58 protein-coding genes (2 of these 58 only partly in view) are annotated in these 56,109 nt (G+C 64.1%); 42 read left to right on the top strand and 16 right to left on the bottom strand.

Annotated features, from left to right (window positions below):
• On the top strand, nt 1-505 hold the 3' portion of the coding sequence (gene fixJ / locus JQ604_RS09365; protein WP_212355754.1) for a response regulator FixJ. The gene continues 104 nt to the left of window position 1, outside the view; 505 of the gene's 609 nt are visible here — the last part of the coding sequence; its start codon lies off the left edge, out of view; its stop codon occupies nt 503-505.
• A gap of 18 nt (nt 506-523) precedes the next feature.
• Here the strand turns inward: fixJ and JQ604_RS09360 are convergent, their stop codons facing one another.
• Nucleotides 524-679 carry a hypothetical protein gene (locus JQ604_RS09360; protein WP_212355752.1) on the bottom strand — a complete coding sequence of 52 codons (156 nt, stop codon included), beginning with the start codon at nt 677-679 and terminating at the stop codon, nt 524-526.
• Nucleotides 680-889: 210 nt separating this feature from the next.
• Here JQ604_RS09360 and JQ604_RS09355 point away from each other — a divergent pair, with 210 nt between their 5' ends.
• The 10 genes from JQ604_RS09355 (at nt 890) to ccoS (ending at nt 9,369) form a co-directional block, all read left to right on the top strand.
• A complete protein-coding gene (locus JQ604_RS09355; protein WP_212355750.1) occupies nt 890-1,075 on the top strand; it encodes a hypothetical protein in 186 nt (61 codons plus the stop codon).
• A 26-nt stretch (nt 1,076-1,101) separates the two neighbouring features.
• Nucleotides 1,102-1,329, top strand: a complete 228-nt coding sequence (locus JQ604_RS09350; protein ID WP_212355749.1) for a hypothetical protein — start codon at nt 1,102-1,104, stop codon at nt 1,327-1,329.
• Between the two features lie 171 nt (nt 1,330-1,500).
• The gene (gene ccoN / locus JQ604_RS09345; protein ID WP_249158146.1) at nt 1,501-3,123 is read left to right on the top strand and encodes a cytochrome-c oxidase, cbb3-type subunit I; all 1,623 of its coding nucleotides are present in this window, start codon (nt 1,501-1,503) and stop codon (nt 3,121-3,123) included.
• Between the two features lie 8 nt (nt 3,124-3,131).
• A complete protein-coding gene (ccoO, locus tag JQ604_RS09340) occupies nt 3,132-3,866 on the top strand; it encodes a cytochrome-c oxidase, cbb3-type subunit II (protein WP_212355745.1) in 735 nt (244 codons plus the stop codon).
• A gap of 13 nt (nt 3,867-3,879) precedes the next feature.
• Nucleotides 3,880-4,044 (top strand): cbb3-type cytochrome c oxidase subunit 3, encoded by a 165-nt coding sequence (locus tag JQ604_RS09335; protein WP_212355743.1) that lies wholly within the window; start codon nt 3,880-3,882, stop codon nt 4,042-4,044.
• Between the two features lie 6 nt (nt 4,045-4,050).
• Nucleotides 4,051-4,923, top strand: coding sequence for a cytochrome-c oxidase, cbb3-type subunit III (gene ccoP / locus JQ604_RS09330; RefSeq protein ID WP_212355741.1), 873 nt, complete (start codon nt 4,051-4,053; stop codon nt 4,921-4,923).
• Nucleotides 4,924-5,019: 96 nt separating this feature from the next.
• Nucleotides 5,020-6,477 carry a cytochrome c oxidase accessory protein CcoG gene (gene ccoG / locus JQ604_RS09325; RefSeq protein WP_212355739.1) on the top strand — a complete coding sequence of 486 codons (1,458 nt, stop codon included), beginning with the start codon at nt 5,020-5,022 and terminating at the stop codon, nt 6,475-6,477.
• A gap of 26 nt (nt 6,478-6,503) precedes the next feature.
• Nucleotides 6,504-7,004: a FixH family protein gene (locus tag JQ604_RS09320; RefSeq protein WP_212355737.1), complete on the top strand. Its 501-nt coding sequence runs from the start codon at nt 6,504-6,506 to the stop codon at nt 7,002-7,004.
• 11 nt (nt 7,005-7,015) lie between these two features.
• Nucleotides 7,016-9,205: a heavy metal translocating P-type ATPase gene (locus JQ604_RS09315; protein ID WP_212355735.1), complete on the top strand. Its 2,190-nt coding sequence runs from the start codon at nt 7,016-7,018 to the stop codon at nt 9,203-9,205.
• Entirely contained in the window at nt 9,205-9,369 is a 165-nt protein-coding gene (gene ccoS, locus JQ604_RS09310) for a cbb3-type cytochrome oxidase assembly protein CcoS (RefSeq protein ID WP_212355733.1), read from the top strand. Before JQ604_RS09315 ends, ccoS begins: the two co-directional genes overlap by 1 nt.
• Before the next feature lie 2 nt (nt 9,370-9,371).
• On the opposite strand, the gene JQ604_RS09305 is transcribed toward ccoS, so the two are convergent.
• Entirely contained in the window at nt 9,372-9,614 is a 243-nt protein-coding gene (locus tag JQ604_RS09305) for a hypothetical protein (protein ID WP_249158145.1), read from the bottom strand.
• Nucleotides 9,615-9,854: 240 nt separating this feature from the next.
• Here JQ604_RS09305 and JQ604_RS09300 point away from each other — a divergent pair, with 240 nt between their 5' ends.
• On the top strand, nt 9,855-10,529 hold the full coding sequence (locus tag JQ604_RS09300) for a helix-turn-helix domain-containing protein (protein WP_249158144.1): 675 nt from the start codon (nt 9,855-9,857) through the stop codon (nt 10,527-10,529).
• A 192-nt stretch (nt 10,530-10,721) separates the two neighbouring features.
• On the opposite strand, the gene JQ604_RS09295 is transcribed toward JQ604_RS09300, so the two are convergent.
• From JQ604_RS09295 to JQ604_RS09280, 4 genes are all read right to left on the bottom strand, one after another.
• On the bottom strand, nt 10,722-11,444 hold the full coding sequence (locus JQ604_RS09295) for a CBS domain-containing protein (protein WP_212355731.1): 723 nt from the start codon (nt 11,442-11,444) through the stop codon (nt 10,722-10,724).
• Nucleotides 11,445-11,508: 64 nt separating this feature from the next.
• Complete coding sequence (locus tag JQ604_RS09290; RefSeq protein WP_212355943.1) at nt 11,509-11,823, bottom strand: c-type cytochrome; 315 nt, start codon at nt 11,821-11,823, stop codon at nt 11,509-11,511.
• Between the two features lie 52 nt (nt 11,824-11,875).
• On the bottom strand, nt 11,876-12,712 hold the full coding sequence (locus tag JQ604_RS09285) for a universal stress protein (RefSeq protein WP_212355729.1): 837 nt from the start codon (nt 12,710-12,712) through the stop codon (nt 11,876-11,878).
• A gap of 17 nt (nt 12,713-12,729) precedes the next feature.
• Nucleotides 12,730-12,987, bottom strand: coding sequence for a hypothetical protein (locus JQ604_RS09280; protein WP_212355727.1), 258 nt, complete (start codon nt 12,985-12,987; stop codon nt 12,730-12,732).
• Nucleotides 12,988-13,209: 222 nt separating this feature from the next.
• Between JQ604_RS09280 and JQ604_RS09275 the strand changes: the two genes are divergently transcribed.
• Both JQ604_RS09275 and JQ604_RS09270 read left to right on the top strand, forming a co-directional pair.
• Nucleotides 13,210-13,686, top strand: coding sequence for a CBS domain-containing protein (locus JQ604_RS09275; protein ID WP_212355725.1), 477 nt, complete (start codon nt 13,210-13,212; stop codon nt 13,684-13,686).
• The gene (locus tag JQ604_RS09270) at nt 13,668-16,418 is read left to right on the top strand and encodes a bifunctional acetate--CoA ligase family protein/GNAT family N-acetyltransferase (protein ID WP_212355717.1); all 2,751 of its coding nucleotides are present in this window, start codon (nt 13,668-13,670) and stop codon (nt 16,416-16,418) included. The genes JQ604_RS09275 and JQ604_RS09270 overlap by 19 nt, the downstream gene beginning before the upstream one ends.
• 18 nt (nt 16,419-16,436) lie before the next feature.
• Here JQ604_RS09270 and JQ604_RS09265 read toward each other — a convergent pair whose 3' ends face one another.
• Together JQ604_RS09265 and JQ604_RS42125 are read right to left on the bottom strand one after the other, a co-directional pair.
• Nucleotides 16,437-16,742, bottom strand: a complete 306-nt coding sequence (locus tag JQ604_RS09265; RefSeq protein ID WP_212355715.1) for a hypothetical protein — start codon at nt 16,740-16,742, stop codon at nt 16,437-16,439.
• A gap of 98 nt (nt 16,743-16,840) precedes the next feature.
• Complete coding sequence (locus JQ604_RS42125; RefSeq protein WP_433996233.1) at nt 16,841-17,125, bottom strand: hypothetical protein; 285 nt, start codon at nt 17,123-17,125, stop codon at nt 16,841-16,843.
• A 108-nt stretch (nt 17,126-17,233) separates the two neighbouring features.
• Here JQ604_RS42125 and JQ604_RS09255 point away from each other — a divergent pair, with 108 nt between their 5' ends.
• From JQ604_RS09255 to JQ604_RS09245, 3 genes are read left to right on the top strand one after another with little or no spacing between them, the layout of a single operon-like run.
• Complete coding sequence (locus JQ604_RS09255; RefSeq protein ID WP_212355711.1) at nt 17,234-17,683, top strand: hypothetical protein; 450 nt, start codon at nt 17,234-17,236, stop codon at nt 17,681-17,683.
• A gap of 20 nt (nt 17,684-17,703) precedes the next feature.
• Nucleotides 17,704-18,192: a CBS domain-containing protein gene (locus tag JQ604_RS09250; RefSeq protein WP_212355709.1), complete on the top strand. Its 489-nt coding sequence runs from the start codon at nt 17,704-17,706 to the stop codon at nt 18,190-18,192.
• On the top strand, nt 18,192-20,003 hold the full coding sequence (locus tag JQ604_RS09245; RefSeq protein ID WP_249158143.1) for a PHA/PHB synthase family protein: 1,812 nt from the start codon (nt 18,192-18,194) through the stop codon (nt 20,001-20,003). The genes JQ604_RS09250 and JQ604_RS09245 overlap by 1 nt, the downstream gene beginning before the upstream one ends.
• A 71-nt stretch (nt 20,004-20,074) precedes the next feature.
• On the opposite strand, the gene JQ604_RS09240 is transcribed toward JQ604_RS09245, so the two are convergent.
• Nucleotides 20,075-20,485: a hypothetical protein gene (locus JQ604_RS09240; RefSeq protein WP_212355707.1), complete on the bottom strand. Its 411-nt coding sequence runs from the start codon at nt 20,483-20,485 to the stop codon at nt 20,075-20,077.
• A 174-nt stretch (nt 20,486-20,659) separates the two neighbouring features.
• Here JQ604_RS09240 and JQ604_RS09235 point away from each other — a divergent pair, with 174 nt between their 5' ends.
• From JQ604_RS09235 to JQ604_RS09215, 5 genes are all read left to right on the top strand, one after another.
• Nucleotides 20,660-21,781 carry an MlaE family ABC transporter permease gene (locus JQ604_RS09235; protein WP_212355705.1) on the top strand — a complete coding sequence of 374 codons (1,122 nt, stop codon included), beginning with the start codon at nt 20,660-20,662 and terminating at the stop codon, nt 21,779-21,781.
• A 2-nt stretch (nt 21,782-21,783) separates the two neighbouring features.
• Nucleotides 21,784-22,527, top strand: coding sequence for an ABC transporter ATP-binding protein (locus JQ604_RS09230; protein ID WP_212355703.1), 744 nt, complete (start codon nt 21,784-21,786; stop codon nt 22,525-22,527).
• A 17-nt stretch (nt 22,528-22,544) separates the two neighbouring features.
• Nucleotides 22,545-23,663, top strand: a complete 1,119-nt coding sequence (locus JQ604_RS09225) for an ABC-type transport auxiliary lipoprotein family protein (protein ID WP_212355701.1) — start codon at nt 22,545-22,547, stop codon at nt 23,661-23,663.
• A 150-nt stretch (nt 23,664-23,813) separates the two neighbouring features.
• Nucleotides 23,814-23,981, top strand: coding sequence for a hypothetical protein (locus JQ604_RS09220; protein ID WP_212355697.1), 168 nt, complete (start codon nt 23,814-23,816; stop codon nt 23,979-23,981).
• Nucleotides 23,957-26,521 carry a cation-translocating P-type ATPase gene (locus JQ604_RS09215; RefSeq protein WP_212355695.1) on the top strand — a complete coding sequence of 855 codons (2,565 nt, stop codon included), beginning with the start codon at nt 23,957-23,959 and terminating at the stop codon, nt 26,519-26,521. The genes JQ604_RS09220 and JQ604_RS09215 overlap by 25 nt, the downstream gene beginning before the upstream one ends.
• Nucleotides 26,522-26,552: 31 nt before the next feature.
• Here the strand turns inward: JQ604_RS09215 and JQ604_RS09210 are convergent, their stop codons facing one another.
• From JQ604_RS09210 to JQ604_RS09185, 6 genes are all read right to left on the bottom strand, one after another.
• On the bottom strand, nt 26,553-27,284 hold the full coding sequence (locus JQ604_RS09210) for an SDR family oxidoreductase (protein WP_349631076.1): 732 nt from the start codon (nt 27,282-27,284) through the stop codon (nt 26,553-26,555).
• 28 nt (nt 27,285-27,312) lie between these two features.
• On the bottom strand, nt 27,313-28,041 hold the full coding sequence (locus JQ604_RS09205; RefSeq protein ID WP_212355693.1) for an SDR family oxidoreductase: 729 nt from the start codon (nt 28,039-28,041) through the stop codon (nt 27,313-27,315).
• The gene (locus tag JQ604_RS09200; protein ID WP_212355691.1) at nt 28,038-29,339 is read right to left on the bottom strand and encodes a D-tagatose-bisphosphate aldolase, class II, non-catalytic subunit; all 1,302 of its coding nucleotides are present in this window, start codon (nt 29,337-29,339) and stop codon (nt 28,038-28,040) included. The genes JQ604_RS09205 and JQ604_RS09200 overlap by 4 nt, the downstream gene beginning before the upstream one ends.
• Entirely contained in the window at nt 29,336-30,313 is a 978-nt protein-coding gene (locus JQ604_RS09195) for a tagatose kinase (RefSeq protein WP_212355689.1), read from the bottom strand. The genes JQ604_RS09200 and JQ604_RS09195 overlap by 4 nt, the downstream gene beginning before the upstream one ends.
• A gap of 112 nt (nt 30,314-30,425) precedes the next feature.
• Nucleotides 30,426-31,646, bottom strand: a complete 1,221-nt coding sequence (locus JQ604_RS09190; protein ID WP_212355687.1) for an ROK family transcriptional regulator — start codon at nt 31,644-31,646, stop codon at nt 30,426-30,428.
• 54 nt (nt 31,647-31,700) lie between these two features.
• The gene (locus tag JQ604_RS09185) at nt 31,701-32,585 is read right to left on the bottom strand and encodes a sugar phosphate isomerase/epimerase family protein (protein ID WP_212355937.1); all 885 of its coding nucleotides are present in this window, start codon (nt 32,583-32,585) and stop codon (nt 31,701-31,703) included.
• Between the two features lie 314 nt (nt 32,586-32,899).
• On the opposite strand from JQ604_RS09185, the gene JQ604_RS09180 reads away from it, so the two are divergent.
• The 14 genes from JQ604_RS09180 (at nt 32,900) to JQ604_RS09115 (ending at nt 47,850) form a co-directional block, all read left to right on the top strand.
• A complete protein-coding gene (locus tag JQ604_RS09180; RefSeq protein WP_212355685.1) occupies nt 32,900-34,339 on the top strand; it encodes an ABC transporter substrate-binding protein in 1,440 nt (479 codons plus the stop codon).
• Between the two features lie 82 nt (nt 34,340-34,421).
• Entirely contained in the window at nt 34,422-35,303 is an 882-nt protein-coding gene (locus JQ604_RS09175) for a carbohydrate ABC transporter permease (RefSeq protein WP_212355684.1), read from the top strand.
• Complete coding sequence (locus JQ604_RS09170) at nt 35,303-36,154, top strand: carbohydrate ABC transporter permease (RefSeq protein WP_212355935.1); 852 nt, start codon at nt 35,303-35,305, stop codon at nt 36,152-36,154. Before JQ604_RS09175 ends, JQ604_RS09170 begins: the two co-directional genes overlap by 1 nt.
• Nucleotides 36,155-36,218: 64 nt before the next feature.
• A complete protein-coding gene (locus JQ604_RS41515; RefSeq protein WP_349631082.1) occupies nt 36,219-36,437 on the top strand; it encodes a DUF2160 family membrane protein in 219 nt (72 codons plus the stop codon).
• Between the two features lie 3 nt (nt 36,438-36,440).
• Complete coding sequence (locus JQ604_RS09160; protein WP_212355679.1) at nt 36,441-37,484, top strand: NAD(P)-dependent alcohol dehydrogenase; 1,044 nt, start codon at nt 36,441-36,443, stop codon at nt 37,482-37,484.
• A gap of 12 nt (nt 37,485-37,496) precedes the next feature.
• Nucleotides 37,497-38,558, top strand: coding sequence for an ABC transporter ATP-binding protein (locus JQ604_RS09155; protein WP_212355676.1), 1,062 nt, complete (start codon nt 37,497-37,499; stop codon nt 38,556-38,558).
• 96 nt (nt 38,559-38,654) lie between these two features.
• A complete protein-coding gene (locus JQ604_RS09150) occupies nt 38,655-39,356 on the top strand; it encodes an HAD-IA family hydrolase (RefSeq protein ID WP_212355674.1) in 702 nt (233 codons plus the stop codon).
• Nucleotides 39,357-39,374: 18 nt separating this feature from the next.
• Nucleotides 39,375-40,379 (top strand): hypothetical protein, encoded by a 1,005-nt coding sequence (locus tag JQ604_RS09145; protein ID WP_212355671.1) that lies wholly within the window; start codon nt 39,375-39,377, stop codon nt 40,377-40,379.
• Nucleotides 40,379-41,401: a carbohydrate kinase family protein gene (locus JQ604_RS09140; protein WP_249158142.1), complete on the top strand. Its 1,023-nt coding sequence runs from the start codon at nt 40,379-40,381 to the stop codon at nt 41,399-41,401. Before JQ604_RS09145 ends, JQ604_RS09140 begins: the two co-directional genes overlap by 1 nt.
• Before the next feature lie 105 nt (nt 41,402-41,506).
• Complete coding sequence (locus JQ604_RS09135) at nt 41,507-43,954, top strand: arylsulfatase (RefSeq protein WP_212355669.1); 2,448 nt, start codon at nt 41,507-41,509, stop codon at nt 43,952-43,954.
• A 21-nt stretch (nt 43,955-43,975) separates the two neighbouring features.
• On the top strand, nt 43,976-45,085 hold the full coding sequence (locus JQ604_RS09130) for a formylglycine-generating enzyme family protein (protein ID WP_249158141.1): 1,110 nt from the start codon (nt 43,976-43,978) through the stop codon (nt 45,083-45,085).
• Between the two features lie 39 nt (nt 45,086-45,124).
• Complete coding sequence (locus JQ604_RS09125; protein WP_212355667.1) at nt 45,125-46,630, top strand: DUF1254 domain-containing protein; 1,506 nt, start codon at nt 45,125-45,127, stop codon at nt 46,628-46,630.
• A gap of 20 nt (nt 46,631-46,650) precedes the next feature.
• Nucleotides 46,651-47,091 (top strand): hypothetical protein, encoded by a 441-nt coding sequence (locus tag JQ604_RS09120; protein WP_212355665.1) that lies wholly within the window; start codon nt 46,651-46,653, stop codon nt 47,089-47,091.
• Nucleotides 47,092-47,553: 462 nt separating this feature from the next.
• A complete protein-coding gene (locus JQ604_RS09115) occupies nt 47,554-47,850 on the top strand; it encodes a hypothetical protein (protein WP_212355663.1) in 297 nt (98 codons plus the stop codon).
• On the opposite strand, the gene JQ604_RS09110 is transcribed toward JQ604_RS09115, so the two are convergent.
• On the bottom strand, nt 47,793-48,752 hold the full coding sequence (locus JQ604_RS09110) for a helix-turn-helix domain-containing protein (protein WP_212355661.1): 960 nt from the start codon (nt 48,750-48,752) through the stop codon (nt 47,793-47,795). The two genes, JQ604_RS09115 and JQ604_RS09110, sit on opposite strands and share 58 nt — an antisense overlap.
• A 204-nt stretch (nt 48,753-48,956) precedes the next feature.
• On the opposite strand from JQ604_RS09110, the gene JQ604_RS09105 reads away from it, so the two are divergent.
• The 6 genes in view from JQ604_RS09105 to JQ604_RS09080 are tightly spaced (at most 36 nt apart) and all read left to right on the top strand, a layout consistent with a single transcriptional unit that may run on beyond the window.
• Nucleotides 48,957-50,249: an ABC transporter substrate-binding protein gene (locus JQ604_RS09105; protein ID WP_212355658.1), complete on the top strand. Its 1,293-nt coding sequence runs from the start codon at nt 48,957-48,959 to the stop codon at nt 50,247-50,249.
• Between the two features lie 13 nt (nt 50,250-50,262).
• The gene (locus JQ604_RS09100; RefSeq protein WP_212355656.1) at nt 50,263-51,000 is read left to right on the top strand and encodes an ABC transporter ATP-binding protein; all 738 of its coding nucleotides are present in this window, start codon (nt 50,263-50,265) and stop codon (nt 50,998-51,000) included.
• Nucleotides 51,000-51,728 (top strand): ABC transporter ATP-binding protein, encoded by a 729-nt coding sequence (locus tag JQ604_RS09095; protein ID WP_212355654.1) that lies wholly within the window; start codon nt 51,000-51,002, stop codon nt 51,726-51,728. Before JQ604_RS09100 ends, JQ604_RS09095 begins: the two co-directional genes overlap by 1 nt.
• Nucleotides 51,725-52,606 (top strand): branched-chain amino acid ABC transporter permease, encoded by an 882-nt coding sequence (locus tag JQ604_RS09090; RefSeq protein ID WP_212355646.1) that lies wholly within the window; start codon nt 51,725-51,727, stop codon nt 52,604-52,606. The genes JQ604_RS09095 and JQ604_RS09090 overlap by 4 nt, the downstream gene beginning before the upstream one ends.
• A gap of 4 nt (nt 52,607-52,610) precedes the next feature.
• Nucleotides 52,611-54,260, top strand: a complete 1,650-nt coding sequence (locus JQ604_RS09085) for a branched-chain amino acid ABC transporter permease (RefSeq protein WP_212355643.1) — start codon at nt 52,611-52,613, stop codon at nt 54,258-54,260.
• A 36-nt stretch (nt 54,261-54,296) separates the two neighbouring features.
• Nucleotides 54,297-56,109: the 5' portion of a LamG domain-containing protein gene (locus JQ604_RS09080; RefSeq protein ID WP_212355640.1), read on the top strand. The gene runs 506 nt beyond the window's last position; only the first 1,813 of its 2,319 coding nucleotides appear in the window; it begins with the start codon at nt 54,297-54,299; its stop codon lies off the right edge, out of view.

Raw genomic sequence — 56,109 nt, 5'->3', positions numbered from 1 at the left:
CTCGGCCGTAGCCTTTCTCAGGCAGCCGGAGACAGTGGAGGTCGCGTGTGTCGTGTCCGATATCAGGATGCCTGACATGAACGGCATCGAGCTGGTGCGCAAGCTGCGCGAACAGGGTTCGAGCTACCCGGTGATCCTGATCACCGGCCACGGCGATGTCGCGCTCGCGGTCGAGGCGATGAAGGCCGGCGCGGTGGATTTCATCGAGAAGCCATTTGACGATGCCGTGTTGCTGGGGGCCATCCGTGCGGCGCTGGAGGTGCGAGGCGCCGGCGCGGCCGATTCGACGGCGCGGAGCGAGGCGGCGGCTCTGCTGGCCGGCTTGTCGCCACGGGAGCTCGACGTGCTCAAGGGATTGGTTGCCGGCAAGATCAACAAGGTGATCGCGCACGATCTCGGCATCAGCCCGCGCACGGTGGAAGTCTATCGCGCCAATCTCATGGCGAAAACCGGCGCGCGCAGCATGTCCGAGCTGATGCGCATCGCGCTGACCTCGGGACTGTAGCCGCGCGGCGGTTTTGGGCTAGAACGGCCGCCTGCGTGGTCTGTCGATGCCGACCGGCGGGGCGGCTTCCGTCTGGAGGCGGCGGGCATGAAGCTGGCCCCAGGCCAGCATGGTCGCGAAGCCGGCAAACAGCGCGGACGCAATCACGACCAGGGAAATCGTCGACAGTGACATCGGTTTTTGATCCCGTTGGGTTTCCATCCCGTTGAAACGACTCGATCGTTTCAGGCCAGCATGATCCTCGCGTTGACGTGAATCAAGCACGGGCTTTCCCGGGGGCGTGACGCGGCGATTGCGTCAGATCAAGCACACGGGCGGCATTCCCTGACAAGGTCGACCTCAACTGCCGTCAACCCATGCGGATGACGGCGGAGGGGAACCAACATGATCCGCCTTCTGAGCGTACCGCTGATCCTGCTGCTGTTGACGGGCGTGGCAGTGGCCGGGACCGACGTGTCTGGCCTCGCCTTCATTCCTTCACTTGTCGTCGTGGGCCTGATCACAGGTTTCGCCGTGCTTGCCGCCGGCTGGGCCATTCACCGCGGTGTGGGCGGATCACGTGGTCCCTAGGGACGTTTCATAGAAAGGATCACGCCATGCCTTCCTTCGACGTTCGCTTCATCAAGACAGTTTGCGACGATACCGGCCACGAGCACCGCGCTTGCCAGGCGACGTTTACGCTCGATGCCGGCTCGTTGACCGAGGCCGCACAGCGCGCGGAGGCCGACTTCTGCCGGCAGAAGCATGTCCATGACTGGACCATCTTTGCCGACGCGATCGAGATCCGTTCGCCGACTGCGCTGATGCGGGCGTGGGGCGGGTAGCGCGCGCCGCACGGCCGGCCGCGATGCGGCCGGTCTGACCGTTCTCGACCATCCCAATGCTGCGAATTTGATGCGCGTCAAACGTCACGGGCCCGCGATGTGGTTGTGTCCGACATCGGGCATTGAAGGAAAGCTTGCGACATGACAAGTCCGTCTCCAGTTGCGAAATCCATGACGATCGGTGAAGCGGTGTTGGTGCCGTTGTTCGCCGCGACCGCGTTCCTGTGCCTGTTCGGCGCGGCCATGGGTCATGACACGGCCTACGTCTTCCACGCCTCGCTTGCGACGGTCGCGAGCCTCGCGGCGGCTTTCGTGATTCTCAATCATTATTACGACCGGCCGGCGCAGCTGCCGCCGCAGGAGATCAACGGCCGGCCGAACTATAATCTCGGCCCGATCAAGTTCTCGGCGTGGATGGCGGTGTTCTGGGGCATCGCCGGTTTCGCCGTCGGTTTGCTGATCGCCTCGCAACTGGCCTGGCCTGCGCTCAATTTCGACTTGCCCTGGACCAGCTTCGGCCGGCTGCGCCCGCTGCATACCTCGGCGGTGGTGTTTGCGTTCGGCGGCAATGTGCTGATCGCGACCTCGTTCTATGTGGTGCAGAAGACCTGCCGCACGCGGCTCGCGGGCGAGCTCGCGCCGTGGTTCGTGGTGGTCGGCTACAATTTCTTCATCCTGATCGCGGGCACCGGCTATCTGCTCGGCGTCACGCAGTCGAAGGAATATGCCGAGCCCGAATGGTACGCCGATCTCTGGCTCACCATCGTCTGGGTCACGTATCTCCTGGTGTTCCTGATGACGCTGGTGAAGCGGCAGGAGCCGCACATCTTCGTCGCCAACTGGTTCTATCTCGCCTTTATCGTCACCATCGCGGTGCTGCACCTCGGCAACAACCCGGCGCTTCCGGTGTCGCTGCTCGGCTCGAAATCCTACATCGCCTGGGGCGGTGTGCAGGATGCGATGTTCCAGTGGTGGTACGGCCACAACGCGGTCGGCTTCTTCCTGACCGCGGGCTTTCTCGCCATCATGTACTACTTCATCCCGAAGCGCGCCGAGCGGCCGGTCTATTCCTATCGGCTCTCCATCATCCACTTCTGGGCACTGATCTTCCTCTACATCTGGGCCGGCCCGCACCATCTGCACTACACGGCGCTGCCGGACTGGGCGCAGACCCTCGGCATGACCTTCTCGATCATGCTGTGGATGCCCTCATGGGGCGGCATGATCAACGGCCTGATGACGCTGTCGGGCGCGTGGGACAGGCTGCGCACCGATCCGGTGCTGCGCATGCTGGTCGTCTCGGTCGCCTTCTACGGCATGGCGACCTTCGAGGGACCGATGATGTCGATCAAGGTCGTCAACTCGCTCAGCCATTACACGGACTGGACCGTCGGCCACGTGCACTCCGGTGCGCTCGGCTGGGTCGGCTTCGTGTCGTTCGGTGCGCTGTACTGCCTGATCCCGTGGCTGTGGAATCGGCCGCTGTACAGCCTCAAGCTCGTCAACTGGCACTTCTGGATCTCTACCATCGGGATCGTGCTCTACATCTCCGCGATGTGGGTATCCGGCATCCTGCAGGGCCTGATGTGGCGCGCCTACACCTCGCTCGGCTTCCTCGAATACTCCTTCATCGAGTCCGTCGAGGCCATGCATCCCTTCTACATCATCCGCGCCGCCGGCGGCGCCCTGTTCCTGATCGGCGCGCTGATCATGACCTTCAATCTCTGGATGACGGTCAAAGCGCAATCCGCCGATCAAGCCCAAGGCGCCGGTCTGCTCCAGCCTGCCGAATAGGTCATCCCATGTCTCTCTGGAACCGTCACAAGATCTTTGAGAAGAACTCGATCATCCTGATCGCGGGCATTCTGGTGGTGATCGCGATCGGTGGCCTGGTCGAGATCGCGCCGCTGTTCTACCTCAAGAGCACGATCGAGAAGGTGGATGGCGTGCGGCCCTACACGCCGCTCGAGCTCGCCGGCCGCAACATCTACGTGCGCGAGGGCTGCTATCTCTGCCACTCGCAGATGATCCGCCCGCTGCGCGACGAGGTCGAGCGCTACGGTCATTATTCGCTGGCCGCGGAGAGCATGTACGACCACCCGTTCCAGTGGGGATCGAAGCGGACCGGTCCGGATCTGGCCCGCGTCGGCGCGAAATATTCCGATGAATGGCATGTCACGCATCTGATCGATCCGCGCGCCATCGTGCCGCAATCGGTGATGCCGGGTTATCCGTCGCTGGCCAACACCGAAGTCGACCAGATCGATATGGAAGCGCATCTGCGCACCAGCCGCGTGGTCGGCGTGCCCTACACGGACGACCAGATCAAGAATGCGGTGGCCGATCTGAAGGCGCAGGTCGACCCTGACAGCCCGAACCTCGAGGCGTTCCAGAAGCGCTATCCGAAGGCGGGGGTGCGCAACTTCGACGGCAAGGCCGGCAATCCGACCGAGCTCGACGCGCTCGTCGCCTACCTGCAGATGCTCGGGACGCTGGTTGATTTCAAGCTGTACGACGAAAAAGCCAATCTGCGCTGAGGAGTCCTTATCGATGAAAGCCATCATGACCATCGAGAATTTGGCGTCAAATCTCGTCGTCACGTTCTGGACGCCCGTGTTCGTCGGCATCTTCATAGCCATCGTGGTCTATGCGCTCCGGCCCCGCAACAAGGCGTTGTTCGATTCCGCGGCGCAGATGCCGCTGCGTGAGGACTGACAGACCATGACCGAACACGACGATATCGACAGCGTCTCGGGCCGCTCCACGACGGGGCATGAATGGGACGGCATCAAGGAGCTCAACACACCGCTGCCCCGCTGGTGGATACTGAGCTTCTACGCAACGATCTTGTGGGCGATCGGCTATTGGATCGTCTATCCGGCCTGGCCGCTGATCACCAGCAACACCACCGGCCTGTTCCATTATTCGACCCGCGCCAGCGTCGCCGAGGATCTCGCCGATCTCGAGAAACTGCGCGGTGAGAAGATGGCGGTGCTCGGCAACGCTTCGCTTGCCGAGATCGAGAAGGACCCGGCACTGCTGGCGCTGGCCCGCGCCCGCGGCAAGACGGTGTTCGCGGACAATTGCGCGCCGTGCCACGGCAGTGGTGGCGCCGGCGCCAAGGGTTATCCGAACCTCAACGACGACGAGTGGCTGTGGGGCGGATCGCTCGACCAGATCCTGCAGACCATCCAGTACGGCGCCCGCTCCGGTCACGCCAAGACACATGACAGCCAGATGCTGGCGTTCGGCCGCGATGGCATCCTCAAGAAGGGCGAGATCGTCACGGTTGCGAACTATGTTCGGTCGTTGTCGGGTCTGTCGACGGCGCCTGGTTTCGATGCCGCGGCCGGCAAGAAGCTATTCACCGACAACTGCACGAGCTGTCATGGCGAAAACGCCAAGGGCAACCAGGAGCTCGGCGCGCCTGATCTGACCGACCGGATCTGGCTCTATGGCTCCGATGAGGCGACGCTGATCGAGACCATCACCAATGGCCGCGCCGGTGTGATGCCGGCCTGGAGCGGTCGTCTCGATCCCGTCACGGTCAAGGCGCTTGCCGTCTACGTGCATTCGCTCGGCGGCGGAAAATAGCCGGAATAAGAAGTCCGCAGGTCGGTTGACGTGCGTCAACGTCGACCGACCACGACCGACGTAGTTTGAGTCATGGACCGCGAACCAGGCTCTGCCATGAACAAACTCGTATCGCCTGACGATCTTCTGATCGACGAGGATGGGCCACTCTATGTGGCCCACAAGAAGGTCTATCCGCAGAGCATTTCCGGCACGTTCCGCACCATCAAGTGGCGGCTGATGGCCGTCTGTCTCGGCATCTATTATCTGCTGCCGTTCGTACGCTGGAATCGCGGCCTCGGCGCGCCGGACCAGGCGGTGCTGATCGATTTCCCGAACCGGCGCTTCTATTTCTTCTTCATCGAGCTGTGGCCTCAGGAGATCTACTACTTCACCGGACTGCTGGTGCTGGCCGCGGTCACGCTGTTCCTGATGAACGCGCTGGGGGGACGGATCTGGTGCGGCTATCTCTGCCCGCAGACGGTCTGGACCGATCTGTTCTATGCGGTGGAGCGCTGGATCGAGGGTGATCGCCGCGAGCGGCTGAAGGCGGACGCCGGCCCGATGACGGCCGCCCGCGCCGCCAGGCGCGTGCTCAAGCACGCGATCTGGCTCATGATCGCCTGGTGGACCGGCGGCGCCTGGGTGCTCTATTTTGCCGACGCGCCGACACTGGTTCGTGATCTCGCGACATTCCAGGCGCCAGCGATCGCCTATATCTGGATCGGAATCCTCACGGCCTCGACCTATCTGCTGGCCGGCTACATGCGCGAGCAGGTCTGCGTCTACATGTGCCCGTGGCCGCGCATCCAGGCGGCGCTGACCGACGAGTGGGCGCTCAATGTCACCTACAAATACGACCGCGGCGAGCAGCGCTGCTCGCTGAAGAAATCGTTCGACCTGCGCGCGCTCGGCGAGAAGGTCGGCGATTGCATCGACTGTAATCAGTGCGTCGCGGTGTGCCCGACCGGCATCGATATCCGCGACGGCGCCCAGCTCGGCTGCATCCAGTGCGGCCTGTGCATCGACGCCTGCGATGCCGTGATGAAGAAAATCGGACGCGAGACCCGCCTGATCGGCTATGACAACGACATCAACGTGCAGCGCCGCATCGCCGGCAAGGGCGAGATCTTCAAGCCGGTGCGGCCGCGCACCATCGTCTACGCGTCATTCATCGCGGGGGTCTGCGCGGTGATGCTCTACGCGCTGATGTCGCGGACCTTGCTCGACATCAGCGTGCTGCACGATCGCAATCCCGTGGCGGTGAAGCTCAGCGATGGTGCGATCCGCAACGGCTACACGCTGCGTCTCCTCAACAAGCGTGGCTTCGACCGGGTGATCACGGTCGACATCGACGGCCCGACCAACGCATCGATCCATCTCGTCGGCGCCGATTCGGTGACGCCGGAACGGCCGATGATCGTGCTGCCGCGCGACACCACGACCGAGCTGCGCGTGCTGGTAACGGCGCCGGTGGACGAGAAGTCGGAGCGCTCGGTGCCGGTCCGCTTCCGTGTCACCGATATCGGCCTCGGCGAGGCCGCCTCCGCCACCGATCATTTCGTTTTGCCCTGAGTTCCTGCCCTGAGGGAAGTGCTGTGATGTCCACATCTGCCAAGACCATCCGTCCGCTCACCGGTCGCTTCGTGCTGTTCGCGCTGATCGGCTTCTTTGCAATCGTGATGGGCGCCAACGGCATCATGATGCGCTTTGCCATCAGCACGCTGCCGGGCACCGAGGTCGACAGCGCCTACAGCGCGAGCCTCGCCTATCAGCGCGAGATCGCTGCCGCACAGCAGCAGAATGCGAGGCGCTGGCAAGTCGACGCCCATATCGAACGCGGCACGGATGGCGCGGCATCGCTCGACATAAGCGCGCGCGATCGCGACGGCACCGCGCTCACCGGCTTGACGTTCACGGGGAGGCTCGAGCGGCCCACCGACCGGCGCGGCGATCGCGTCTTCGAGGTCACTGAGCGAAGCGGCGGCAATTATCGCGGCAGCACGCAGGGCATCGCTTCCGGACAGTGGGATCTGGTGATCGAGGGTGATTCCGGCGGCCAGCGTCTGTTCCTGTCCAAGAACCGCGTCGTCCTGAACTGAACGGTCCCGCCATGTCCACGGCTCTCGACCTCTCGCATTACCTGAAGCCCGCCGGCGACGACCGGCTGCATCTCGATCTCGCGGTCGAAGGCATCAGCTGCGCCGGCTGCATGGCCAAGATCGAGCGCAATCTTGCCAAGATTCCCGACGTGACGTCGGCGCGCGTCAACCTGACCGACCGCCGGCTCGCGCTGGAATGGAAGGCCGGCGCGCTCGATCCGGCGCTGTTCGTCGATCGGCTTGCCGAGCTCGGCTACAAGGCCTATCCGTTCGAGCGCGCGCAGGCCGAAACCGTCGAGGCCGACCGGGCGAGCGCATTGCTGCGCCGGCTCGGCGTCGCCGCCTTTGCGGCGATGAATGTCATGATGCTCTCGATCCCGGTCTGGTCGGGCAATGTCAGCGACATGCTGCCGGAGCAGCGCGACTTCTTCCACTGGCTGTCGGCGCTGATTGTGCTGCCGGCAGCGGCCTATTCGGCGCAGCCGTTCTTTGCCTCGGCGTATTCAGCGTTGCGCGCCCGTGGCGTCAACATGGACGTGCCGATCAGCATCGGCATTTTTCTCGCGCTCGCGACTTCGATCGTCGAGACTGCCAACCACGCCGACCACGCCTATTTCGACGCCGCGATCATGCTGATCGCCTTCCTGCTGGCCGGCCGCTATCTCGACCAGAACATGCGTCGCCGCACCCGTGCTTTCGCCGGCAATCTGGCGGCTCTGAAGGCGGAGACAGCGACCAAATTCGTCAGCGAGCACGAAATCCGCACCGTGCCCGCCGCCACGATCCGACCCGGCGATATCGTGCTGCTACGTCCGGGCGAACGCTCGGCGGTCGACGGCAACGTGATCGAGGGACGTTCCGAGATCGATCAGAGCCTGATCACCGGCGAGACGCTGCCTGTCGTCGCCGAGCCCGGCACCGCGGTGTTCGCGGGATCGCTGGTGCGCTCGGGCACGCTGCGGGTCCGCGCCGCGGCGGCGTCGGAAGAGACGCTACTGGCGGAAATCTCCCGCCTGCTCGAGAACGCGTTGCAGTCGCGCTCCCATTATCTGAAGCTCGCCGAGCGGGCGTCGCGGCTGTACGCGCCGGTCGTGCATGCCACCGCGTTCCTGACCATGCTGGGCTGGCTCGCCTATGGCGCGAGCTTCCACGATTCGATCGTCACCGCGATCGCGGTGCTGATCATCACCTGTCCCTGCGCGCTCGGCCTGGCGATTCCGGCCGTGCAGACCGTGGCGTCGGGTGCGCTGTTCGGCTCCGGCGTGCTGCTCAATGCGGGTGATGCCATCGAGCGCATCGCACAGGTCGATCGCGTGATCTTCGACAAGACCGGCACGCTGACGCTGCCGGAGCTCGACGTCGCCAATCTCGCCAGCATTCCTGCCGATATCGTGACCCTCGCCGGGCGCCTCGCATTGTCGAGCCGGCATCCCGTCGCGGCAGCGGTCGCGCGCGCCGCCGGCGCCAATGCGCCGCTGCCGGGAATCGAGGAAGAGCCGGGGCAGGGCGTGCGCGGTACGTTCAATGGACGGGAGATCCGCCTCGGTCGTCCGTCCTATTGCGGTGCCGAGGCCCTAGCCGCGGACATTCTGTCGCGCGATCCCGAAGCGTCCGTCGCCGCGTTCCGCCATGGCGATGTCATTCACGTCTTTGCGGTGCGCCAGCGCCTGCGCCCCGATGCCGCCGCCGTCATCGCATCGCTGCAGCGGCAGGGCATTGCCATCGAGATCGTGTCCGGCGACCGTGAGGCCGCGGTGCGGAGCGCGGCGCAGACGCTGGGCATCCGCGAGTGGCGCGCCGAGGTCTCACCGGTCGACAAGATCGCTCGGATCGAGGCGCTGGCGCGGCAAGGTTCCAAAGTGCTGATGGTCGGCGACGGCCTCAATGACGCCCCGGCGCTTGCCGCCGCCCATGCGTCGATGTCGCCGGTGAGCGCTACCCATATGAGCCAGGCGGTCGCGGATGCCGTGTTCCTCGGCGAGCGGCTCGAGCCGGTGGCGACGGCGATCGAGATCTCGCGCAAGGCGTTGCGGCTGATGAAGCAGAATCTGTGGCTGGCGGTGGTCTACAACGTCCTGGCCGTTCCGATTGCGATCGCGGGCCTCGTGACGCCGCTGATCGCCGCCGCCGCGATGTCGGGATCGTCGCTGCTGGTGATGCTCAATGCGCTGCGTGCGCGCCGTGTGCGGGAGGTCAGGTGATGGAAGTGCTGGTGTATCTGGTGCCGCTCGCGCTCGTTCTCGGCTTCCTCGGTCTGCTGGGCTTCCTGTGGTCGCTCCGCAGCGGCCAATACGACGATCTCGACGGCGCAGCATGGCGGGCGATCGCCGACGACGAGCCGGCGGAAGGCGCGTCGAAATCGTAGGCCTAGCAGCAGCAGGCCGGTATGATATCGGGCTGCCAGCGGCGCCAATGCGTGGCGGTGACGGTGGCCGGCGTCATCGTCGTCGCGTCCAGCCATTCGCCGTCGTGGCGGCAATAGGGGCAATCGAGCGCCGTCACATCGCCGTCGATGACCGCGAGCTCGATCGTGCAATTGCACGGCGCTGTCGCAATATCTTGCCAGGTGTGGCCGTTGAGCCTCGCGAGCAGGGACCATAGACGTTGCATGATGTCGATCTGCCTCACATTGTCGGGCAGAGTTTGCCGAATTCGACCGAAAATCGCGTTGATTTGGCGCAAAGGGCCAGGTTTTCGCGGGGCAGGGGTGGATCGATACCGTAGGGCTACCGGAGCCCGCGCGGCCGTCCCCCCGGCGGCTACGGGATTATACTTAGGGGAAATATCCAAATTTCGTGCGTGGTGGAAATCGGCGAGTTTTGGCGCAGATCAAACGCCGGAGTTCACGCCATGCTCGCCACCTCTGCTCCCCTTGCTCCCGCCTACGGACGTACCTCTGCTCCCGTTCGCTCGATCGCGCTGCCCAAGGGGCCGCTGGCGATGATCGGCGCGCCGATGCGGTTTGCCCGCAATGAGGAGATCTACGGCGAGGACGAGCCTGCCGATTACCTCTATCAGGTGATCACGGGCACGGTCCGCACTTTCAAGATGCTCGACGACGGCCGCCGCCAGATCAGTGGCTTCTACCTGCCGGGCGACATCTTCGGCGTCGAGGCCGGTGACGTGCATTGCGCGTCGGCGGAAGCCGTCTCCGACGCCCAGGTCGTCGTTGCCAAGCGCTCCGCGGTGCTGGCGCGGGCCGAGCACGAGACCGATCTCGCCCGCCAGCTCTGGTCGCTGACCACCCGTGAATTGCAGCGCGTCCAGCAGCACGCATTGATCCTGATCAAGAGCGCAGAACAGCGCGTCGCCGGCTTCCTGCTCGAAATGGCGACCCGTAACGCGCGCACCTCGTCCGTCGACCTGACGATGTCCCGCCAGGATATCGCCGACTATCTCGGCCTGACGATCGAGACGGTGTCGCGGACCTTCACCCAGTTCGTGCAATCGGGCACGATTGCGCTGCAGACCTCCCGCCGCGTCGATCTGCGCAACCGCGCGGAGCTCGCCCGACTGAACGCGTGAAGCTTCTCTTCAGGCGAACCGTTGGCCACCCGAATGAGATACGGCGCGGCCTCCACAAACTCGTCATGCCCGGGCTTGTCCCGGGCATCCACGTCTTGGCTTCCAGCGAAAGAACAGGCGTGGATGGCCGACATAGGCGAGCGCACGCGACGCCGTCCTTCGGACGGCCATGGAGAGGCCTGCGCTACGCCCTCAGCTCGCAGCCTTCACGTCCTCGGGCGATTCAACATAAAAACCGGAATAGCCGTCGACGAAGCAGAGGTGATCGTGAACCTCTTTGACGCCGGCGGTGTTCTCGGCCAGCACGATCGCGGCCTGGCGGGCGCGATCGTCGAAGATCACGCCGTGGAGATGCACGACGCCGTTGCGGACCCAGACCTGGAAACCGGCCGGACGCCACGCCGTTTCGTCCATCGCGCGCACGATGCGGTCGCGGATATGGCCGTCGTCGGCGGTCGGATCGGGAACGTCCCGCGCCATCGACGCCACCGCCTGCAGGATGTCCGAACGGGTGACGATCCCGACCAGGGCCTGGCCGTTCATCACGGGCAATCGCTTGACGCCATGCTTGTGCATGAGATGCACGATCTCGTCGAGCGGCGTCTGCTCGTCGATGGTGACGGGGTTTTCGGTCATGACATCCTCGACCTTGCGGCCGCGCTCATGGACGAAATCGGTGGCGGCGCGGCCGACGCCGGTGAACAGCTCGAGCCAGGCCGAGCGCTTGCGCCCGGTGCCGACCTCGGCGCGGCGCAGGAAATCGCCTTCGGAGACAACGCCCTTCAGCGCGCCCTTTTCGTCCAGCACCGGCAGGCCGCTGATGTGGTTGCGCAGCATGGTGTTGGCGGCATCGAGGATCGATGTCTGCGGGCTGACGCTGATGATGTGCTTCTTCATGATCTGATGGGCGCGCATGTCGAACCTCCTGATGTGGCGAAGGAAACAATAGGCCGCCGTGCGACGAACCCGTTGATCTGCCTCAAGGGCGGGCTTTGTCGCTTTCCAGCGATTTCAGGAAGGCGATGAAGTCGCCGACCTGATCCGGCTCGAAGCTGAATTGCGGCATGCTCGGATGGCCGGTGACAATTCCTTCCGCGAGCGCCTCCTCGAGCATTCCGACCGGGTAGCGCTCGTGCAGCGTCCGGAACGGCGGTGCGATCTTCAGCGGGCTCGGGCTCACCTTGTCGATGGCGTGACAGCGGGCGCAGTAGAGCCCGGCCAGCCGGCGGCCCTGGTCGACGTTGGCGCCGATGGCCGGCATTGCCGTTGCACTCAGCGCCAGCGTCACGAGCATACCGCCGAGGACACGCCGGGAATACCTGACCTGTCTCATATGAGTTCCACCTTCAGTGCGACATCAAGACAGGTACGGTCATGGACCGCAGCATCTGACGCGTGACGCCGCCGAGCAGGGTTTCCTGCAGCCGCGAGTGGCCAAAGCCGCCCATCACAAGCAGATCGAGGCTTTCGTCCGCCGCGATCGACAGGATCGCCGGTTGGATATCGGACCGCGCCGACGGGAACGAGTCGATCTGGGCGGGCAGTCCCGACCTTGCGAGATGCCGAACCAGGGCATCGGCGGAGCATTCTGCCGGCGGCGGATCGGACCCGGTGACGGCGATCACGGTCAGCGCATCGGCCTGCCGCAGCAGCGGCATGGCGTCGCGCAGCGCCCGCGCCGCGAGCCGGCTGCCGTCCCAGCAGATGCCGATCCGCTTGGCCGAGAACGCGCCATGGAAGGTGAACGGTGCGAACAGCACGGGGCCGCCCGCCTGGAACAGCACATCCTGCGGAATGCTGTCGTCATAGCTGTCATTGCCGGGCTGTGGTTGCGTGACGATCGTGAGGTCATGCAGCCGCGCGCTCGCGCCGATGATCGCCGAGGCATCCGCCGGGATCGCGCTGATGGCACGGGTCGCATAGGAAATATCGGCGTTGCGCGCCGCCGTGCCGAACATGCGCAGCGCCGACTCCGCACGCTCGAGCGCCCGTTCACGCTCGACCTCGTAGATCGATACGACGGCCGCGCCGCCTTCGGCCGCGAACGGGATGTTGGTCGCCTCATAGCCGATCGCAATCGCATCGAGATGCGCGCCGGTGCCCATTGCGAAAGAGATGGAGCAGTCCACGGCGGGACGCGCCGACCGCTCGGTGGGAATATGAACCAGGACGTTCCGGAACATCGCCGTTCTCCGTATTTTCAGTCTTCGGGACCATCGAGGCGGGCGTGGGGGCTCCTAATCAGGAACAGCAGGAGGCCCATGGCGGAGAGCGCCGCCACCGCGGCCGCGATCCATGTAATCGATGTCAGGACGAAGGCCGTCTCGAACCGCCACAGCGACTGTGGCTCGGTGGTTGCCAGCGGCAGGATGTTCGAGAAAAATCGATTGTAGGTCACGGCGAGCACCAGCGCGAACGCGCCGCTGCCGGCCAGGAGAATAGCCAACCGTCGCATCATGAGGAGCCTCCATTGCGAGCGCTGACGGACCGGTCAGGTCTGAATTTCCGTGGGCGGATGGCCGGAGCCGCGCCGCGATCGTGGCAACATGATGCCCGGATATTCCTGGTTCCACGTTGATCCCGGTCAACGTTGATGCGTCGTCTTGCGCTAGATTCCACCGTCGAAGCGACGACGTAACCCCACCGATCGCCGATTGAAACCCACCGCGCAGGATCAGCCATGTACGAATTCCTCCAGGAGACCGTCGAGACCAACATGACGCCGTCGGTGCGGAGCGTGGCTCCGGAAATGACGGTCGGCGACCTGTACCGGCTGTTCGCGGCGGACGATTATGACGCCTATCCGGTGGTCCGGGACGATATCGTGATCGGTTTCGTCACCAAGCTCGATGCGCTGAAAGTGTTCGCGTTCACGCCTGGCGAGATGCTGCCGCATTATGACGATCGCATGGGCACGACGGTCGACGAGATCATGTCGTGTGAGGTGATTGCGGTCGAGCCGGACACCAACCTGCAGCGTGTCCTTCAACTGATGGTCACACATCGCCTGAAGAGCCTGCCCGTGGTTGACAAATATCGCCATCTGCTCGGTATTGTCGCGCGAGAGGATCTGATGCGGGCGCTGGCGCGTTGCACGAAGCGACGGGCGCCGCCGCTCGTTCCCTGCGAGACCGTGCAATGTCTACGTTTGGCCTAGAGCGGCTTTTCTCCCCTCGAAGCATCGCCATCGTCGGTGGGAGTTCCCGAGCCTCATCCCTGGGGCGGGCCGTGCTCGGCAATATCAAGGCGTGCGGCTTCGCCGGCCGCATCGCGGTGGTCAATCCCAGGCACGCGACGGTCGACGGCGAGTCCGCGTTTCCGGACATCAAGTCGGTCCCGTTCGTTCCCGATCTCATCGTCATCACCGCACCGCCGGCAGCTATACCCGACATCGTCAGGGATGCGGCCGCACTGGGCGTCGCCGGCGCTGTCATCCTGTCGGCGGGTCTCGGCCACGGCGCGGGCTCGATTGCGGAGACCGTCGGACTGACGGCGCGCGCGCATGGCATGCGCTTGATCGGACCGAATTGCCTTGGCATGATGGTGCCGCGTGCCAAGCTGAACGCGAGCTTTGCCGCCCACAAAGCGACCGATGGTCAGCTCGCGCTGATCTCGCAGTCCGGCGCCGTCGCCGCCGCGATGGTCGAATGGGCGGCGGAGCGGCAGCTCGGCTTTTCGGGCGTGGTCTCGATCGGTGACCAGCTCGACGTCGACGTTGCGGACTTGCTGGATTATTTCGCGCTCGATGACCATACGCGGGCGATCCTGCTCTATCTCGAGGCCATCAAGGATGCGCGCAAATTCATGTCGGCCGCGCGCGCCGCGGCTCGGCTGAAGCCGGTCATCGTCGTCAAATCGGGCCGGATGGCGCAGGGCGCGAAGGCGGCCGCGACGCATACCGGCGCGCTGGCGGGCTCGGATGCGGTCTATGACGCCGCCTTCCGCCGCGCCGGCATGCTGCGGGTGTTCGATCTGCGCGAGCTGTTTGATTGCGCCGAGCTGCTTGGCCGCGGTTTCGTGCCGCGGGGCAACCGGCTGGCGATCCTCACCAATGGCGGCGGGCTCGGCATTCTCGCGACCGACCGCCTGGCCGAGCTCGGCGGCGTTCCCGCGACCCTGACCGCGGAGACCGTGGCGAGACTCGACGAGGTGCTGCCGCGCGGCTGGTCACAGGCCAATCCCGTCGATATCGCGGGTGATGCCGATGCGGCGCGCTACACGAGCGCGCTCAACGCGCTGCTCGACGATGCCAACAGCGACGCCGTTCTCGTGATGAACGTGGAGACGGCGGTCGCGCCGACCGAAGGCATTGCCGAGGTGGTGGCGCAATGCGTGCAGGAGCGCCGCGCCAAGCGCAGCGCCGTCAGCATGCTGGCGCTCGCCGCCTGGGCCGGCGCCGACGAGCGCACGGGCGCCATCTTCGAGGGTGCGCGCATTCCGCATTTCCCGACCGAAGATGACGCGGTGCGCGCTTTCATGCATCTGGTGCGATACCGCGAGGCCTCGACCGCGCTCGCGGCGACCCCGCCGAGCGTCGCTGCGGCGTTCACGCCCGACGCGGCGGCGGCGCGGCGCGTCGTCGCCAAGGTAATGGCGGAAGGGCGGAGCTGGCTTGATCCGGTCGAGATCGTCGCCTTGTTCGATGCCTACGAGATTCCGATCGTCCCGACCATTGCCGCGCGCGACGCCGAGGAGGCCGCCGACAAGGCCGCGCCGTTCCTCGGCTCGGGACATGCGGTCGCGGTCAAGGTGGACTCGCGCGACATCCGGCACAAATCCGATGTCGGCGGCGTCATCCTCGGCTTGCGCACACGCGATGGCGTCGTCGAGGGTGTCCGGACGGTGCTTGCGCGGGCGCGCAGCGCACGGCCCGACGCCAGCCTGCAGGGCGTCACGATCCAGCCGATGATCGTCCGCCACGCGCCACGCGAATTGATCGTCGGCATTGCCGACGATCCGACCTTCGGCCCGGTGATTGTGTTCGGCCGCGGCGGCACCGCTGTCGAGGTGATCAACGACAAGGCGCTGGCGCTGCCGCCGCTCGACATGAATCTCGCGCGCGATCTGGTGAAACGGACGCGGGTCTCCCGCCTGCTTTCCGCCTATCGCGATGTCGGCGCGGTTCCGGTCGACGCCGTGCCGCTCACCTTGGTCAAGCTGGCGCAGATGGCCGCGGATATCCCTGAGATCGCCGAGCTCGACATCAATCCGCTGCTCGCGGACGAGAGCGGCGTCATCGCGCTCGACGCGCGCGTCGCGATCCGCAAGCCGGCGCGGCTGTTCGCCGGTCACACCAGGCTCGCCGTCAGGCCCTATCCCTCGCAATGGGAAGGCGAGCTCGCGCTGCGCGACGGCTCGCATGTCGTGGTGCGACCGATGCGGCCGGAAGACGAGCCGGCGGTGCACAGCTTCCTTGCGCGCGTCACAGCCGAGGATCTCAGGCTGCGCTTCTTCCACGCGATGAAGGAGTTTTCGCATTCGTTCGTCGCGCGCCTGACCCAGCTCGACTACGCGCGGGCGATGGCCTTCGTGGCGCTGGATCCGGCGACCGGCGAGATGATGGGCGCGGTTCGCCTGCACTCTGACTCGCTCTATGAGAACGGCGAATACGCCATCCTGCTGCAGTCCGATCTCAAGGGCAAAGGGCTCGGCTGGGCCTTGATGCAGCTTTTGATCCACTATGCCAGGTCGGAAGGACTGAAGCGGCTGTCCGGCCAGGTGCTGGCCGAGAACTCCACGATGCTGCAGATGTGCCGCGACCTCGGCTTCAAGGTCACGGCCGATCCGGAGGATCACAGCATTGTCGACGTCGTGCTGGACCTCGCTCTCCCCTTTGTCGATGCCGTCGGCGCCGATATCCTGATCCGGTCAAAGGGCACGACACCGTAGAGCGAGCGGGCGTCGCGATCACGGCAGCGGTTCAACCGGCAATTCGTCCGGCACCACGCCGAAACGCCGGAGGATGGTCGTCTCTGTCGGGGGATAGCCGATCGTGACGATCGCAACGGCGCCCGAGTGTCCGAGCACCTGCCAAAATCCCTTGGCGCGCTCAATGGCCGATGCGGCGCTGGCGCACTTGAAGCTTTCACCCGCGCGAAGGCCGTCGCTGGTCAGGTCGAACGGTATGGCGATAAACTGAACGGAGGCGTCCATCGCGGGTTCCTGCGTGAGTGAGCTCATGACGTCGCAGGTTGTCATGTTGAGCCTGCGCACTCAACGCATCCTTGCGCCAGATCAAGGCCAACCTCTCTATATTGGCTTCGGGCGCCCACCGATTTGACCGGCATCAATCCGCACGAGAGCCGTTGTGCTCAAATGCTGCCTAAAATCGGAGGCACTTTGCCATGATCTACAATGTTGGAAGTATCGACCGATACGTTCGAATTGTCGTCGGCCTGGCCTTGCTGGCATTTCCCGTAAGGGGTGCCCCGCTCGGACCGGCGGAAGTCGCCGCAGCAACGATCGGCTTCACCCTGGTTGTAACGGCGTTTTTCGCCTACTGCCCGCTCTACACATTGCTGGGCGTGAACACGCGGCACGAGCCCCGCTCGCGTTGAGGTGAGCAGGATGCCGGCATCGGCTTGGTGACGGTTCATGCCCAAAATCCTGCGCCTGAGGTCTCTCCGTTTGACCTCTGTCAACGTCCAAGGCCGCGGCTGTGATGAGATGGCTCAAATCACGCTTATCCAGCCCGGGAGGCAATCATGGATGCCATTGTATCGAGGAAGATCGCGGAACCGGCCGCCGGCTACGGTGACGTGAAGCCCGACGCCGCCGAGTCCGAGCAACTCGGGACCGACGTCGGCTCGCGCCTTGTCGGAGCCAACCGTTACGCATTTTCGATCCTGAACGGCTTGCGCGACGTGCTTTGGGACGAGATGACGTTCGCGAACAAGGAGTTCGTCGAACGGATTGCCGTCGAGACCACATTGTTCAACGAACTGATCGCCAAGCTGGCAGAAGCGCATTCGGTCAGGGACTACGGCGCGGCGTATCGGGAGTGTGCACAGCATCAACTGGAATTCGTGCGGCGGGACATGGAACGCGTCCTGAAGCATGGCGAACGTGCAGTCGATAACGCTGCCAGGCTGGCTCAGATCCTGGTGAGCAATGCGGCGCCGAATCCGCCTGCCGACGTGCGGGAACAAGCCTAGCACGAGCGCGGGAGGCGACCATGCTGGCGACAGACGTCATGCGAACGTCGTTCGCGACCGTGAAGGTGACTGCCACGGTGCGCGACGCGGTTCAACTGCTGCTCGAGACTGATCAGCGCGGGCTCCCCGTCGTCAATGACGCCGGTGAACTGGTCGGCATGGTCTCGGAGGGGGACTTCCTGCATCGCAGCGAACTGGGCGTCAGTCCACCGGCCGGGAACTGGTTGGAGGCGTTCTTCGCCATCGACGAAAACAGCCCGGAGCGCAAGCGAATGCATACGCTGAATGTCGGGGCGATGATGAGCTCTTCTCCAATCACCGTCGGCGTCGATGCGTCGCTCGACGATGTCGTGGCGCAGATGGACCTCTACGACATTGCGCAGGTGCCGGTCGTCAACGGCGGCGCCGTGCTCGGTATCGTCAGCCGGCGGGAATTGCTCGCGGCGCTGTCGCTCCGCCTGAATCAGGGGGGCGTTCAGGAGTCCGAGGGCCGCCGGGGAGGGACGTGATGCACAATCAGGCGATGTCGCGCCCGTCCATGTCTTCGGCCAAGGATGATGCGCCGCCGGCCGGAGATTTCGTCCAATCGTCGCCTGCGGCCCATACGCCTGACTTGAGCGACTCTCTCGACCGCATGGTCCGTGCGTCGCTCGCCAGGTGGACCGGCGGTCTTTCACCTGCGAGTCTCATTCTCGCCTTCGCCGACTGGTCCCTGCACCTTGCTGCATCACCCGGCAAGGGGCTGGAGCTTGCGAGGAAGGCCATCGGCGACGGCTCTCGGCTGGCGGGCATGATCTCCATTCCGCATGCCGACTGGCAGCCCTGGTCCGTGATCAAGCCGCAGGGCGGCGACAACAGGTTCAGCGGTCGCGATTGGACGTTGCCGCCGTACAACGTCATGGCACAGGCGTTTCTGCTCGGCCAACAATGGTGGCATTCGGCCACGCGCGATTTGCGCGGCGTGTCCGGGCACAATGCGGCGATCGCCGATTTCGTCATTCGGCAGTGTTTCGATACCGTCGCGCCGTCGAATTTTGCGGTCAGCAATCCCGACATATGGCGTCGCGTCGTGATGTCCGGTGGCGGCAACTTCGTTTCCGGTTGGCTCAATTGGCTGGAGGATTGCGCCAGTCTGTTCGGCTCGCGGCCATCCGAGGCCGAACGCTTCGTCGTCGGCAAGGACGTCGCGGTCACCAGGGGCAAGGTGGTCTATCGCAACGCGCTGATCGAACTGATCCAGTATTCGCCGACCACGGCGGACGTCCGGCCCGAGCCGATTCTGATCGTGCCGGCCTGGATCATGAAATATTACATTCTCGATCTCTCGCCCCAAAATTCGCTGGTGCGCTTCCTGATCGCGCGTGGCTTCACCGTGTTCATGATCTCCTGGCGCAACCCCGGCGCCGAAGATCGCGAGCTGGGCCTTGACGACTACCGCAAGCTCGGCGTCGACGCGGCGATCGCCGCAATCAATCAACTCGTGCCCGGTCGTGCGATTCACGCGGCGGGCTACTGTCTCGGCGGAACGCTGCTTGCGATCGCTGCGGCACGGCTGCGCAAGGAGCGGCCCGACTGCCTGCGGTCGGTGACGCTGCTTGCGGCCCAGGTCGACTTCACCGAGGCAGGCGAGCTGACGCTGTTCATGAACGAGAGCCAGGTCGCGTTTCTCGAAGACATGATGTGGCAGCGCGGCGTCCTGGAGGCCGCGCAAATGGCTGGCGCGTTCCGGCTGCTCCGATCGAACGATCTGATCTGGTCCCGGCTGATCCGCGACTATCTCTTGGGTGAGCGTGCCGCGCCGAACGACTTGATGTCGTGGAATGCCGACGCCACGCGTATGCCCTATCGGATGCATTCCGAGTATTTGCGCGGGCTGTTCCTCAACAACGACCTGGCCGAGGGCCGCTACCTGGCCGACGGGCAGCCGGTTGCGCTGTCCGATCTCCACGTTCCCATGTTCGTTGTGGGCGCCGCCCGTGACCACGTCGCGCCGTGGCGGTCGACCCACAAGATCCACCTGCTCGCGGATGCAGATATCACCTTTGTGCTGGCGAGCGGCGGCCACAATGCCGGCATCGTAGCACCTCCCTCAAAGGAGGGGCTCAGCTACCAGGTTCTGCAGAAAGCCGCTGATGCGCCTTACCTTGGACCTGACGAGTGGTTGAAAAGGGCGGTCAGGCGCGAAGGGTCCTGGTGGCCGGAATGGGCTCACTTCCTCGTTGCCCATTCCAGTGAGGCAATTCCGGCGCCGCAGTCGATCCGCGCGGTCCAGGGCGCCGTGCTCGAAGATGCGCCGGGACGCTACGTCCTGCAGCATTGACTGGGACGTCCATCCAAAGAGTGAAGGATCATGGCGTACATGCGCAGGCCTCGCGGCCGCGATGTGCGGGATCAGAGCGGAGTGACGGCGACGACCCGATAGGCATGGGTGCCGTCAGCCTCGCGAACCGACACGTATTCGCCGAGCCGGAAGCATTCGTCGCCGAAATGGTATCCGGCCTCATCTGTCGTGGCACCCGTGACATCATAATGGAAACGCCAGCGCCCGCCTGGGCCGTGCACGAGATGCCCGAGCTGGTCGGTCTCGGCGGGCCGCTGCCGGACCACGCGGCAGGCCTCCTTGTGATCCTTCCAGACTTCGGCGTCGATCCGAGACACCATGTCCAGTGGTGCGATCACGACATAGGCGATCGCCGACGTGCCCTCCGGATGATCGTGCTCGCGCGCCCGCTCAAGCCGGATTTGCCTGAACGAATGCGGTAACGAGGTGTTCTGCAGCGGCTTGAAGGCAGGCCGGTTCATCGCGGGGCTCCTGAATGGTTCGGCGAGGACGGTTCGGTCGAATTGCACCAATGTTAGCCGGGCGCGCCGCCACGCCCTTGATTTGGCTCAAACGCCGCCGATGGCGTCGCTTGCGTTAAGTCAAACCATCCGCCTCGCGCCGTCCTAAGCTGCTCCCGAAAGTGGAGTGGCGTCTTGAGCAACGTCCCAACATTGCAGGTCAGCGCGGCCGATCCGCATGCGTTCGATGCGGGCGGTGCCTGGAATCTCGCCAACGTCGAGGCGCTGGAACGCCTGTGCGAACGCGCGGCCGGTACCGGCGTGAAATCCATCGACCTGCGGCGCGTGACGGCGCTGGATACGATTGGAGCCTGGCTGCTGGAGAGGACTGCGCGTGGTAATGTCGCGCGGCCGGCGCAAACCGCCATCACCGGCGTTGACGGTCCCCATGGCGACCTGATGCGGCAAGTGCAGCGGCTCAACCGCGGCGGTTCTGCTCAGCCGTCACCCGTCAATCCTGTCCTCCAGAAGCTCGACCAGATCGGGAGCGGCGGCCAACGTCTGATGTCCGATGCGGCTGCCTTCCTGCATATGTTCGGCGCATTCAGTGCCGCCCTGCTTGGCGCGCTCCGGCATCCGCGCTCGTTCCGCCTGACCTCGACGGTCTATCAGCTCGGGCGGGTCGGTTGGCAGGCCGTGCCGATCATGGTGCTGATCACCTTCCTGATCGGCGCGATCATCGCCCAGCAGGGCATCTTCCATTTTCGCCGCTTCGGCGCGGAATCCTACGTCGTCGACATGGTCGGCATCCTGGTGTTGCGCGAGATCGGCGTCCTGATCGTCGCCATCATGGTCGCGGGGCGGTCGGGCAGCGCCTACACCGCCGAGATCGGCGCGATGAAGATGCGCGAGGAGATCGATGCGCTCAGCACCATGGGACTTGATCCCGTCGCGGTGCTCATCCTGCCGCGGATCCTGGCGCTGATCGTCGCACTGCCCATTCTGGCCTTTCTCGGATCGCTCGCCGCGCTTTATGGCGGCGGACTGGTCGCCTGGCTCTATGGCGGGATGAGCCCCGCGATCTTCATCGCGCGGCTGCACGAGGCGGTCTCGGTCACGCATTTCGAAGTCGGTATCATCAAGGCGCCGTTCATGGCGCTCGTCATTGGCCTCGTCGCCGCCGCGCAGGGCCTGAGCGTCAAGGGCAGCGCGGAGTCGCTCGGGCAGCAGACGACGTCCTCGGTCGTGAAGTCGATCTTTCTGGTCATCGTGCTCGACGGCCTGTTTGCCGTGTTCTTCGCTTCGATCGGAATGTAGCCATGACCGACGCGCCGGCGATCCATATTCGTGACCTCGTGGTCGGCTTCGGCAGGAAGACGATCCTCGACCACCTTGATCTCGACGTGCGTGACGGCGAGATCCTCGGCCTGGTCGGCGCGTCAGGCGGCGGAAAATCGGTGCTGATGCGCACTCTCGTCGGTCTGCTGCCAAAGCGCAGCGGCGAGATCGCGTTCGCCGCCGATGCCAGCAGTGCCGGTGTGCGGGGCTGGGGCATCCTGTTCCAGCAGGGCGCGTTGTTCTCGGCGCTTACCGCGCGGCAGAACATCCAGCTTCCGTTGCGCGAGAAAGCGAACCTTTCGCCGCAATTGCTCGACGAGATCGCCGACGCAAAGCTCGAAATGGTCGGCCTCAGCCGCGACGACGGCAACAAGCTTCCGTCCGAGCTGTCCGGCGGCATGACCAAGCGTGTCGCGCTCGCGCGCGCGCTGGCGCTGGATCCCGCGCTGCTGTTCCTGGATGAGCCAACCTCCGGCCTCGATCCGATCGCCGCCGGCGAGTTCGACGCGCTGATCCGGACATTGCACCGGACGTTGCGGTTCACCGTGTTCATGGTGACGCATGACCTGAACAGCCTGCAGGCGGTTTGCGACCGCGTCGCGGCGCTCGCCGATGGCAGGATCGCGGCCATCGGATCGCTGTCGTCGGTGCTCGCGTCCGATCATCCCTGGGTCAAGGCGTACTTTCATGGCGCTCGCGCGCAGATGCTGGGTCTCGGCCGATAGCGTAGAGAGAGACATACATGGAAATTCGCGCCCCCTATGTCGTTGTCGGAGTGTTCGTATTGTCGGCGATCCTGGCCGTGTTCGGCTTCGTGTACTGGCTGAACAATGTCGGTAGCATCGGCAAGCGCGAGAGCTACCAGCTCGTCTTCAACGGTCCCGTGCCGGGGTTGCTGGTCGGTGCCGGCGTGCTGTTCAACGGGATCCGGGTGGGCGAGGTGACCCGGCTCGATCTGGTCCGGGATCGGCCGCGCGATGTTCGTGTCACCATCGCCGTCGCCGAGCAAACCCCGGTTCGCGAGGATACCCGCGTCAGCCTCGACTTCCAGGGGCTGACGGGTGTTCCCGTCGTGACGCTCGAAGGCGGCGACAATCCCGATGCGCCGCCGGTGCGCGGCCCGCTGGTCGCCGAAAAAGGCGCGGGGCAAAGCGTGACCCAGGCGGCGCGCGATGCGTTGCGCCGCGTCGACGGCGTTCTGTCCGACAACGCGGCGGCGCTGCACGATACGATCGGCAATCTCAGCACGTTTGCGGAGGGACTCGCGCGCAACACGCCGAAGCTCGATGGCATCGTCGCCGGGCTTGAACGCATGACGGGCAGCGGCGCGACGCCGCCGCGCAAGCTGGTCTACGACCTGCACGCGGTCGACCGCTTCGAGCCGGGACACGTCATGGCGCTGCCCGGCCCGTTGGTGCTGGCCGAGCCGACCGCCATCACGCGGCTGCAAACCCAGCGCTTCCTGTTCTCTCCGGATGAGCAGGACCGCGATTTTCCCGACGCGCAATGGAGCGAGAGTCTGCCCATTCTGGTGCAGACGCGCTTGATCCAGAGTTTCGAGAATGTCGACATTGCACACGCGCCGCTGCGTCATGACAGCGGCGTCGAGGGAACGTCGCGCCTGCTGCTCGACCTCAGGCGCTTCGAGATATCGCTCGGGCCGCAGCCGCAGCCAACGGCGGTGATTGCCCTGTCGGCGCGGATCGTCGACACCAACGGACGGCAGCAGACCGCGAATATCTTCGAGGAGGCCCGCGCGATCGACAAGCTCGCGCCCGCCACCGCGGCAGCCGCGTTCGACCAGGCATTCGGGGCGCTTGCGACCAAACTCATCGCCTGGGTTGGCCGTTCCGGGCGATAACGCGTTCCGTGCTCGCCGAACGCGCTTGATTTAGCTCAACGTGAGCAGTCGTTGTGTCGGCTACCCGTTTCCAGATCGTTGACGCCGGGCTTTTGCCCCGGCGCAATCCGAAAGAGACTTGTCCGGACGCCCTGTCAGGGAGACCAAGCCATGAGCGTCATACTCCGCCTCGTCTTCGTGGTTGCGGGATTGCTCACCGCGCTTTTCGTTGCGCGTGACGCCCTGAACTTCGAACTCATCCAGACCTGGGTCGCCGTCGTGCTCGCGCTCATTGTGCTGGCGATTGGAAGCCTATGGGCGCTCCGACAGAAAACGTGAGCGCGGTCCGCACGTCGGCGGGACTGACCAGTGCCGAGGCCGCAGCCCGTCTCCGGGCGGAAGGCCATAACGAGTTGCCTCGCTCTGAGCGCCGAACCTGGCCGCGGATCGTCGTCGAGGTCTTGCGTGAGCCCATGCTCGCGCTGCTGGTGTGCGGCGGCCTGATTTACCTGTTGCTCGGCGATCTCGGAGAAGCGCTGCTGCTGCTTGCCTTCGGGGCCATGTCGATCGTGATCACGGTCGTGCAGGAGGCGCGGACCGAACGTGTGCTGGAGGCCTTGCGCGATTTGACCAGCCCGCGGGCGCTCGTCATTCGTGACGGCGAGCGTCGCCGCATCGCTGGCCGGGATGTCGTGCGTGGAGATCTCGTCGCTCTCGGCGAGGGGGATCGCATCCCTGCCGATGCGATGCTGATCGACGGGCGCGATCTCGAGGTCGACGAATCCCTGCTGACGGGTGAGTCGGTGCCGGTTCGCAAACAGGCTGCCGGGAAGCCCGCCTTGGTCAATTCCCGGCCGGGTGGCGACGATCAGCCGGTCGTGTATTCCGGCTCGCTGGTCGTCCGAGGCTGGGGCCTTGCGTCGGTCACCGCGACCGGCCCGCGCAGCGAGATCGGGAAGATAGGGCAGTCGCTCAATGCCGTGCAGCCGGAGCCGCCTCGGCTGCAGCAGCAGACGGCGAGGCTGGTGCGATTTTGCGGCATCGGTGGCGCCGCGGTCAGCCTTGCCGCCGTCCTGCTTTACGGCACCCTGCGCGGTGACTGGCTGCAGGCGTTGCTCGGCGGCATTGCGATCGGCATGTCGATGCTTCCGGAAGAATTTCCGGTGATCCTCACCGTCTTCATGGCGATGGGCGCGTGGCGGATTTCAAAGGCGCGTGTGCTGACGCGGCGCGCTGCGACCATTGAGACGCTCGGCTCTGCCACCGTCCTGTGCACCGACAAGACCGGGACTCTGACGCAGAACCGGATGTCGGTGGCAGACCTGCGGCTCCTCGGCGGCGCATGTATCCAGGCCGCGCTGATCAAGCCGGGTCATATCGGACCGGAATTCGTGGAACTGGTGCGCTGCAGCGTCCTTGCAAGCGCGCCGGAGCCGTTCGATCCCATGGAGCAGGCATTTCATGCTTTTGCGCGCGATGCGCTGCCGGAAGCTGACAGGCCGGCGGGCGATCGGAAGCTGATGCAGAGCTATGGCCTGCGGCCCGATCTGCTGGCCATGACGCAGGTCTGGCGCGGAGCCGATGGCGAAGCATTGGCCGCCGCCAAAGGCGCGCCTGAGGCCATCGCTCGACTTTGCAGGCTGGACCCGTCGGATCGCGCGGCGATGAAGGACGCAGTCGAGGTGATGGCCGGAAATGGACTGCGCGTGCTCGGAATCGCCGCTGTGGTTCATCACGGTGCGGCACTCCCGGGCTCGCAGGAGGACTTCAACTTTCGGTTCTTGGGGTTGATCGGACTTGCCGATCCGCTCCGTCCAAGCGTTCCGAATGCGGTGCGGGAATGTCGCGCCGCCGGAATCCGTATCGTCATGATCACGGGCGACTATCCGGCGACCGCGGGTGCAATCGCAAGGCAAGCCGGGCTCGACGCCGGCAGCGTCGTCACGGGCGACCAGATCGGGGTCATGGATGATCTCACCTTGGCGCAGGCCGCGCGAAGCGTGAACGTCTTCGCGCGAATCACGCCGGATCAGAAGCTCCGCATCGTTCAGGCGATGAAGGCCGATGGCGCGGTCGTCGCAATGACCGGCGACGGCGTGAACGATGCGCCATCGCTGAAGGCGGCTCACATCGGTATCGCGATGGGCGGGCGCGGCACCGACGTGGCACGCGAGGCATCCTCGATCGTGCTGCTGGATGACGACTTCGGATCCATCGTGGCGGCGATCCGGCTCGGCCGCCGCATTTACGACAATCTGCGAAAAGCGATGGCATTTGTCTTTGCCGTGCACGTCCCGATCGCCGGCCTTGCCCTGCTTCCGCTGTTCTTCGGCTTGCCTTTGATCTTCAGCCCCGTTCACATCGCCTTTCTGGAACTGATCATCGATCCCGTCTGCTCGCTCGTATTCGAAGGCGAGCGGGAGGAGCGTGATGTCATGAGCCGGCCGCCAAGGCGAACCGACAGTCCTTTGTTCACGTGGGCTCTTATCGGCTGGAGCGTCCTCCAGGGAGCGCTGGCCTTTGTCCTGGTGACACTTGTCTTTGTTCTCGCGCTTCGAGCCGGTATGCCGGCGGACGAAGCTCGAGCGCTCGCCTTTTTCTCCCTCGTCGTGTGTATCGTCGGTCTGGTTCTCGCAAATCGATCCTTCAACGCTTCCTATTCGTCCGCCTTCTTGCGTCCAAACCAGGCGCTCGGATGGATATTGATCGCAGTTATCGGCATCCTCACGACGACGTTGCTGTGGCCTCCGGCCTCGAGCCTGTTTCGATTCGGACCTCTGCACCTTGACGACCTCGCTGTCACAGTCGGTTCAGGGGTGGTGCTGCTGGTGGTCCTCGAACTGCTCAAACCGATCTGGGCGTTGCGGCTTCGTTCGTGACCAGGACAGCCGCCGTGCTGCGCCGGCAGGCTCAGCGTATGGTGTACCCGCCGTCCATGATCAGATTCTCGCCGGTGACGATGCCAGCGTCTTTCGATGCCAGATAGAGTGCGGCGGACGCGATCTCGCGGGGTTGCGCAAAGCGCCCGACGGGGATTTCCTTCCGGGCGTTCTCGCCTTTCTCGCCTGACCAGCCGACCATCGCCATCGGCGTTTCCACGACGGTCGGCGAGATCGCATTGACCGTGATCCCATGCTGTGCCCATTCGAGCGCAAGCACTTTCGTGAGGGCGACGAGGCCAGCTTTGCTCGCCGCGTAGGCGGCATGTTCGGCAATGGCAACAACGGCCGCTTGCGAGGCGATGTTGATGATGCGCCCGCGGCCGGAGGCCTTCAGATAGGGTAGCGCGGCAACGGCCATCAGCCAGGGCGCGCGCAGGTTGATGGCGTGCGCGCGGTCCCATCCCTCAACGGACTGCTGCTCCGCAGGCGCGACAATTCCGATCCCGGCATTGTTGATCAGGATGTCGATGCCGCACGCATCACCCATCTTCGGCACCAGCGATGCAATCGCCGCGGGATCCTGCAGGTCGAGGCTGTAGGCGCGATGGCCGGCGCCGAGCTGCTCTGCGAGCTCGGCCGCGCTGACGACGTCGACCAGCACGAGCCTTGCACCGGCGGCGGCGAACGTCCTGGCCATCTCCGTTCCGATGCCGCCCGCGGCGCCGGTGATGAGAACAGTCAATCCGGACAGATCGGCCACCTGAACCTCCTCGATCGCCGGTGTTCTGTCAGATGTCGAAATTCGTCGGCAGCACGACGACGTCGCGGATGGTCACGTTGCGCGGACGGGTCAGCATGAAGATCACAGCGTCGGCAACTGCGGTCGCCTCGATGATGCTGCCGGACTCCTTCGCCTTCCTCAGGTTCTCTTCCGGCCAATCGGCGAGCAACGCGGTGGCGACGGGGCCCGGCGAAACCGATCCGACGCGAATGCCGTGCTTGTTGAGCTGGCGGCGCATGGTCTGGACGAAGCAGGTCATGGCCCATTTGGAGGCGGAGTAGACCGGCTCCCACGGAACCGGATAGTGACCTGCGACCGAGCTCGTGACGACGATGTCGCCGCTGCCGCGCGCGATCATGTGAGGCACGACGGTCCGCACGTTTTTTATCGCCACGTTGACGTTCAGGTTGACCATCCGGTCGATGGCATCGAGCTCGGCATCGATCAGATCGCCGCCGATATAGGATCCGGCGTTGACATGCAGGATGTCGAGCCGGTCAGTCCTGGCGAGGATGCCGTCAAGCAGGGAGGCGCATTGCTTCGGATCGAGCAGGTCGATCACCAGGGGGATCGCGGAATCCCCGTGCTTGCTGCAGATCGTCTGCAGCGCGCGCTCGTCGCGGTCGATCAGCACCACCCGCGCGCCGACGGCGATCATCGCCTCAGTGCTGGCGAGGCCGATACCGGACGCAGCTCCAGTCACGGCGGCGATCTTGCCTTGCAGGGTCCTTGTCATGGACGTGCTTCCCTTCTCTGGTTTTGTCGGTTGCCGCGGCAAGCGGCGTGATAGTCATCGAGGCTTCGCGCGATGCGCCAGATCACGACCGCTTCCGGATCGAGCGGCGCGGAGGCGAAATGTTCGCCGGCGGGAAGGTGTTGACGGAGCAGGGAGGCTGGAACGCGCACGCCATGGAGCGCATCGACGAGGCGTTTGACCGCGGCCTTCGCTTCCGGCGCGACCCAGTAATACCTGATCCGATCGGAGAACGAGTAGTGTCGAAGCAGCCGGCGTTCGGGCTCGTTCCCGTCGTAATGTCCCTTCCAGTTGTTCGGCTGCGCCGACATCAGCCGCTCCATCGTCGCGTAGAGCGGGCGCTGGCCATAATCCGGCAACAGGTCGGACGCCATCAGATCGAGCGCATAGAGTGCCTCGCGCAGCACGAAGGTGAGCTCGGGACCTACTTTGAGAATGGCCCAGCCGTCGTCGACCAGCTCACCGAGGGGCTCGCGTCCCTGATAGTCGGTTGAATGCGCTTCAAACACGAAGTGCGGCTCGTCATCGAGCAGGCCGGAGAGGTCCCGTGCCTTGTCGCGGCGGTAGCGAATGACATTGTGATTGCCGAACTCCACGCCCGGCTGCACGACGAGACCGACCACGCGAGAGAAGGCGTCGTCCAGGCCTGCCTTCCCGAACAGCTCCCGATGCACCTTGATGGTTTGCCGCGCCGCTGCGCGGGAGGTGGGCTCGACCGCGGTCAGGACATGATCCGCGCCGCCGGGAGGCGGCACCTCCGTCCCGATGACATAGAACGGCATGGCGCCGCCGGCGCCCTTTGCGACCTGCTCGGCGACTTCGGCGATCCTGAGGGCGCGTTGCGCCGTCGCCTCGTCATCGAGCGCTGCCGGCTCGCCCTTGCACCCCATGGATGCGTCGAGATGGATCTTGCGAAAGCCGGCCCTGATGAAGGCGGCGACCATCTTTTCGGCTTCGTTCATCGCATCCTCTGCCGGGCGGTCGCGCCATGGATTGGGCCCGAGATGATCGCCGCCAAGAATGATGCGCTCGGCCGGGAATGCTTCCTCGTCGGCGATTGTCCTGACCAGGGAGACGAAGTCACCGGGCTGCAGTCCGGTGTAGCCGCCGAGATGGTTGACCTGGTTGCACGTCGCTTCGATCAGGACGCTTGATCCATGCTCGCGGCCCTGACGAAGCGCGGCGCGCAGCACGAGCGGATGGGCAGAGCACACGGAGGTGATGCCTTCCGGTCGGCCATGACGCCGCGACGCCACCAGATGCTGCAACGTTGCCGTCACGGGCGGGCCCTCTCGGTCCGCGCCATGAAGTCGTCGAGCTCTGCGCGCGTCGCCGCGCCCTCCATCGGCCCCCGAACCGTGACGTTGCGTGCGCCGGCCGCGTTGGCGTAGGTCAGCGCTTCGGCGGGCTCGAGGCCCAGACGGCGGCAGCCGACATAGGCGCCACCAAAGCAGTCCCCCGCGCCGGTCGGGTCGAGTTCGTCGACGAGAAAGGCGGCGCAATCGATGCGCACGCCATGTCTGCCATAGTAGGTCGAGCCGGCGTCGCCGCGCTTGACCACGATCTCGCCGACGCCGCGCTCAAGCAGCGACTGCACGGCCGCCCGCTCGTCCGCGATGCCCGTCGCGAGCGCGAGCTCGGGGCCCGAGGGCAGGATCAGATCGGACATGGCCATGAGCTGTTCGAGCCGCTCGCGCGTCTGCCCGTGACCGATCAGCTCCTTGCGCAGGTTAGGGTCCAGCGACAGGCTGCCGCCGCGCGCCTTGATGATGTCGGCGGCACGTCTGGTGATCTCCCACGCCGAGGGCATCGCAAACACCGTCCCCATGATGTGCAGATGGCCGGCACGGTTCACCAGGCGCGCGACCTGCGGCGTCCATTCGATGAGCGCGGCTGCGGACTTTGCGATGTTGAAGACGAAATCGCGCGAGCCGTCGGGACGGTAGCGGACGAAGGCGCTGCCCGTGGGGTGGTCGGTGCTGACCGCAACAGCGGAAACGTCGACGCCGTCGCGCTGCAGGCGGTCGATGTTGACCTTGCCGAAATCATCGTCGCCGACGGCGCCGACGATTCCCGCCGATCCGCCGATCCTGGCGCATTGATCGATGAAGATCGCGGGCGCCCCGCTCGGGAAAGGGCCGATCAGGTTGAGAGGTTCGCGAAAGCCTTCGCCTTCGGACGTTGCGACGATCTCTACGAGTATCTCGCCAATGGTTACCGTCGGCCCCAGGGCGTCAGGAGCGAGACTTGTCATGCGGCCTGACCCTCCCTTGCGCGATCCGCGAGGCCATCTTGCCGAGCCCGCCGTCAAAGGTCGGTCTAACCTAATTTGTATCTTAAGGCAACATATTGTGGGCCGCAAAAACTCAGGAGTTTTTGGTGGCTCCATCAGGTGCTGGATCGTCGGCGAAGCGCTCATTGTCCAGAGACAGGAACCGCTGATGCATCATGCAGGCAGCCCCGAAGGCGGATCCCCAAGCGGCGCTCTCGTTCAGGATGATGTCGGGGATCGGGAAGGTAGGGGCCTGCAATTCCCTGACGTGGGCCGCGACGCGCGCGGCAACCAGCGGATAGAGTTTAGCCAGCGAGCCGCCGAGCACGATTCGATCCGGATCGATCAGCCGCGACACCTGCACGATCGCGAACGCCAGTGTCTGCGCCCAATCCTCGGCGATGACGACGGCGTTGGGCTCGCGGTCGTTGACGTCCCTGAGAAAGTCGGCCAGTCCGACATCCTGTCGTCCGGTGCTCGACTGGTATTTGGCGATGACGCGGCCGAGACCGATCGCCTGCTCCAGATTGCGCTCCTCGCGGTTGGGCACTTTGAGATGGCCGACTTCGCCGGCGAGGCCTCGCCCGCCGCGAAACAGCTTGCCGTCGATGGCAATGCCGCCGCCGACGCCGCTCTCGATCACCAGGAACATGGTGACGCCCGACCGCGCATCGGCCTGCGTGTAGGTCGCGCCGATCGCAAATGCGTTGGCGTCATTCTCCGCCAGCACCGGGACATCGATCGGCAAGGTCGCCTTGGCGAGCGCGCTCAGATCGACGTCTCGCCAGCCGAGGATCGGAGCGATCGACGCGTGCCCATTGCCGTCCATCTGGGCCGGCGCCGAGAGGCCGAAACCCTCGCAGAGGCTGAGCCGGTGCGGGGGAATATCGCGAAAGGTCTGCTCCACCGCGCGCCTGATCGCCTCTTCCACCGGAACCGAACGTCCGTCGAACGGCTCGATCGAGCTGCGGACGATGTTTGCGGCAAGGTCGATTTCGACGGTCGTGATATGCTCGACACCGATCTCGGTGCCGAGGAAGAACGCCGCCTCGGGCGACAGCTCCAGCAGGATTCCCGGGCGGCCCGCACGTACATGTCCGGAAGGTGCCGAAGCGTCCTCCTGAACCGCGCGCACGAAGCCGGCAGCGGTCAGTTCAGCGATGATATTGCCGGAAGAAGACCGGTTCAGCCCCATGGTCCGGGCGAGCTCGGCACGACTGAGGCGTCCAAGTCGATGCAGGGCCTGAAGGGCAGCGACGGCGTTGTTCTGGCGTATCCGGCGTGGCGAGCTTCCCAGCGAGGCGAATTCATTCACGGTCCGGTCCTCGGCCTCGTGAAGCCCGAGGCGATCCTGTCGATCACGGCACTCTCATGGCCGGGCGCAGGTCGCACGGCGGCGCTGCGCTTCGGCGTACTTCAGCTCGATGAACCGTTTCGCATGCTCCGCCAGGGGCCGGTTGTCGGTCCAGGTGTCGCGCCAGATCGCGCAGGCAAGCGACAGCCCTTCATCGACGACCGCAGTGGAGAAGCTTTCGAACACGATATCCCGTTGGTAATCGATATCGAGCAGCGCGTCAAAAATCAGATCGAAATTGATCACGCCATCACCGAGATACCCACGATTGCTCTCGCCGATATGGAAATAGCCGAGCTTGCTTCCGGCGAGCCGGATCGCGGCCGCAGGGTTGGCCTCTTCGATATTCATGTGGAAGGTGTCGAGATGAAGCCGGACATGGTCCGACCCTGTCTCCTCGATGAACTTCAATCCCTGCGCCGTGGTGTTGAGCAGGTTGGTTTCGAAGCGATTGACGAGCTCCAGCACCAGGTCGACACCGGCAGCCTTGGCGAGCTCCGCGGTTTTGGCAATGGCGGCGACGCTGTTTTTCCAGCCGCCTTCGGTGGGCATCGCGTTGTATTTGGTGTGCGCCGAGTAGAGGATGCCGCCCAGCTTGTTGCCTCCGATGTCGCGGACAGCCTTGACCGCGTTGGCGAGCAGCTCTTCACCGCGGCGGACGACCGCTGCGTCCTCGCTCGAGATATCGGCCTCACGCGGCAAGCCCATCGTCACGCCGATCTCGAGATCCAGCGACTGCGCCCTGCGCGCCAGGCGGTCGAGATCGAATTTCTCGGGCCGGAGGTAGGCGAATTCGATGGTGCGATATCCGCAGGCTGCTGACTTTTCCAGCGCCATTTCCAGCCCGTCCTGGGTTTGGCCACCGGTCCAGACAAACGAATGAATTCCGAGACGCCGCATGGGCAAACCTCCTCTTGTTTTGCCTCGCTTAGCCTTTTTTGTTCTAACAAACAACAAAATATTGGTGCGAGCGGGCGTTGATTGTGCTTGTGCGAAGAATTTTGCAGAGGATGAGAAAAATTTCACCACCTTCAGGTATTAAGATAGCTATATCAGCTAGTTGTATGCTCGTTGCAGCGCAAAAGTGTATATCTCCACGGAATATAATTTGTATTTTTATACAACAAACATTTGCGAAGGGTTCCTTTTTTGTATAGGAGTCCGCTCCTCGGCTGAGACGCCGAACGACACAAACGACCACATGGGAGGAGTAAATGAGGCTTAGAGCTACGGTCAGTGTAGTTGCGCTCGCTGTCGGACTTGTGTCGGGCGCGGTGCCGGCCTGGGCTGACTTCTGGTCGGATGCCGCGAAGGATTTGAAAGGCACCACGATCCGCGGCGTCACCGAGAGCACGCCGCCGTCCAACTACGTGAAGGATGTGCTTGCGCCGGCATTCACCAAGGCGACCGGTATCAAGGTCGAATTCGAGACGACCTCCTGGGACCAGATGTTCGACAAGGAGATCAAGGATATGGAGGCCAAGACCGGCCTTTATGACGTGGTCTATATCGAGCAGGACATCATCTACAGCTATCTGGCGCGCAGCTTCCTGGTCGATCTCACCAAGGCCATGGCAGACAAGCCCGGCCTGAAGGCGGCGGATTTCGATCCCGCGAACTTCACGACCTTCATCGACTACTTCAAGGATCCCACCAAGGGCAACGACCTCTTCGCCGTTCCGATGGAGTCCTTCATCAAGACCTATCTCTATCGGAAGGACCTGTTCGGCGATCCCGAGGTGCAGAAGGCATTCAAGGCCAAGTACGGCTGGGATCTCGCGCCGCCCAAGGATCACAAGCAGTATACCGACATTGCCGAGTTCTTCACGCAGTGGGGCAAGAGCAAGGACATGCAGCTCTGGGGCAGCACGGTGCAGGCCCACACCGGCCATCCTGCCTCCTGGTACGAGTTCGTCGAAAGCGTCGAGCCGACCTTCGGCGTCTACAACTGGGGCATCGACGCCAAGAAGAATTACGCCGCCAGCGTCAAGAACGGCGGCTCGATGAACGGCCCGCAGGCGGTGGCGGCGCTGACCTGGTTCCTGAACAATCTGAAATACGCGCCGCCGGAATCCACCCAGAGCACCTGGGATGAAGTCGCGGCGACCTTTGCGGCCGGGCGTGCCGCGCAGGGCCTGGTCTACGGCGAAAACGCCGCCTGGATCGCGACCAACGAGTCGAAGTCGAAAGTCGTCGGCAAGGTCGGGGTCGCACTGCCGCCGCTCGAGCCGGGCGTGCTGGCGGATGCCGAGTCCGGCAAGGGCTATATCGGCTATTTCGACGGTGGCGCCTTCGCGATCCCGACGTCGTCGAAGAACAAGGATGCCGCGCTCCTGTTCCTCGAATTCATCGGCCAGCCATCGGTGCAGGCAGATTGGGCAGTCGCCGGTTCGCGCATCACGCTGAAGTCGACCTATGACGACCCGAAGGTGAAGGCGCAGGACGAGAAGACGGACCACTACTACACGCTGATGAAGGAGAAGGGGAAGCTCTTCGCGGGCGCACCGACCTATCCGTTCCATGCTCAGGTCCGCGAGGCGGTCGCGCCGATCTTCTACCGTGCCATCACCGGTGAGCTGACGCCGCAACAAGCTCTCGACAAGATGGCGGATGCGGCCGAGGCCGAACTGACCCAGCTCGGCTATCGCAAGTAATCGTTCGGGGAAGAGCCGGGGCATTGTGCTCCGGCTCTTCCGGCCGATCCAGCACCACTCGAACCTCGACCGGCCCGTTCCGATGCGATCACCGATCACAGGCTGGCTCCTCCTCGCGCCGACACTTGTCATTCTTCTGGTGTTCGGGCTGGGGCCGTTCATCTACGTTCTGGTCGTTGGATTCACCAACTGGAACAGTTTTGCAGCCGACCCGACGGCGCATTTCGCCGGCGTGCAGAACTTTCGTCGCCTCGTGTTCGACGATGCCTTTCTGCACTCGCTGTGGCTGACCTTCGGCTTCACTTTCTTTGCCGTGCTCAGCGAGATCGTGCTCGGCTATCTGCTCGCTCAACTCCTGATGCGGGATATTCCGTTCAAGGGCTTCTTCCGGACCATTCACACGCTGCCGCTGATGGTCGCGCCGATCGCGGTGGGCGCCACGTGGCGGCTTCTCACCGTTCCCGGGCTCGGGCCCTTGCCATACTATCTCGATCGATGGTTCGGCTTCGATCTCAGAATCGGAAGCTTCGCCGACCAGGCGTTCGCGGCCACCGTCATCATGGACGTCTGGCACTGGACGCCGCTCGTCACCCTGACCCTGCTCGCGGCGATCTCCTCGCTGCCGAAGGAGCCGTTCGAGCAGGCGCAGATCGACGGCGCAAGCCGGCTGCAGGTGTTTTGGTACATCACCCTTCCGCTGCTGAAGCCGGCGATCCTGGCCACGGTCTTCATCCGGGTGATGGATGCGCTGCGCACCGTCGACGAGGTCTGGATGCTGACCGGTGGCGGTCCGGCCGCGGCGACCCGTTACGTCGGTCTGCACATCTGGCGAGTGGTCTTTCCGAAGACCGACTACGGCTATGGCGCAGCGATGTCGCTTCTCACCCTCTATGTGACGATCCTGCTCTGCTGGCTCATGTATGTGGCCCTGGTGGCGCGGCGCGAACTTCCGAGGTCCGAATGATGCGACGTTTTCCCTACAAGCCCGGAGGCGGCTGGCTCACTTTCGTCTTCTGGATTGTCGCGAGCCTGATCACGCTGTTTCCGATCTACTGGATGTTCGTGGTTTCGGCGAAGAGTCGGGTCGAGCTGTTCGGCGCACCGAACTTCATCATCCGCAGCTTCTTCGTGGAGAATTATACGGCGACGCTGACCAATCCGACGTTCCAGCGCTACATGGTCAACTCGATCATCATCTCGACGGCGAATGCGCTGCTCGTCACCACGCTGGCGCTGTTTGCCACCTATGCGCTGTCGCGCTACCGGCTGGTCGGCAAGGAGAACATCTTCTTCTGGACCATCACCAACCGCATGGCGCCGCCAGCGGTTTTTCTGCTGCCGCTGTTCCTGCTGTTCACCCAGACCTTCACGATCGGCTCGTTCAGCCTGTATGACACCCGCATCGGGCTCGTCTTGCTCTACTGCGTTTTCAATCTGCCGTTTGCGATCTGGACGTTGCGCGGGATCATCGATGCGATCCCGAAAGAACTCGACGAAGCGGCGATGGTCGACGGCTGCAACACCTGGCAGGTGCTGACCGGAGTGATCCTCCCGCTGGCGCGGCCGGGCCTTGCGGTGACCGCCATCCTCACCTGGGTGTTCGCCTGGAACGAATATCTGTTCGCGGCGACGCTGACCAGCGTCAACGCCCGCACCATCACGACCGGCCTTGCCGAGTTCGTCACCGTGACCGGCACCAATTGGGGACAGATGGCGGCGACGGCCTCCCTGACGCTGGTGCCGGCGCTCGTCTTCCTCGGCCTGGTTCAACGGCATATTGTTGCCGGCCTGACCTTCGGCGCAGTGAAGGAATGAGCCGATGACCGATGCAGCCGCCAAGCCAAATCTCCAGCCAAATCCCGAGGCGCCGATCGATATCATTGAGGCCGACGAGGAAGCCCTTGCAGCGGCGCAGCAACCGGAGCGCACCGGCTTCCTGCCGATCCAGACCAATCTGTTCGACAGGTTCTTCATCAGCATCGTGGTGTGGATCGCGCTGGCGCTGTTCTGGATGCGCTTCCTGGAAGCGAGCCTGCCGCTCTGGATCGCAAACGTGATCGCTCTCGTCGTGGCGATCCTCATTATCCGAAAGGGCTGACCGATGAAATCGCTCGTTCTGGAAGAAAAGCACAAGCTCTCGCTCAGGGACTTTCCGATTGAAAGGGAAGAGGCGATGGGCCCGCGCGACGTGCGCGTCAAGCTGCACACGGTGGGCATTTGCGGCTCCGACGTGCACTATTTCACGCATGGACAGATCGGCCCGTTCAAGGTCGAGCGGCCGATGATCCTGGGTCACGAGGCCTCCGGCACGGTGATCGAGGTCGGCTCGCAGGTTACGGCCCTCAAGGTCGGCGACCGCGTCTGCATGGAGCCCGGCATTCCGGATCCGAACAGCCGCGCCACGCGCCTTGGCATGTACAACATCGATCCGGCCGTCCGCTTCTGGGCGACGCCGCCGGTCCACGGGATCCTGCGCCCGACCGTCGTCCATCCAGAGGCCTTCACCTTCAAGCTGCCGGACAACGTCTCCTTTGCACAAGCCGCAATGGTCGAGCCGTTGGCGGTGGGCGTGCATGCCGCGACAAAAGCGCAAGTGAGGCCGGGGGATTTTGCGTTCGTGATGGGCGCCGGGCCGATCGGACTCGTCACAGCGCTTGCCGCGCTTGCGGCCGGATGCGCGCGCGTCTTCGTGTCCGATATCGACGACGCCAAGCTCGAGATCGCGGCGAGTCTCGGTCCGATCACGCCGATCAACGTCACCAAACAGGACGCGGCCAAGGTGATCCTCGCGGCCACCGATGGCTGGGGCGTCGAGATCGTGTTCGAGGCGGCCGGCAGTCCCAAGGCGGCCGCGACCATCTTCGAACCCTTGTGCCCCGGCGGCCGGGTGGTGCTGATCGGTGGCCAGTCGCAGCCGATCGCCTATGACGCAGGCGCGGCCATGGTGCGCGAGGCGAGGGTGGAGAATATCTTCCGCTATGCCCACGTCTTCCCGCGCTGCGTCGCCATGCTGTCGTCAGGGGCGATCGACGTGAAACCGCTGATCACCCGCACATTCGCATTCGACGACAGCGTCCGCGCGTTCGAAATCGCGGCCTCTGCGCCGAAAGGCGAAGTGAAGATGCAGATCGCAATGCCGCAGTAGGGAGCACCGACATTGGCCGGGGTGAAAGTCAGGAACGTCATCAAGCGATACGGCACGATCCAGGTGATGCACGGCGTCAGCGTCGACATCGACGACGGCGAATTCGTCGTGCTCGTCGGCCCTTCCGGCTGCGGCAAGTCCACTTTGCTCAGGATGATCGCCGGACTTGAAGTCGTCAGCGCGGGCGAGATCAGCATCGGCGGGCGCGTCGTCAACGATCTCCTGCCCAAGGACCGTGACATTGCCATGGTGTTCCAGAGCTATGCGCTCTATCCGCACCGCACAGTCGCGGAGAACATGGGTTTCTCCCTGAAGGTCAGAAAGATCCCGAAGGCCGACATCGACGCCAAGGTCAGGAAGGCGGCGGAGATCCTCGACCTGTCTCCGCTCCTCGATCGCTATCCCAAGCAGTTGTCGGGCGGCCAGCGTCAGCGCGTCGCCATGGGCCGCGCGATCGTCCGCGATCCCCAGGTCTTCCTGTTTGACGAGCCGCTCTCCAACCTCGACGCGAAGCTGCGCGTCGCCATGCGGGTCGAGATCAAGGAACTGCATCAGCGGCTGAAGACCACGGTCGTCTACGTGACCCACGATCAGATCGAGGCCATGACCATGGCCGACAAGATCGTCGTGATGCGCGACGGTCGGGTCGAGCAGATCGGAGCGCCGCTGGATCTGTACGACAATCCAAAAAATGTCTTCGTCGCAGGCTTCATTGGCTCGCCCGCCATGAACTTCATCAAGGGCCGCATCTCCAAGAGCAATGGCGGCCAGACGTTCATGTCCGACGGCGGCTCGATCCTGCCGATGCGTCCGTTGAACATGGAGGATGGGCAGCCGGCGATCTATGGCATCCGTCCCGAGCACATCTCGATCGGCGAGGGTGGATTGCCGGTCCGGGTGTCGGTGCTCGAGCCCACCGGTGCGGAGACCCAGATCTTCGCGAAAGCGGACGAGGATCTGATCGACGCCGTGATCAAGGAAAGACTCTCTCTAAAACCTGGTGACGAAGTTCCATTCCTGATCGACCCTGCGAACGCCCACATCTTCGATCGGAAGACCTCACAGAGAATATAGGGCATCATGCGGATTGCCGAAGCTTGGTCCTTCTCTGAGCCTTGTGCGTACAATGACTGTCAGGAAGCGGCACGAATGTGCCGTACGCGAGGCCAAATGAACGAGACGCTGCAGCCGCTGTTTCCCCAACGTCGCTTCAGGGCCATTCTGTTCGACATGGACGGCACCATGCTGAGCTCGATCGCGGCCACCGAGCGGGTATGGAGCGCATGGGCGCGCAGACATGGCCTTGACGTGGAGGCCTTTCTTCCCACCATCCACGGCATGCGTCCGATCGAGACGATGCAGCGGCTCGGCCTGCCTGGGCTGGATCTGGCAGCGGAGATTGGCGCCGTGGAGCGCGGCGAACTCGAGGACATCGATGGCATCCAGGCGATTGCGGGGATCGTTGCTTTTCTCGACCGGATTCCCGCCGACCGCTGGGGCATCGTGACCTCGGCCTCAAGGGAGCTTGCGACGCGTCGACTGGCTGCGGCAGGTCTGCCGGTTCCGGCTCTGTTGGTGTGCAGCCACGACGTCCGGGTTGGCAAGCCTGCGCCGGATGGATTCCTGCTCGCGGCAGAAAGGCTCGGCCAACCGATCGAGACCTGCCTGGTGTTCGAGGATTCCGCCGCCGGCATCCAGGCCGCAGAGGCGGCAGGTGCCGCCGTCGTGGTCATCAACGCGACACATCGCCATCCCATGGAGACGCCTCATCCCAGCATTGCGGGCTTTGAGACGTTGCGGGTAAAGCCGGGCGCTGCGGGCGAACTCGACATCCTTGTCGCGGCTGCGAGCGACCAGGTGATCAACCCATAAGAAAAGGAAGAACGATCCATGTCCGAGAAGTCACTGGACCGCAAACTTGCTCGAATCCGCGCGGGGCAATATCTGCCGGTCGATTTCATCATCGCGGATGCCAAGGACGGCGACATGGGCTTCGGTGCAGGCGCGCCGGGGCCGGTCTACGATCGAGACAATCAGCCGACGGATCGCATGCGCCCTGTCGCTGACTATCGCGCCGGCATGCGGGAGATCGTTGGCTCCGGTCTCGTCGACATCATGTTGACGTCGGTTTCTTCGGCGGAAATGCTGCACGCGAATGGCTGCTACACCGATACGCCGGTGACGCCGGCCGTGCGGCTGAACGACACCACCGACATCTGGAGCCTGCGCGGCGGCGCCTACAGAACGGCGCAAGCCCGGCCGTTTCGGACGGCCCGTATCAAGCACGCGCGCGCAGCCGCGGATCTCGGGCTCTACTCCGTCACCTTCTACAACGACGTCGATCGGGATGTCGCCACGCTCGAAGCCTATGCCGCTTTTCGCGAGGACGCTGAAGCGGGCGGAATGCGCCACTTTCTTGAGGTCTTCAATCCCGCCTTTCCGATCGATACGGGTGGCGTCGATCCCGGTTTCTACGTGAACGATGCGATCGTCCGTGCGCTCGCCGGTGTGGCCTCGCCCGAACGGCCTCTGTTCCTGAAGATGAGCTACAACGGGCCGCGCGCAATGGAAGAGCTCGCGTCGTTCGATCCCCAGAACCTCGTCGTCGGCATTCTGGGCGGTGCGGCGGGCACCACGCGCGACACGATGGAGCTCATCGCACAGGCGGAGCGCTACGGCGCGCGGGTTGCGCTGTTCGGCCGCAAGATCTGGTATGCCGAATCGCCGATCGAAATCGTTCGCCTGATGCGGCGGGTCGTCGAGCGCGAGGCCTCGCCGGGCGAGGCGGTGCGGCTCTATCACGACGTCCTCGCAAAGGCCGGAATTCGCGCCAGGCGACCGCTTGAACAGGACAGCGAAGTCACCGATCCCATTCTCAAGGGTGGAGCAGGCTGATGGCGGCGCGGAAGGGCGTGCTGACGGCCGGCACCTGGTGCTGCGATCACAACAAGCTCGTCGACCATTGGCCGTCGGAGGATGGTCTGGCCGTGATCATTTCGGAGGAGCGTCGCGGCGGCGGGTCGGCCTGCAACATGGCGATCGATCTCAAGAAACTGGATTCCGATTTCCTGGTCGAGACCATCGGCATCGTCGGCGACGACGACGACGGGCAGTTGCTGCTTTCTGAAGCCGATGCCCACGGCATCGAACGTGGTCGCCTGCGCGTGGCCTCCGGCATGCGAACAAGCTACACGGACTCCTTCTCGTCACGCGCGACGGGGCGGCGCACGCACCTGTTTTTTGCCGGTGCCGGCGATCTGCTGAACCCCGATCTCTTCGACTTCTCGGGCACCAGGGCGTCCCATCTCCATCTTGGTCTTCCAGGAATCCATCCCGGCATGGACGCGCCCTTTGCCGCTGAAGACAACGGCTGGGTGGCCGTCCTGAAGAAGGCGCGGGCCGCTGGTCTCCGCACCAACATGGAACTCGTCTCCGCCGCGCCTGACACGATTTCCCGCCTTATCCGGCCATGCCTGCCGCTGCTCGACTTCCTCATCATCAACGACGTGGAGGTCGGTGCGCTTGCGGGAATGGCAACGGAGAGCGAGGGCAGGACAAACCTTGCTGCCTGCCGCCAGGCGGCGCGCAAGGTGATGGATGCCGGAGCGATGGAGCTCCTTGTCGTCCATTTTCCCCTCGGCGCGATCGCACTTACCCGCTCCGGTGAGATGCTTTCGAAGCCGTCGGTTCGTGTACCGGCCGGCGAGATTGCCGGTGCAAACGGGGCCGGCGATGCCTTTGCTGCAGGCATGCTCTATGCCGTCCTGGAAGGCTGGACGCTCGCCGATGCGCTGACGCTCGCCCACGCCGCAGCTGCCGCTTCACTGCGCCGGGTTGGCACGACGGACGGCGTGCTGCACTGGCGGGAGTGCCTGGCGCTTGCCGAGCGCTGGGGCTGGCGCCAGGACGTCGGTTAAGAATGGACCTTGGGTGCGATTTCGTGCGTTGTTGATCTAAATCAAACCATTGCCCTCCCACCGCTGCAGCACTTGCAATCTGGCAGTCACGAGGGAGTGCTCGTCATGGGAATCCCGCGCAGCGCACTGGCAGTCGCCGCTATTGTGACCTTCGGTTCAGCTCCGCTCGCAGCCCAACAGGTGGCGGGCACTCCGGGCTCGCCTGGCGCCACCACCACCATCACCGGCACGCAGCTGCCGCCGCCGCCATCGAAATTCGGTGGGGTGGTCAAGGAAAAGGCCTCGGAGTCGACGCCGTGGTGGGCGCCACGCGTGGTGCCACCGAAGGGGGCGCCCAACGTGCTGCTCATCATGACGGATGATCAGGGCTTTGGCGCGCCCAGCACCTTCGGCGGCGTCATCCCGACGCCATCGATGGACCGCATCGCCAGCGCCGGCGTGCGATACACCAATTTCCATTCGACATCGCTGTGTTCGCCGACGCGGGCGGCGCTGATCACGGGGCGCAACCATCACTCGGTCGGTTACGGCGTCGTGGGCGAGATCGCGACCGGCTACCCCGGCTACGACTCCATCATTCCGATCGAGAAGGGCACCATCGGCACGATCCTCAAGGAGAACGGCTACGCGACATCGTGGTTCGGCAAGAACCACAACACGCCGTCCTATCAATCGAGCCAGGCCGGCCCGTTCCATCAGTGGCCGAACGGCATGGGCTTTGAGTATTTCTACGGGTTCGTCGGAGGTGACGCGAGCCAGTGGCAACCGAACCTGTTCCGCAACACGACGGCGATCTATCCGTTCCTCGACAATCCCGGCTGGAATCTGGAAACCGCGATGGCGGACGAAGCCATCCAGTACATCAAGCAGCTCAAGGAGGTCGCGCCGGGCAAGCCATGGCTCGTCTACTATGTGCCTGGTGCCACTCACGCACCACATCACCCGACGCCGGAGTGGATCAAGAAGATCAGCGACATGCACCTCTTCGACGACGGCTGGAACAAGGTGCGCGAGAAGATCTTCGCCAACCAGAAGCGGCTGGGGATCATGCCGGAGAACGCGAGCCTGACACCCTGGCCGAAGGGACTGCCGGAGTGGGATTCGCTGAGCCTCGACGAGAAGAAGCTCTTCATCAAGCAAGCGGACATCTACGGCGCGTATCTCGCTTACGCCGATCACGAGATCGGACGGGTGATCCAGGCCGTGGACGACCTTGGCCAGCTCGACAACACGCTCATCATCTACATCGGCGGAGACAACGGCGCGAGCGCCGAGGGCATGGTCAACGGCACACCGAATGAATTCACGACCTTCAACGGCGTGCCCGTGCCGGTGAAGGACCAGTTTCTCTGGTATCCGTTCTGGGGATCGGAACGGACGTTCCCGCATTTCGCTGCCGGCTGGGCATGGGCGATGGATACGCCGTTCAAATGGGTCAAGCAGGTGCCCTCGCATTTCGGCGGGACGGCCCAGGGCGTGGTGATGTCGTGGCCCGGCCGTATCAATGATCCCGGCGGCATCCGCCGTCAATTCCATCATGTCATCGACATCGTGCCGACGATTCTGGAGGCGGCCGGTATCGCGCAGCCCGACATGGTCAACGGCATCAAGCAGGATCCCATCGAGGGCGTGAGCATGGCGTATACGTGGGACAAGGCGGCTGCGAATGCGCCTTCGAGCCACAAGACGCAATATTTCGAGATGCTCGGCAACCGCGCCATCTACAACGATGGTTGGGTGGCGGCGACAACGCCGGCAACCCTGCCGTGGGAGTTGAGCACCGCGACGCCGCCCGATGTGATCACCGGCTACAACTGGGAGCTCTACAACGTCAAGGAGGATCCGACGCAATCTGCCGACCTTGCGGCAAGGATGCCGGACAAGCTCAAGCAGATGCAGGATCTCTTCTACGCAGAAGCAAAGCAGTACAACGTGCTGCCGCTCGACAATTCGACGCTTGCACGCTGGAATACGCCACGTCCGAGTCTGACAGCGGGACGAACTGTCTTCACTTACTCGGGCGAACTGATCGGCACTCCGGCAAGCGCCGCACCGAGCATCCTGAACAAGAGCTACGCCATTGTCGCCGAAGTCGACATCCCCTCCGGCGGAGCGGAGGGTATGATCGTCACCCATGGCGGACGTTTCGGCGGCTACGGCCTGTTCCTGAGCAAGGGCGAGTTCGGGGCAGGCCGGGGCAAGGTGGTGTTTCTCTACAACCTGCTCGATCTCAAGCGGACGATCTGGGAGGGGCCCGAACTCGAACCGGGAAAGCACACCATCGTCTTCGACTACAAGCCTGATGGTCCGGGCCTCGGCAAGGGCGGCACCGGCGTGCTGTCGGTCGACGGCAAACAAGTGGCCCGGAATTCGATGGAGCATTCCATCCCGATCACGCTTCCCGAGGATGAGACCTTCGACGTCGGCCAGGACACGCGCACGGGCGTCGCACTGGTGGAGCATCGCTACGATCCTCCGTTCAGGTTCACCGGCAAGATCGGCAAGCTGACCTTCAAGCTCGAGCCGGAGCCGGAAACACAGGGCAAGAACTAGCACGGGAAAGGCGCACGCCAATTGGCTGCGCTGTTCCCGCACCCGGTAGAACAAGGAGCAGGAGGGCTGACTATGGCTCTGGCCCGTCGAACGCCGCTCATCCTGACGGTCGCGAGCGCCGTGCTTGCCGGCGCGATGCTCGCCGCGTTCGCAACCGGCGCCGGACAAAACCTGCAATCAGGAGCGGAGATCGGAAGCTGCGCAGCCTATCCGGGGCTTCCCGCCGAGGAAGGCGAGACCGCGGGAATGCTGTTCATTCCGGCGGGCACTTTCAGGATGGGGTCGGACCGTCATCAACCGGAGGAACGGTTCAGGCATGTCGCGCAGGTCGATGGCTTCTGGATCGATCGCCATGAGGTCACGAACGCGCAGTTCCGCAAGTTCGTCGAGGCGACCGGTTATGTGACGTTGGCAGAGCGTCCGGTTGATCCAAAGGACCATCCTGATTGGCCGCAGGACATGGTTGCTCCGGGCGCCGTCGTGTTTGTGCCGCCGAAAGAGGCGAGGGGCAGCGACGGCCGATGGTGGCAATACGTCGCCGGTGCAAACTGGCGCGTGCCCCGCGGCCCCGGCAGTTCGATCGCGGGGAGGGAAAACCACCCCGTCGTTCATATCGCTTACGACGATGCACTCGCCTATGCGCAGTGGCTCGGCCGCAGCCTGCCTACGGAAGCGCAATGGGAGTTCGCGGCGCGGGGTGGACGCGACAGCGAAGACGACTGGAGCAGCGCCTTCGATCCCGAAGGCAAACCGGTCGCGAATGTCTGGCAAGGCATCTTTCCGGTGCTGAACACCACTGAGGATGGCTATGCCGAAACCGCGCCGGTGGGGTGCTTTCCGCCAAATGGGTACGGCCTCTACGACATGATCGGCAACGTCTGGGAATGGACCGGCGATTGGTACAGGCCGGGACACTCGAAAGAGATGGCAAGCAATCCAAAAGGTCCCGAGCTGATCAGCTTGCGCGTGGCTCCCGGCCAAGCGGCGAGCCGCGTCATCAAGGGTGGCTCCTATCTGTGCTCCATGAACTATTGCTCCCGTTACCGGCCCGCCGCCAGGCAGCCGCAGGAACTCGATCTCGCGGCCGCGCATCTGGGTTTTCGCACCGTGCTCAACAAGACAGGTCCCTGACAGCTGACGATCTCATCGCATGAGGGCAAGGAGGGAGCCATGAACAACGCAGGCCGGGGGACGAATTCGATCAGTCTGCGGCGCCGTGACGTGGGTCTGGGCGCGCTGGCGCTGGGCGCCGTTGCCGCGTTGCCGGAATCAAGCAAAGCGCAAAGCCGGTCGGAAAGGCTGGAGCAACTTCTCAAAGACGGGTTCGGCGATTTAGCGAGCCTGAAAAGTGATGTGAAAGAAGAAGTGGCCTACCTGCTTGGCATGGAGTGCTACGTTTTCGGCTTCCCGCTGGTGTTGATGGACGTGACCAACGGCGTGCTCAACGCGACGTCGAAATCCGGCGAATACAAGGCGCCCGTCAACCAGTTCGGCCGGATCAGGACCTATGTCAGCCCGGACTTCAAGGACGTGGTGCGCATCAGCGTCAACTCGCTGTGGTCATGGGCCGTCCTTGATCTCGAGAAGGAGCCGCTTGTCGCGTCGCATCCCGATACCAAAGGGCGCTACATCGTCATGCAGCTGATGAACATGTGGACCGACGACTTCGCTTCGCTTGGCAGTCGCACCACCGGCACGGGCGCCGGCCATTTCCTTGTCGCAGGGCCGCAATGGAACGGCACCGCGCCGCCGGACATCAAGGACGTCTACCGATCCTCCACACGCTTTGCCTGGCTGCTGGTGCAAATATCGGCCGCAGGCCCGCAGGATTTTCCGGAGATCAACGCGCTGCAGGACAAGCTGCAGCTCACGCCGCTGAGCGCCTGGGGAAAACCGTATACGCCGCCCGGCGATGTCCCGATCGATCCCGCCGTGGATCTCACGGCGACGCCCTATGACCAGGTACGCCTGATGACGGGAGAAACGTTCTTCAAGCGTCTGGCACTGCTGATGAAGGACAATCCGCCCTATCCGGCCGACACGGCGGCGCTCGAAAAGCTCAGGAAGTTCGGCATCGAACCGGGCAAGGATTTTGACACCACTCAGCTCGATCCCGCCATCGTCAGGGGCCTGAACCGGGCGCCGGGAGAGGTGTGGCTGAAGTTCCAGACCGCGCCGTACGACATGAAGGGAGTCAACGGCTGGCTGAACGTCCTCAATCTCGGGAGATACGGCACCGACTACAACACCCGTGCCCTGATCGCCTGGCTCGGGCTCGGGGCGCTGACATCGGATGATGCGGTCTATCCTTGCGCGTTCGTCGACGGTGACGGGAAGGTGCTGGAGGGCGCCGGCAAGTACGTCCTGCATTTCGACAAGGGAGAGCTGCCGCCCTCGGCTGTTGGAGTCTGGTCGGTCTCGCCCTATCGCGAGAACTTCTACGTGCGAAACGCCATCAACCGCTACGGTGTCCTCTCGGGAATGCCACTGACGTACAATGCGGATGGATCGCTCGACATCTACATCCAGAACAGGACGCCCGGTGCCGACAGGGAGGCAAATTGGCTTCCGTGCCCGCCAAGCCTTCCGTTCAACCTGACGATCCGATCGTACCAGCCGAGCAAGCCGCTGCTCGACGGCAGTTACAAGATCCCGCCCGTCAAGCGGGTGGGCTGAGCATGTCGGCGGAGTCCGAAATGCTTGCGACATCCGGGCCGGTTTATCCCGGTGCAGCGAAATGGGCTGTTCTCACAGCTTCGGTCGAGGCGGCTGCGACCGGGCTCGTTCTGCTCGTGCGGCCATCGCTGTTCGCATGGCTTGTGTTCGGAGCGGAATTTTCCGAGGCAGGCCTCGCGCTGGGCCGACTGACTGCGTTTGCCCTGTTCGCCTTGTCGATTGCCACCTGGCCGTCCGACACGTCGGTCGGCCTCGCATCATCTTGTCGCACGCTGCTGATCTACAATGTGATGGCGACAGTCTATCTCAGCTATCTGGGAATCGGCGGTCAGTTGAGCGGCATCCTGCTGTGGCCAGCCGTCGCGCTGCACGGGGTCTTCTCGGTCCTCCTCGGTCGCGTCTGGCTTGCCATGAAAGGATTTCAGAAAGGTGAGGGATCGTCCTGGAAGAGTCGAAGCTAATTTGGTGCGAGTTCACACGGCCGCGGTTTATGCAGCAACCCAAACAGGATTGTGTCATGAAACATAGCAAGCGATCGTCCAACACCGTTTCTCGGCTACTCACAACGGCTCTCGCTTTGCTTTCCGTGGTCGCCGGCACCGCATCTGTCGGTGCGCGCGACCGAGACCTCATCCTCGCAGCAACTCCAACGGTCAAGCAATGCGCGAACGCCTGTCGCGCGCGTTATCGCAGCTGCCTGTCCCTGAAACAAATACCGCCCTCCGAGTGTCGAGGCGTCTATCAGGACTGCAACCGCTTCACTTGCAATGCAGGACAGGGATGACGTTGTGTCGAGCGTCGCAGTCGATCTGTAAGCGCAAGCGCTTGCGATTGCGATGGATCAAGCCGATCCGCCTCGGCTTCCTCCCTGATTGCGACAGGGAAAAGGGGCGTTTGGGCATGCTGCTTCAAGGAGGCAGGCCATGGTGCAACAGGTATTGGTTGGCATTGCCGAAAGCGTAAGCATCGAGAGCCGCGACAACGTTAGCGAAGCGCAGTCGACTTTCGATGGCCTGTTGAGAGCCTATTTTGCAAGGCTTCCGATCGGAGAGATGGTGCGAGACCGGTGCGGGTGCGCGCCTCGTGGTCAGCGGGCCCTGTCCGATATGGAGCGGATGGACCAAAGTTGGGACTATGAGGCGCTGAAGCGCACCAATGACGGCTATTCGCCTGCAGGCGGCAGCGTCCTGCGCGGCGGGATACCGAACCGTTTCTTGTAGTTGACCGAGAAGTGCGACTGGCTGGCGAAGCCGCAGCGATAGGCGACCTCGCCGAGATTGATGGTGCCGCGCTGGCCGCTCGCGAGAATCATCAGATGCGCCTGCTGCAGCCGTTCCTCCTGCAGCACCTGTCCGAACGTCGTGCCCTGATACTGGAAGATCTTGTGCAGGTAGCGCAGCGAGATGCGGTGCTCGGCCGCCGCGCGTTCCGGCGTCAGCGCGTGATCGGCGAGGTTGCGGCGGATATAGGCGCTGATCCGGTTGAACAGCGAAGTGCCGAGCGTTTCGCGGATCAGCGCGCTGTTGTCGCGCTGGTCGCGGCATTCGATCATCAGGCACAGCATGTCGATGATGCAGTCCTCGATCCGCGCGCTGTGCTCGGAGGGCTGCATCTTCAGCACCTGCTCGCCGAGCGTGGTGATCGCCGGCACCAAGAGCGGATTGGTGAAGTCTGCGGTGGCGCAGAGATCGTCGATCCCGGCGACGCGCGCGGCGAGGCGCTCGCGGTCGATCTTGATCGTGATGTTCTCGGACGCATCGGGTACGTCGATCACATAGGCCTCGGCCGCATTGACCAGGAACACGCTGCCCGGCAGCACCAGCCCCTCGCGGCCGCGCTGCTGGAAGCGCATGGCGTGGCGGGTCGGAAACAGGAAGACGAAGTCCTCGGTCTTGTCGGCCTTGGCCGCTTCCTTGCGCCGGATCACGCGCTGGGCGTCGGCGCGGAAATTGGAGACGCCCATGATGTCCGATTGCCAGTCGATCAGCTCGCCGCGCAAGCGATCGCTATGCGTGGACTGGATATCCAGCCGGTAATAGACCTCGGCCATGGCCTGCCGCCAGGCCTCGATGCTGTGCTGTCCGTCGATTCCGGCCGTCGAATATGAGTTGCTCTGCGTCATGGCGCTTTGGCTCAAAGGTTCGTTTTGCGGAAACGCGATCCCATTCCCATTCAAGAACCGTACCAGCGTCACCGTCGCCCCCCAAGGCTTCGGTGCACTCTGGAAGAAAACACAGTGCGCCCGCCGAAAAGACGGGCACGCCGTTCCCGACCTAGCCTCATTCCGCATCGCAACCGTCACGGCAGCAGGCAGAGGGGCTTCTAGATGACCACGACATTTACGCGCAGGCGAGTCCTGAAAGCAGTGCCGGCGGCCGCTGCCGCGGCGACGCTGCCGGCGCCCTTCATCTCCGGTGCCGCGCGGGCGGCAGGCGATCCCATCCTGATCGGTGTGCCCACAGCCCAAACCGCGCAGGCCGGCGTCGCCGACCACCAAGACTATCTCAACGGCACGACGCTCGCCATCGAGGAGATCAACGCGGCCGGCGGCGTGCTGGGACGTCCGCTGAAGACCGTCGTGGTCGACATCGATCCGCTGTCGCCGGAGAGCGGGCAGGTCGCGATCAACAAGCTGATCGACGCCAAGGTGCACGCGATGTCCTGCGCCTTCGTGTTCACGCCGGTGCCGGTCGCTGACGTCTCGGCGCGCTACAAGGCGCCGTTCCTGTGGGGCCTGACCCAGCGCAATTTCACCGACATCCTCGCGAAGAACCCCGAGGAATACGGCCACATCTTCCAGACCGATCCGTCGGAAGTGCATTACGGCTACACCTTCCCCGTGTTCCTGAAGGCGATGCGCGACCAGGGGATCTGGAAGCCGATCAACAACGGCGTCCACATCGTGCAGGAGCAGATCGCCTACAACCAGACCATCTCGAAAGCGCTGCAATCCGCATTGCCGAAGAGCGAGTTCAAGCTCGCAGGCATCACCGACATCCAGTATCCGGTGCAGGACTGGGGCTCGGTGATCCAGGAGATCAAGAAGATCGGCGCCGGCGCCGTGATGATCGATCACTGGGTCGCCGCCGAATACGCCGCCTTCGTCAAGCAGTTCGGCGCCGATCCGCTCAAGGGCGCGCTGGTCTATCTGCAATACGGTCCCTCGCAGCCGGAATTCCTGGAGCTGTCGGGACCGGCCGCCGAAGGCTTCGTCTGGAGCACCGTGCTCGGCGTCTACGCCGACGACAAGGGCAAGGAATTCCGCGCCAAGTACAAGAAGCGTTTCCCCGGCATCATGGGCCTTTGCTACACCGGCAACGGCTACGACGTGACCTACTACCTGAAGGCCGCATGGGAAGCGGTCGGCGATCCCTCCAAGTTCAAGGAGGTCTGCGACTTCGTGCGCAAGACGCCGTATCGCGGCGTTTGCGGCTACATGAGCATGAACAATTCGCTGCAGGAATGCGCGCATTATCCCGACACGGGGGATGCGATCGGCGCCAAGGAGCTGGAGCAGGGCATGGCGCAGCTGTTCTTCCAGGTGCAGAACGCCGAGCACAAGATCATCTATCCCGACGTGCTGAAGGAGAGTGCCTTGCGCAAGGCGCCGTGGTGGTGAGCGGCGCCATACCATGCCGTCCGCTCCACTGTTTGCCTGCTCCGACATCACGCTCGATCTCGGCGGCCGTTCGATCCTGCACGGCATCTCGCTGTCGGTTGAGCCGGGCGAGGTGCTCGGCATCATCGGCCCGAACGGCGCCGGCAAGACCAGCCTGTTCGAGGTGCTGTCGGGGCGGATGCCGCCGAAGTCAGGCACGGTGCATTACGAGGGAAAGGACATCACCGCGCTGCCGCTGCACCAGCGCGCGCGGCTCGGCATCGGCCGCACCTATCAGACGCCGGTCGTGCCCGAGGGCATGACCGTTGGCCAGGTCCTCAAGGCCGCGCGGCAGGCCTACCGGCCGTATCTGACGCCTGACGATTCCGAATGGGGCGCCGGTCTCGTCGCCTTCCACTTGCCGGGCCTGACCATGGCGGACCAGCTCGAAACGCTGAACCGGCGCAAGCTGCTGATGACATGTCTGCTGATGCGCCGGCCAAAAATCCTGCTGATGGATGAGCCGGCCGCCGGCCTGATCAATTCGGAGATCGACGAGTTTGACGAGATCATGCGCGTGCTGGCCAAGGAGCTGAACATTGCGATCGTCCTGATCGAGCATCGCATGGAGCTGCTCGACACCATGGCCGATCGCGTCATGGTGCTCGACGCCGGCGAGATGATCGCGCAGGGCCGCCTCGATCAGATACTGGTCGATCCCCGCGTCAAGGCCGCCTATTTCGAGTTCGAGGGCGCCGAGGGCGTCCACTGATGAGCGATGTTGCGAGGAATGCCGTGCTCGACGTCCGCGGCCTGTCCGCCGGCTGGGGTCCGTTGCGGGTGATCCACGACCTCGACCTCACCGTGTTCCCGGGCGAGCGCATCGGTCTCGTCGGCCTTAACGGCCACGGCAAGTCGACGCTGTTCCAGGCGATCGCCGGTCTCACCGGCTGGCAGCGCGGCTCGATCCTGCTCAACGGCTTCGAGGTCGGCCGCACCCGCAGCCAGGGGCCGGGGCGCTACACCCACCAGATCGTCCGCCGCGGACTGGCGCTGATCCCGCAGGGCGACGAGATATTTCATGGTCTCACCGTGGAAGAGCATCTCGACAGCGGCGCCTACACCAGGCGCGCCTGGAAGGAGCGTGCCACGCGCAAGCAAAGAATCCTGCAGATCTTTCCGCCGCTCACCAAGCTGATGGCAATTCCCGTCGGCCGTCTCTCCGGCGGCGAGCGGCGCATGGTCGCGATCGGCCGCGGCTTGATGGCGGATGCCGATCTTTTCCTCGTCGACGAGCCGTCGCTGGGCCTGGCGCCGAAGATCGGCAAATCCGTGGTCGATGCGCTGATGGCGGTCGAGCTCGGCTCGTCGGCCATGGTGATCGCCGAGCAGAATCTCGGTCTGCTCGAGGGTAGGGTGGACCGCATCATCGGCATGCATGCCGGCAAATTGAAGGGCGAAGCCTCGGCCTCGAAGAGCCTGATGGGAGGCCACCGTTGAACTGGAGTTTCGTTCTCTCCAACGCCATCACGCTCGCCTGCATCTACGGCACGCTCGCGATCGGCATTTCCCTGACCTGGTCGAGCCTCGGCCTGGTCAACATGGCGTTCGGCTTCATCTTCGCGCTCTCCGGCTACGGTGCCTGGCTCGCCAGCCTCAACATCAGCGCGCAGCCCGCGGTGGTGATGGCGGCCGGCATCCTCACCGGTGCGCTCGGCGGGCTGATCGTCTGCCTGCTCGCCTTCATCCCGATCCACGACAAGCCGAACTTTCCCTTGCGCGCGCTGATCGCAACGCTCGCGATCAGCCTGATCGGCAACCAGGCCCTGCTCTGGTATTTCGGCCCGCGCGCGAAATCTTTGCCAAAGCTGTTTGGCAACTGGAATGCCGACATCTTTGGCGTCATCGTCACGTCCGACAAACTCGGCGCCTCCGTCTCCGCGATCGTTCTGCTGACGCTGATCCTGCTCTGGATGCGCTCCAGTCGCCGTGGGCTGGAGATCCGCGCCATGATGATGAACCCGCATGCCGCCTCCATCGTCGGCATCGGCGTCCGTCGCACCGGCTTCTACGTGATGGCCCTGACCGGCTCGCTGGCTGGCCTGGCTTCCGTGCTGCTGGCGCAAACCTATTACGTCGCGCCCTTCAGCGGCATCACGCCGATGGTGAAGGGCTTAAGCATCGCGCTGGTCGGTGGCCTCGGCAGCGTGCCCGGCGCCGTGATCGGCGCTGTGATCATCGGCCTCAACGAAGCGCTGACCTCGACCCTGCTTGGCGGCCAGTATGTGCTGATCACCCAGTTCCTGCTGATCATCCTGGTGCTGCTGGTCCGTCCGCGCGGCATCGCAGGCCTGCTCGACAAGGCACGAGAGGCGTGACGCGATGACCGACACCGCCCAACCCACCTGGATCGATCCGACCGATTGCCACTATCCGGAAGCGCCGGCGCGCGAGGCCGCGACTAATCCGCATCTGTCGCACCAGGTCACCTGGAACGAGACGCGCGCCTTCAAGCCGCGCCTGTATCCCGTCGGCCGGCTGCGCTACTACTACAAATGGCCCGGCCATGGCGGGGCGCTGTGGTGGCGCACGCGCTACTGGCCGACGCGTCGGCGCGTGCTGCAGATCCGCGGCGAATACAATCCGAAGACCAAGCGTCGCGAGAAGACCATCGTCGACAAGCGGCCGATCTGGTGGACGCTCGCCTTCATCGCCATGATCCTCGCTCCCGCCGTCGTTCCCAGCGCCGGCTGGAACACGGTGATGAGCGCAGCCGCCGTGTTCGGAATCTATTCGGCGATCAATCTGTGCTGGATGCTGATCATCGGCACGGCGAGCATCTACTCGCTGGCGAGCTATGCCGTGGTCGGCGCCGCCGCCTACGGCACCACTTATCTGGCGATCCAGCTCGGTCTGCCCTGGTGGATGCTGCCGCTGATCGGCGCGTTGATCGGGCTCGCCTTCGGCCTGATCATCGGTCTGCCGGCGATGCGGCTCGACGGCTTCTACTACGCGCTGCTGACGCTCGGCGTGGTCGAGCTCTGCCGGGTCTATGTCGTGCAATCGCGTGAGTTCGGCTCCGCAACCGGCGGGCTCTACGGCGCGCCGAGCTATCTGCCGGCGAGCCTCGGCCAGATGCCGCGGCTGCTGTTCAGCTACTACGCGGCGCTGGCGCTGATGGTGTTCGCGCTGGTCGTCTACCGCTTCATCGACGGCAAGCGGCTCGGCCGCGTGCTGCGCATGGCGCCGGAGAAGCGCGAGGCGTTTGCGCAGGCCTGCGGCGTTGATTTCGTCCGCGCCCGCATCATGGTGTTCCTGATTTCCTCGACCGCGCTCGGCTTCATCGGCGGCTTCTATGCCTGCCATTTCGGCGGCGCGTCGCCCAATTTGTTCTCCTTCGACACCGTGCTGCTGTCGCTCGCGATGCTGGTGATCGGCGGCATCGGGCGCTCCGAAGGCGCCGTCGCTGGCACCGCCATCGTGGTGTTCATCGACCGCGTGCTGATCGATCTCGGCCCGCTGCGCTACATGCTGATTGGCGCGATCATGCTCGGCGTCGTGCTGTTCCTGCGCGAGGGCCTGTTCGGCATCAAGCGCCAGTTCCGGACCTGGCGCGACAAGAAGAAGAGCGAGCGGCGAGCCACCCGCGCGGAGAAAGGCGGAGAGATGTTACCGGAAGAAGCCACCGAGACCGAAGACAAAGACCAGATCTATTTCCGCCGCTTCGACAAGATGCAGCGCGATTTCCTCAAGCGCCTCGTCACCGATGCCGTGATCGAGGAGCACCGCAGCCGTCCGCTCGGCCAGCACAGCGAGGCGCTGGAGCGGCTCCTGATCTATTTCCGCAGGCAGGGCCAGGTCGACAAATACGCGATCATGGTGCTGGAGGAATTCAGGGCCTACCGCATCGTCGCGCTGTCCGGCCATCGCGGCACCGCGCCGCGCGTGGTCGAGGACCGCAACTACGCCACGTCAGATGAGGCCTACCACGCGCTGTTCCTGCGCCGCGTGCAGGACCTGCTCGAAAGCTAGATCGTCAATTTCATTCTGCGAGACCCGTAACCGACCATGGCCGAGCAAAAAATCTTTGGGTATGCCGACAAGATCTCGGTCAAGCCCGGCGACGACATCGGATTCTATGTGCATGCCGACGGTACCACGGCCGTCGAGGCGCAACTGGTGCGCCTGATCCATGGCGACGCGCATCCCGCCGGTCCCGGCTATCGCGAGCAGGAAATCGAATGCGACCTGAACGGCAGTTGGACCGTTCGCAAGCAATACACCCAGGTCGGCTCGTTCCTGACGGTCGCCGATCCCGACGGACGCCTCGCGCTCGACGGCAGCTTCACGCTCGCGACCTTCGTCTATCCGAACGCGCCCGGCCACGGCAAACGCCAGTGCCTGATGGGCCGCTGGGACGCGTTCGGCAATCGCGGCTATGGGCTGTGGCTCAATCCGGATGGACTGCTCGAGTTCGGCTATGGCGACGGCAGCGAGGTCGACTATCTCGACGGCGAGGTGCCGCTGTTGAAGAGCAACTGGTACTTCGTCGCCGCGACCTTCGACGCCACGACCGGCGTCGCCACGCTCTATCAGGAAGGCGTCGCCAACCGCTATAACAGCCTGCTCAGCAAGGTCGCCAATGTCGATTTCCGCTCCCATGTGCGCGAGACGCTGCGCTTCCGCCCGGTCAATCCGCCTGATGTTCCCTTCATCCTCGCCGGCGCGCAGGATTTCCATTCGCTGCGCGGTCAATTCGTCACGCAATGCCTGAACGGCAAGCTCGATCGCCCCGCGGTGTTCGACCGTGTGTTGACGCGGCAGGAGCTCGATCAGTTCCGCAGCACCGGAACGGCACCGGCAAGCGGGCAAATGGCGTTCTGGGACACGACGCTCGGCTACACCGACAAGGGCATCGGCGATCGCGTGATCGACACCGGACCATACAATCTTGATGCCGAGGGCTATAACCGCCCGGTGCGCGGCCAGACCGGCTTCAACTGGAATGGCTGGGACGACTGCTATCGCCTCGCGCCCCAGCAGTATGGCGGCATCGAATTCCACGACGATGCGATCATCGACTGCAAATGGGAGCTGACGAAGCGGCTGAAGGTGCCGCCCTTGCGCAGCGGCGCCTACGCCTATCGGCTGCGCGTCGGCGACGGCAAGGGCCTGCGCGAGGAATACATCGTGTTCTTCGTCCGCCCGCAGCGGCCGACCGCGCCGATCCTGTTCCTGGTGCCGACCGGCAGCTACCTCGCTTACGCCAACGAGCATCTGAGCTTCGACGCCGAGATCATGCAGCCGTTGGCCGGGCAATCGCCGATCGTCTCGCAGCACGATATCGAGCTGTACGAGACCGCCGAGTTTGGCCTCTCGCTCTACGATCATCACGGCGACGGGGCAGGGGTCTGCTACTCGACCTACCGCCGGCCGATCCTCAACATGCGGCCGAAGGCACGGATGTCGTCGATGGGCGTGACCTGGCAGTTTCCAGCCGACCTCTCGATCATCGCCTGGCTCGAACATGTCGGCCATGCCTATGACGTCGTCACCGAGGAGGATCTGCACCGCGAGGGCGAGGCGCTGCTCAAGCCGTATCGCGTCGTGCTCAGCGGCACCCATCCGGAATACATTTCCGAGGCGATCCTGAACGCGACCGAGGACTACATCGCCGGCGGCGGCCGCTTCATCTATCTCGGCGGCAACGGCTACTACTGGAACGTCGGCTACCACCGCGACGATCCCTGGTGCATGGAGGTCCGCAAGCTCAATTCCGGCATGCGGGCCTGGCAGGCGCGTCCCGGCGAATATTATCTCGCCACCACCGGGCAGAAGAGCGGGCTGTGGAAGGATCTCGGACGCCCGCCGCAAAAGGTGC

Origin of the sequence: Bradyrhizobium jicamae, from assembly GCF_018130695.1 — a bacterium.
Taxonomy (GTDB): domain Bacteria; phylum Pseudomonadota; class Alphaproteobacteria; order Rhizobiales; family Xanthobacteraceae; genus Bradyrhizobium; species Bradyrhizobium jicamae_B.
Note: the sequence above shows the minus strand (reverse complement) of the source record. Positions and strands in the feature narration are given on the sequence as shown.

Bases quoted from the DNA above. Each gene is read 5' to 3' on its own strand.
- JQ604_RS09360 (WP_212355752.1), bottom strand. From the start codon at position 679: ATGTCACTGTCGACGATTTCCCTGGTCGTGATTGCGTCCGCGCTGTTT.
- JQ604_RS09355 (WP_212355750.1), top strand. From the start codon at position 890: ATGATCCGCCTTCTGAGCGTACCGCTGATCCTGCTGCTGTTGACGGGC.
- JQ604_RS09350 (WP_212355749.1), top strand. From the start codon at position 1,102: ATGCCTTCCTTCGACGTTCGCTTCATCAAGACAGTTTGCGACGATACC.
- ccoN (WP_249158146.1), top strand. From the start codon at position 1,501: ATGACGATCGGTGAAGCGGTGTTGGTGCCGTTGTTCGCCGCGACCGCG.
- ccoO (WP_212355745.1), top strand. From the start codon at position 3,132: ATGTCTCTCTGGAACCGTCACAAGATCTTTGAGAAGAACTCGATCATC.
- JQ604_RS09335 (WP_212355743.1), top strand. From the start codon at position 3,880: ATGAAAGCCATCATGACCATCGAGAATTTGGCGTCAAATCTCGTCGTC.
- ccoP (WP_212355741.1), top strand. From the start codon at position 4,051: ATGACCGAACACGACGATATCGACAGCGTCTCGGGCCGCTCCACGACG.
- ccoG (WP_212355739.1), top strand. From the start codon at position 5,020: ATGAACAAACTCGTATCGCCTGACGATCTTCTGATCGACGAGGATGGG.
- JQ604_RS09320 (WP_212355737.1), top strand. From the start codon at position 6,504: ATGTCCACATCTGCCAAGACCATCCGTCCGCTCACCGGTCGCTTCGTG.
- JQ604_RS09315 (WP_212355735.1), top strand. From the start codon at position 7,016: ATGTCCACGGCTCTCGACCTCTCGCATTACCTGAAGCCCGCCGGCGAC.
- ccoS (WP_212355733.1), top strand. From the start codon at position 9,205: ATGGAAGTGCTGGTGTATCTGGTGCCGCTCGCGCTCGTTCTCGGCTTC.
- JQ604_RS09305 (WP_249158145.1), bottom strand. From the start codon at position 9,614: ATGCAACGTCTATGGTCCCTGCTCGCGAGGCTCAACGGCCACACCTGG.
- JQ604_RS09300 (WP_249158144.1), top strand. From the start codon at position 9,855: ATGCTCGCCACCTCTGCTCCCCTTGCTCCCGCCTACGGACGTACCTCT.
- JQ604_RS09295 (WP_212355731.1), bottom strand. From the start codon at position 11,444: ATGCGCGCCCATCAGATCATGAAGAAGCACATCATCAGCGTCAGCCCG.
- JQ604_RS09290 (WP_212355943.1), bottom strand. From the start codon at position 11,823: ATGCTCGTGACGCTGGCGCTGAGTGCAACGGCAATGCCGGCCATCGGC.
- JQ604_RS09285 (WP_212355729.1), bottom strand. From the start codon at position 12,712: ATGTTCCGGAACGTCCTGGTTCATATTCCCACCGAGCGGTCGGCGCGT.
- JQ604_RS09280 (WP_212355727.1), bottom strand. From the start codon at position 12,987: ATGATGCGACGGTTGGCTATTCTCCTGGCCGGCAGCGGCGCGTTCGCG.
- JQ604_RS09275 (WP_212355725.1), top strand. From the start codon at position 13,210: ATGTACGAATTCCTCCAGGAGACCGTCGAGACCAACATGACGCCGTCG.
- JQ604_RS09270 (WP_212355717.1), top strand. From the start codon at position 13,668: ATGTCTACGTTTGGCCTAGAGCGGCTTTTCTCCCCTCGAAGCATCGCC.
- JQ604_RS42125 (WP_433996233.1), bottom strand. From the start codon at position 17,125: ATGAACCGTCACCAAGCCGATGCCGGCATCCTGCTCACCTCAACGCGA.
- JQ604_RS09255 (WP_212355711.1), top strand. From the start codon at position 17,234: ATGGATGCCATTGTATCGAGGAAGATCGCGGAACCGGCCGCCGGCTAC.
- JQ604_RS09250 (WP_212355709.1), top strand. From the start codon at position 17,704: ATGCTGGCGACAGACGTCATGCGAACGTCGTTCGCGACCGTGAAGGTG.
- JQ604_RS09245 (WP_249158143.1), top strand. From the start codon at position 18,192: ATGCACAATCAGGCGATGTCGCGCCCGTCCATGTCTTCGGCCAAGGAT.
- JQ604_RS09240 (WP_212355707.1), bottom strand. From the start codon at position 20,485: ATGAACCGGCCTGCCTTCAAGCCGCTGCAGAACACCTCGTTACCGCAT.
- JQ604_RS09230 (WP_212355703.1), top strand. From the start codon at position 21,784: ATGACCGACGCGCCGGCGATCCATATTCGTGACCTCGTGGTCGGCTTC.
- JQ604_RS09225 (WP_212355701.1), top strand. From the start codon at position 22,545: ATGGAAATTCGCGCCCCCTATGTCGTTGTCGGAGTGTTCGTATTGTCG.
- JQ604_RS09220 (WP_212355697.1), top strand. From the start codon at position 23,814: ATGAGCGTCATACTCCGCCTCGTCTTCGTGGTTGCGGGATTGCTCACC.
- JQ604_RS09215 (WP_212355695.1), top strand. From the start codon at position 23,957: ATGGGCGCTCCGACAGAAAACGTGAGCGCGGTCCGCACGTCGGCGGGA.
- JQ604_RS09205 (WP_212355693.1), bottom strand. From the start codon at position 28,041: ATGACAAGGACCCTGCAAGGCAAGATCGCCGCCGTGACTGGAGCTGCG.
- JQ604_RS09195 (WP_212355689.1), bottom strand. From the start codon at position 30,313: ATGACAAGTCTCGCTCCTGACGCCCTGGGGCCGACGGTAACCATTGGC.
- JQ604_RS09185 (WP_212355937.1), bottom strand. From the start codon at position 32,585: ATGCGGCGTCTCGGAATTCATTCGTTTGTCTGGACCGGTGGCCAAACC.
- JQ604_RS09180 (WP_212355685.1), top strand. From the start codon at position 32,900: ATGAGGCTTAGAGCTACGGTCAGTGTAGTTGCGCTCGCTGTCGGACTT.
- JQ604_RS09175 (WP_212355684.1), top strand. From the start codon at position 34,422: ATGCGATCACCGATCACAGGCTGGCTCCTCCTCGCGCCGACACTTGTC.
- JQ604_RS09170 (WP_212355935.1), top strand. From the start codon at position 35,303: ATGCGACGTTTTCCCTACAAGCCCGGAGGCGGCTGGCTCACTTTCGTC.
- JQ604_RS09160 (WP_212355679.1), top strand. From the start codon at position 36,441: ATGAAATCGCTCGTTCTGGAAGAAAAGCACAAGCTCTCGCTCAGGGAC.
- JQ604_RS09150 (WP_212355674.1), top strand. From the start codon at position 38,655: ATGAACGAGACGCTGCAGCCGCTGTTTCCCCAACGTCGCTTCAGGGCC.
- JQ604_RS09145 (WP_212355671.1), top strand. From the start codon at position 39,375: ATGTCCGAGAAGTCACTGGACCGCAAACTTGCTCGAATCCGCGCGGGG.
- JQ604_RS09140 (WP_249158142.1), top strand. From the start codon at position 40,379: ATGGCGGCGCGGAAGGGCGTGCTGACGGCCGGCACCTGGTGCTGCGAT.
- JQ604_RS09135 (WP_212355669.1), top strand. From the start codon at position 41,507: ATGGGAATCCCGCGCAGCGCACTGGCAGTCGCCGCTATTGTGACCTTC.
- JQ604_RS09125 (WP_212355667.1), top strand. From the start codon at position 45,125: ATGAACAACGCAGGCCGGGGGACGAATTCGATCAGTCTGCGGCGCCGT.
- JQ604_RS09120 (WP_212355665.1), top strand. From the start codon at position 46,651: ATGCTTGCGACATCCGGGCCGGTTTATCCCGGTGCAGCGAAATGGGCT.
- JQ604_RS09115 (WP_212355663.1), top strand. From the start codon at position 47,554: ATGGTGCAACAGGTATTGGTTGGCATTGCCGAAAGCGTAAGCATCGAG.
- JQ604_RS09110 (WP_212355661.1), bottom strand. From the start codon at position 48,752: ATGACGCAGAGCAACTCATATTCGACGGCCGGAATCGACGGACAGCAC.
- JQ604_RS09105 (WP_212355658.1), top strand. From the start codon at position 48,957: ATGACCACGACATTTACGCGCAGGCGAGTCCTGAAAGCAGTGCCGGCG.
- JQ604_RS09100 (WP_212355656.1), top strand. From the start codon at position 50,263: ATGCCGTCCGCTCCACTGTTTGCCTGCTCCGACATCACGCTCGATCTC.
- JQ604_RS09095 (WP_212355654.1), top strand. From the start codon at position 51,000: ATGAGCGATGTTGCGAGGAATGCCGTGCTCGACGTCCGCGGCCTGTCC.
- JQ604_RS09085 (WP_212355643.1), top strand. From the start codon at position 52,611: ATGACCGACACCGCCCAACCCACCTGGATCGATCCGACCGATTGCCAC.